At 65.0% G+C, this 57,671-nt stretch carries 47 protein-coding genes, 1 tRNA gene and 3 rRNA genes (2 of these 51 cut by a window edge); 36 read left to right on the top strand and 15 right to left on the bottom strand.

Translation table 11 applies throughout. From position 1 onward, the window contains the following. On the bottom strand, window positions 1-122 hold the beginning of the coding sequence (locus A5697_RS26495) for a GntR family transcriptional regulator (protein WP_082953608.1). Its footprint begins 622 nt before the window's first position; 122 of the gene's 744 nt are visible here — the first part of the coding sequence; the start codon lies at window positions 120-122; the stop codon falls past the left edge of the window. A 175-nt stretch (window positions 123-297) separates the two neighbouring features. Between A5697_RS26495 and A5697_RS26490 the strand changes: the two genes are divergently transcribed. Beyond that, the gene (locus A5697_RS26490) at window positions 298-1,722 is read left to right on the top strand and encodes an MFS transporter (protein ID WP_068012701.1); all 1,425 of its coding nucleotides are present in this window, start codon (window positions 298-300) and stop codon (window positions 1,720-1,722) included. A gap of 163 nt (window positions 1,723-1,885) precedes the next feature. Here A5697_RS26490 and A5697_RS26485 read toward each other — a convergent pair whose 3' ends face one another. Next, window positions 1,886-2,665, bottom strand: coding sequence for an alpha/beta fold hydrolase (locus tag A5697_RS26485; RefSeq protein ID WP_068012700.1), 780 nt, complete (start codon window positions 2,663-2,665; stop codon window positions 1,886-1,888). 90 nt (window positions 2,666-2,755) lie between these two features. On the opposite strand from A5697_RS26485, the gene A5697_RS26480 reads away from it, so the two are divergent. Further along, window positions 2,756-4,522, top strand: a complete 1,767-nt coding sequence (locus A5697_RS26480) for a GNAT family N-acetyltransferase (protein ID WP_068012698.1) — start codon at window positions 2,756-2,758, stop codon at window positions 4,520-4,522. A gap of 119 nt (window positions 4,523-4,641) precedes the next feature. Here A5697_RS26480 and A5697_RS26475 read toward each other — a convergent pair. Next, window positions 4,642-4,714 (bottom strand) — tRNA-Arg (locus A5697_RS26475). A 115-nt stretch (window positions 4,715-4,829) separates the two neighbouring features. Here A5697_RS26475 and argS point away from each other — a divergent pair. From argS to A5697_RS26370, 21 genes are all read left to right on the top strand, one after another. After that, window positions 4,830-6,482, top strand: a complete 1,653-nt coding sequence (gene argS / locus A5697_RS26470) for an arginine--tRNA ligase (RefSeq protein WP_068012696.1) — start codon at window positions 4,830-4,832, stop codon at window positions 6,480-6,482. Further along, window positions 6,479-7,897 (top strand): diaminopimelate decarboxylase, encoded by a 1,419-nt coding sequence (gene lysA, locus A5697_RS26465; RefSeq protein ID WP_068012694.1) that lies wholly within the window; start codon window positions 6,479-6,481, stop codon window positions 7,895-7,897. The genes argS and lysA overlap by 4 nt, the downstream gene beginning before the upstream one ends. Window positions 7,898-7,900: 3 nt before the next feature. Continuing rightward, entirely contained in the window at window positions 7,901-9,226 is a 1,326-nt protein-coding gene (locus A5697_RS26460) for a homoserine dehydrogenase (RefSeq protein ID WP_068012692.1), read from the top strand. After that, on the top strand, window positions 9,223-10,305 hold the full coding sequence (gene thrC, locus A5697_RS26455) for a threonine synthase (protein ID WP_067951042.1): 1,083 nt from the start codon (window positions 9,223-9,225) through the stop codon (window positions 10,303-10,305). The genes A5697_RS26460 and thrC overlap by 4 nt, the downstream gene beginning before the upstream one ends. Window positions 10,306-10,328: 23 nt before the next feature. Further along, window positions 10,329-11,264: a homoserine kinase gene (gene thrB / locus A5697_RS26450; RefSeq protein ID WP_067951039.1), complete on the top strand. Its 936-nt coding sequence runs from the start codon at window positions 10,329-10,331 to the stop codon at window positions 11,262-11,264. Window positions 11,265-11,531: 267 nt separating this feature from the next. After that, window positions 11,532-13,364: a transcription termination factor Rho gene (gene rho / locus A5697_RS26445; RefSeq protein ID WP_068012691.1), complete on the top strand. Its 1,833-nt coding sequence runs from the start codon at window positions 11,532-11,534 to the stop codon at window positions 13,362-13,364. Window positions 13,365-13,555: 191 nt separating this feature from the next. Next, window positions 13,556-13,786, top strand: a complete 231-nt coding sequence (gene rpmE / locus A5697_RS26440) for a 50S ribosomal protein L31 (protein ID WP_067951093.1) — start codon at window positions 13,556-13,558, stop codon at window positions 13,784-13,786. Between the two features lie 100 nt (window positions 13,787-13,886). After that, window positions 13,887-14,960, top strand: coding sequence for a peptide chain release factor 1 (prfA, locus tag A5697_RS26435; RefSeq protein WP_067951036.1), 1,074 nt, complete (start codon window positions 13,887-13,889; stop codon window positions 14,958-14,960). Then, window positions 14,957-15,808 carry a peptide chain release factor N(5)-glutamine methyltransferase gene (prmC, locus tag A5697_RS26430; protein ID WP_068012689.1) on the top strand — a complete coding sequence of 284 codons (852 nt, stop codon included), beginning with the start codon at window positions 14,957-14,959 and terminating at the stop codon, window positions 15,806-15,808. Before prfA ends, prmC begins: the two co-directional genes overlap by 4 nt. Beyond that, the gene (locus tag A5697_RS26425) at window positions 15,801-16,460 is read left to right on the top strand and encodes an L-threonylcarbamoyladenylate synthase (RefSeq protein ID WP_068012688.1); all 660 of its coding nucleotides are present in this window, start codon (window positions 15,801-15,803) and stop codon (window positions 16,458-16,460) included. Before prmC ends, A5697_RS26425 begins: the two co-directional genes overlap by 8 nt. A gap of 28 nt (window positions 16,461-16,488) precedes the next feature. Further along, on the top strand, window positions 16,489-17,706 hold the full coding sequence (locus A5697_RS26420; protein WP_156673462.1) for a glycosyltransferase family 4 protein: 1,218 nt from the start codon (window positions 16,489-16,491) through the stop codon (window positions 17,704-17,706). Window positions 17,707-17,924: 218 nt separating this feature from the next. Further along, window positions 17,925-18,419: an ATP synthase subunit I gene (locus tag A5697_RS26415; RefSeq protein ID WP_067951031.1), complete on the top strand. Its 495-nt coding sequence runs from the start codon at window positions 17,925-17,927 to the stop codon at window positions 18,417-18,419. Beyond that, complete coding sequence (gene atpB / locus A5697_RS26410; protein WP_067281249.1) at window positions 18,412-19,167, top strand: F0F1 ATP synthase subunit A; 756 nt, start codon at window positions 18,412-18,414, stop codon at window positions 19,165-19,167. Before A5697_RS26415 ends, atpB begins: the two co-directional genes overlap by 8 nt. An 84-nt stretch (window positions 19,168-19,251) precedes the next feature. Beyond that, entirely contained in the window at window positions 19,252-19,500 is a 249-nt protein-coding gene (locus tag A5697_RS26405; RefSeq protein WP_024636915.1) for a F0F1 ATP synthase subunit C, read from the top strand. 9 nt (window positions 19,501-19,509) lie between these two features. Beyond that, a complete protein-coding gene (locus tag A5697_RS26400) occupies window positions 19,510-20,043 on the top strand; it encodes a F0F1 ATP synthase subunit B (protein WP_067951029.1) in 534 nt (177 codons plus the stop codon). Window positions 20,044-20,049: 6 nt separating this feature from the next. Beyond that, window positions 20,050-21,390, top strand: a complete 1,341-nt coding sequence (locus tag A5697_RS26395; protein WP_068012686.1) for a F0F1 ATP synthase subunit B/delta — start codon at window positions 20,050-20,052, stop codon at window positions 21,388-21,390. Between the two features lie 58 nt (window positions 21,391-21,448). After that, entirely contained in the window at window positions 21,449-23,125 is a 1,677-nt protein-coding gene (gene atpA, locus A5697_RS26390) for a F0F1 ATP synthase subunit alpha (RefSeq protein ID WP_068012684.1), read from the top strand. Between the two features lie 6 nt (window positions 23,126-23,131). Next, window positions 23,132-24,040 carry a F0F1 ATP synthase subunit gamma gene (locus tag A5697_RS26385; protein ID WP_068012682.1) on the top strand — a complete coding sequence of 303 codons (909 nt, stop codon included), beginning with the start codon at window positions 23,132-23,134 and terminating at the stop codon, window positions 24,038-24,040. A 22-nt stretch (window positions 24,041-24,062) separates the two neighbouring features. Next, window positions 24,063-25,529 (top strand): F0F1 ATP synthase subunit beta, encoded by a 1,467-nt coding sequence (gene atpD / locus A5697_RS26380; RefSeq protein ID WP_067951023.1) that lies wholly within the window; start codon window positions 24,063-24,065, stop codon window positions 25,527-25,529. 35 nt (window positions 25,530-25,564) lie between these two features. After that, complete coding sequence (locus tag A5697_RS26375) at window positions 25,565-25,930, top strand: F0F1 ATP synthase subunit epsilon (RefSeq protein ID WP_067951021.1); 366 nt, start codon at window positions 25,565-25,567, stop codon at window positions 25,928-25,930. A 17-nt stretch (window positions 25,931-25,947) separates the two neighbouring features. Continuing rightward, the gene (locus A5697_RS26370; RefSeq protein ID WP_082953607.1) at window positions 25,948-26,391 is read left to right on the top strand and encodes a DUF2550 domain-containing protein; all 444 of its coding nucleotides are present in this window, start codon (window positions 25,948-25,950) and stop codon (window positions 26,389-26,391) included. Window positions 26,392-26,406: 15 nt separating this feature from the next. On the opposite strand, the gene A5697_RS26365 is transcribed toward A5697_RS26370, so the two are convergent. Continuing rightward, complete coding sequence (locus A5697_RS26365) at window positions 26,407-26,991, bottom strand: cob(I)yrinic acid a,c-diamide adenosyltransferase (protein WP_068012681.1); 585 nt, start codon at window positions 26,989-26,991, stop codon at window positions 26,407-26,409. Between the two features lie 140 nt (window positions 26,992-27,131). Here A5697_RS26365 and murA point away from each other — a divergent pair, with 140 nt between their 5' ends. From murA to rrf, 4 genes are all read left to right on the top strand, one after another. Further along, complete coding sequence (murA, locus tag A5697_RS26360; protein WP_067951017.1) at window positions 27,132-28,385, top strand: UDP-N-acetylglucosamine 1-carboxyvinyltransferase; 1,254 nt, start codon at window positions 27,132-27,134, stop codon at window positions 28,383-28,385. A 368-nt stretch (window positions 28,386-28,753) separates the two neighbouring features. Further along, window positions 28,754-30,282, top strand: a 16S ribosomal RNA gene (locus tag A5697_RS26355). Window positions 30,283-30,564: 282 nt separating this feature from the next. Further along, a 23S ribosomal RNA gene (locus A5697_RS26350) occupies window positions 30,565-33,662 on the top strand. 92 nt (window positions 33,663-33,754) lie between these two features. Beyond that, window positions 33,755-33,867: ribosomal RNA gene (gene rrf, locus A5697_RS26345) — 5S ribosomal RNA — on the top strand. The 16S, 23S and 5S rRNA genes sit together here, the layout of an rRNA operon. Before the next feature lie 60 nt (window positions 33,868-33,927). Here rrf and A5697_RS26340 read toward each other — a convergent pair. Both A5697_RS26340 and A5697_RS26335 read right to left on the bottom strand, forming a co-directional pair. Further along, window positions 33,928-34,431: a methylated-DNA--[protein]-cysteine S-methyltransferase gene (locus A5697_RS26340; RefSeq protein WP_067951015.1), complete on the bottom strand. Its 504-nt coding sequence runs from the start codon at window positions 34,429-34,431 to the stop codon at window positions 33,928-33,930. Next, window positions 34,428-35,924 (bottom strand): DNA-3-methyladenine glycosylase 2 family protein, encoded by a 1,497-nt coding sequence (locus A5697_RS26335; RefSeq protein WP_067951014.1) that lies wholly within the window; start codon window positions 35,922-35,924, stop codon window positions 34,428-34,430. The genes A5697_RS26340 and A5697_RS26335 overlap by 4 nt, the downstream gene beginning before the upstream one ends. A 267-nt stretch (window positions 35,925-36,191) precedes the next feature. On the opposite strand from A5697_RS26335, the gene A5697_RS26330 reads away from it, so the two are divergent. Further along, on the top strand, window positions 36,192-38,963 hold the full coding sequence (locus A5697_RS26330; RefSeq protein ID WP_067951012.1) for a LuxR family transcriptional regulator: 2,772 nt from the start codon (window positions 36,192-36,194) through the stop codon (window positions 38,961-38,963). A gap of 69 nt (window positions 38,964-39,032) precedes the next feature. Here A5697_RS26330 and A5697_RS26325 read toward each other — a convergent pair whose 3' ends face one another. After that, window positions 39,033-39,644 (bottom strand): hypothetical protein, encoded by a 612-nt coding sequence (locus tag A5697_RS26325; protein WP_067951011.1) that lies wholly within the window; start codon window positions 39,642-39,644, stop codon window positions 39,033-39,035. A 449-nt stretch (window positions 39,645-40,093) separates the two neighbouring features. Between A5697_RS26325 and A5697_RS26320 the strand changes: the two genes are divergently transcribed. Next, window positions 40,094-40,495, top strand: a complete 402-nt coding sequence (locus tag A5697_RS26320) for a hypothetical protein (protein WP_156673461.1) — start codon at window positions 40,094-40,096, stop codon at window positions 40,493-40,495. A gap of 66 nt (window positions 40,496-40,561) precedes the next feature. Here A5697_RS26320 and A5697_RS26315 read toward each other — a convergent pair whose 3' ends face one another. Continuing rightward, window positions 40,562-41,227, bottom strand: coding sequence for a CAP domain-containing protein (locus tag A5697_RS26315; RefSeq protein WP_156673460.1), 666 nt, complete (start codon window positions 41,225-41,227; stop codon window positions 40,562-40,564). 615 nt (window positions 41,228-41,842) lie between these two features. Between A5697_RS26315 and A5697_RS26310 the strand changes: the two genes are divergently transcribed. Next, window positions 41,843-42,151 (top strand): hypothetical protein, encoded by a 309-nt coding sequence (locus A5697_RS26310; protein WP_067951006.1) that lies wholly within the window; start codon window positions 41,843-41,845, stop codon window positions 42,149-42,151. 490 nt (window positions 42,152-42,641) lie between these two features. On the opposite strand, the gene A5697_RS26305 is transcribed toward A5697_RS26310, so the two are convergent. Both A5697_RS26305 and A5697_RS26300 read right to left on the bottom strand, forming a co-directional pair. Then, window positions 42,642-43,415, bottom strand: a complete 774-nt coding sequence (locus A5697_RS26305; RefSeq protein ID WP_156673459.1) for a hypothetical protein — start codon at window positions 43,413-43,415, stop codon at window positions 42,642-42,644. A 179-nt stretch (window positions 43,416-43,594) separates the two neighbouring features. Beyond that, window positions 43,595-44,476 carry a LysR family transcriptional regulator gene (locus A5697_RS26300; RefSeq protein ID WP_068012679.1) on the bottom strand — a complete coding sequence of 294 codons (882 nt, stop codon included), beginning with the start codon at window positions 44,474-44,476 and terminating at the stop codon, window positions 43,595-43,597. A gap of 91 nt (window positions 44,477-44,567) precedes the next feature. Here A5697_RS26300 and A5697_RS26295 point away from each other — a divergent pair, with 91 nt between their 5' ends. Beyond that, complete coding sequence (locus tag A5697_RS26295) at window positions 44,568-45,812, top strand: MFS transporter (RefSeq protein ID WP_197501124.1); 1,245 nt, start codon at window positions 44,568-44,570, stop codon at window positions 45,810-45,812. Window positions 45,813-45,829: 17 nt separating this feature from the next. On the opposite strand, the gene A5697_RS28210 is transcribed toward A5697_RS26295, so the two are convergent. Both A5697_RS28210 and A5697_RS26290 read right to left on the bottom strand, forming a co-directional pair. Next, window positions 45,830-46,207, bottom strand: a complete 378-nt coding sequence (locus A5697_RS28210) for a hypothetical protein (protein WP_197501123.1) — start codon at window positions 46,205-46,207, stop codon at window positions 45,830-45,832. Window positions 46,208-46,271: 64 nt separating this feature from the next. Beyond that, window positions 46,272-47,885 (bottom strand): adenylate/guanylate cyclase domain-containing protein, encoded by a 1,614-nt coding sequence (locus tag A5697_RS26290; RefSeq protein WP_067950999.1) that lies wholly within the window; start codon window positions 47,883-47,885, stop codon window positions 46,272-46,274. 45 nt (window positions 47,886-47,930) lie between these two features. Between A5697_RS26290 and nucS the strand changes: the two genes are divergently transcribed. Continuing rightward, window positions 47,931-48,602 carry an endonuclease NucS gene (nucS, locus tag A5697_RS26285; RefSeq protein ID WP_067950998.1) on the top strand — a complete coding sequence of 224 codons (672 nt, stop codon included), beginning with the start codon at window positions 47,931-47,933 and terminating at the stop codon, window positions 48,600-48,602. A 19-nt stretch (window positions 48,603-48,621) separates the two neighbouring features. Further along, window positions 48,622-48,918 carry a hypothetical protein gene (locus A5697_RS27490; RefSeq protein ID WP_082953606.1) on the top strand — a complete coding sequence of 99 codons (297 nt, stop codon included), beginning with the start codon at window positions 48,622-48,624 and terminating at the stop codon, window positions 48,916-48,918. Here A5697_RS27490 and mce read toward each other — a convergent pair whose 3' ends face one another. Further along, complete coding sequence (gene mce / locus A5697_RS26280; protein WP_082953605.1) at window positions 48,919-49,386, bottom strand: methylmalonyl-CoA epimerase; 468 nt, start codon at window positions 49,384-49,386, stop codon at window positions 48,919-48,921. 78 nt (window positions 49,387-49,464) lie between these two features. Here mce and A5697_RS26275 point away from each other — a divergent pair, with 78 nt between their 5' ends. Together A5697_RS26275 and A5697_RS26270 are read left to right on the top strand one after the other, a co-directional pair. Beyond that, window positions 49,465-50,658: an acetyl-CoA C-acetyltransferase gene (locus A5697_RS26275; RefSeq protein ID WP_067950994.1), complete on the top strand. Its 1,194-nt coding sequence runs from the start codon at window positions 49,465-49,467 to the stop codon at window positions 50,656-50,658. A gap of 174 nt (window positions 50,659-50,832) precedes the next feature. Continuing rightward, window positions 50,833-51,756: a tetratricopeptide repeat protein gene (locus tag A5697_RS26270; RefSeq protein ID WP_068012675.1), complete on the top strand. Its 924-nt coding sequence runs from the start codon at window positions 50,833-50,835 to the stop codon at window positions 51,754-51,756. A 4-nt stretch (window positions 51,757-51,760) separates the two neighbouring features. Here A5697_RS26270 and glgB read toward each other — a convergent pair whose 3' ends face one another. Both glgB and A5697_RS26260 read right to left on the bottom strand, forming a co-directional pair. Next, a complete protein-coding gene (gene glgB / locus A5697_RS26265; protein ID WP_067950991.1) occupies window positions 51,761-53,956 on the bottom strand; it encodes a 1,4-alpha-glucan branching protein GlgB in 2,196 nt (731 codons plus the stop codon). A 1-nt stretch (window position 53,957) separates the two neighbouring features. Continuing rightward, on the bottom strand, window positions 53,958-56,072 hold the full coding sequence (locus tag A5697_RS26260) for an alpha-1,4-glucan--maltose-1-phosphate maltosyltransferase (protein ID WP_231972188.1): 2,115 nt from the start codon (window positions 56,070-56,072) through the stop codon (window positions 53,958-53,960). A gap of 392 nt (window positions 56,073-56,464) precedes the next feature. Here A5697_RS26260 and glgP point away from each other — a divergent pair, with 392 nt between their 5' ends. Continuing rightward, a protein-coding gene (gene glgP, locus A5697_RS26255; protein ID WP_068012671.1) for an alpha-glucan family phosphorylase crosses the window boundary here: on the top strand, window positions 56,465-57,671 show its beginning. Its footprint extends 1,433 nt past the window's final position; 1,207 of the gene's 2,640 nt are visible here — the first part of the coding sequence; it begins with the start codon at window positions 56,465-56,467; its stop codon lies off the right edge, out of view.

The following is a 57,671-nucleotide window of genomic DNA, read 5'->3' as shown; positions in this document are numbered from 1 at the left end:
GACGCGTTCCACTGTTCGCACAGCCGAGACTCCGAGGGCAGCGGGGCGCCCACGACCAATTCACCGAGGCGGATCTGTTCCCTCAGGCTGTCGGCGATGACCTCGTGCAGTGCCGTTGCCACGACTTGACTATACATGTGTGGCCGAGGGCTTCACCCAGGCTAACTTTTGAATCATTCTGTTGGTTAAGAGAATCTGAACATTTGCGGCCCAGTACGTTCCGGTGTTGACAGCTGCTGAACCTCTGTCGGAGGGTTCTTGTAATGACAAGTCGGCGCCCTTGGAATCGGAGCCCCAATGACTGACGTCGCCAGCAACGAGAGCGTCGGGAAGTCCATCGACGACGCGAAACTCGGCGTGTTCCACTTCAAGGCAGCGGCGACAGCCGGGGCGGGTTTCTTCACCGACTCCTATGACCTCAACGTCATTGGCTCGGTGACGCTACTGGCCGCACCGCAGTTCCACCTCGGCAGCGGTCAGATCTCGATGCTGACCAGCTCGACGCTTCTCGCGGTCGCGGTGGGCGCGATGGTATTCGGCCGGCTCGGCGACCTCTTCGGCCGCCGGCGCGTGTACGGGCTCGAAGCCGTGCTGATGATCATCGGGGCCCTGGTGTCGGCGTTCGCCCCGAACTTCACGGTGTTGTTGGTCGGCCGACTGATCCTCGGCGTGGGCATCGGCGGTGACTACCCGGCCAGCGGCGTCATCATTACCGAGTACGCCAATGCGCGAAACCGTGGCCAACTCGTCGGCATGACGTTCCTGTTTTATGTGTTCGGCCAGGTCTGCGCCTACCTCGTGAGCCTGCTGGTCCTCGCGGTCGGTGTCGACAACGACCTGGCCTGGCGACTGATCCTCGGGTTGGGTGTACTGCCGTCGATGCTGGTTCTCTACCAGCGCCGCCACATGCCGGAGTCGCCCCGTTGGACGGCCGAGCATGGTGACGAGCGTCAGGCGCGCCAGGACTTCGAGAAGTTCGCCGAGGCGGGCAACCAAACATTCAGTGCAGCAACGGTTTCTAAGGTTTCGGTCAGTGGGCTGCGGTTGGCGTTGACGAATCGCAAGGTGCTCATCACCCTGCTGGGCACCGCCGGAAGCTGGTTCTTCTTCAACGTCGCGGTGTACGGCAACTCGGTGAGTCAGCCGCTGCTGATCAAGACCATCAGCCCGCACGGTTCCACGCTGTCCAACATCGCGCTGAACGCCGTGCTCGTCGTCTGCTTCAGCCTGGTCGGCGCCGTCGCCGGACTCTTCGTTCTCGACCGATGGCCGCGGCGTCGACTCCAAATCATCGGCTTCGGGTTGTGTGGATTGGCCATGCTGCTGATCACCATGGTGCCCAGCCTGAGCACCGCCGTCCTGCCCTTCGGGATTGTCTTCGGTCTCTCGTTGTTCGGCATCGCGTTCGGTCCGAACTACACCACCATGCTGCTGGCCGCCGAGTCGTACCCGACTGCCGTCCGCAGCAGCCTGCACGGCCTGTCGTCGGGTGTCGCCAAGGTCGGCGCATTCGGGGGAGCGCTCGTGGTGCCGCTTATCCTGGCGTCTTCGGGATTACGGGCAGTGACGCTGTTTGCGTTCGGCTGCTACGTCGCGGCGATCGCGACGACACTCTTGCTCCCGGAACCACGCGGCCGTGCGCTCGACGAGGTCAGTGAAGACCTGAAACTCACGACTGTTGCGACAGCTCCCGCGCGTCAACGCGCCGGAAGACTGGTTTAAGCGCAGTACCTGCCACGCGAAGGTTGTCCATAACCGCACGTCAGCGCAGCTTCTCCGAAGTGCCCCCGGCGGGATCCGGATGCTTCAGCGCCGCTGGGGCACCTACACCATGCAAGACGCCGACGCGGACCAGGCACAAGCCGACGTGGCGTCCGCGCACAAGTCAGCCTCTGCGGGCGACGTCTTGGCTCAGGATCTGGGGCCAGGTCTCGACATCGGCCGGGGTGTGCGCCACGGTGAGCGTTGACCGCGGCATCAGTGCGGCAAGCGATTCCGCTGTCGACATCGGATGGGCCGGGTCGCCGACCCAGGCCAGAATCTTCGTCGGCACATCGATTCGTGCGACCGCTTCGCGAGCGGGCAGGTCGCTGAGAGCCGCGCCCCGAAACAGTGACGGCAGCAGCGCGTCGGCCACATCGGGAACTGTTTCGGGCGCGCCGACCGTGGCCGGCGGCGGAATCGCCCCACGCGCCGACGCGATGAATGCCCCGACTCCCTCGGTTTCGATAACTTCGGCCGCAACCCGGTAGATCGCCGCCTGCGCGGGCCGGGTTTCCCACGCGGTGGCCGGCACCATGAGCGTGAGGCCGGCGAAGCGGTCCGGCTCGCGGGCAGCCGCGTGCAGCAGCGTGCCGGTACCCATGGACGGGCCGACTCCGTGCACCCGTTCGCCGGGAAACCACTTGTCGAGCAGCTGCAGAAGATCCTCGGCAAGGCTTTCCCATCGGTAATCCTCCGGGACCTTGCGCCCAGTCGACTTGCCATGGCCGCGTGCGTCGTACCGCAGCAGTCGGGTCCCGCTGAGGCCCCTGCCGAGGTCGAGATTGAGCACCCGGTCACGCGCGCGGCTGGAGGTAAGCCCGTGCAGCTGAACTACCGGATGACCACCTTCGTCGCTCAGTTCAACCGCAAGCTCTGCTCCGGGAACCACGAAAGTGGACATCACGCAACTCTTCTCATGACCGGTCGGCTCGCCCCGGAGCCGACCGCGCAGACCGAGCACTCAGGCTAACTGGGGCGTTAGGGTACCGCCATGCGGCTGACGAACGTGGCGCACCTGCGGCTGCCCTTTGGACGACTCTGGGGCTACGACGTGTCGGTGTCTGACCTCGGCCGGCAGCTCCCGGTGTCTTTCGACCAGCGCATACACGTTGGCGCGGGCGCGCGACCCGGCTCCTGGATGGCTCTGTCCATTCGGTTGCCGGCGGGGGTCAGCCGCCAATCGTTGGCCGATGCGTGGCTGGCTGTGATCGCCCGCCACGGCACCTTACGAACGGCATTCACACCTGGGGTGGACGGCGATCCGCAGCTGAACGAGATCGATATTCACCCAGGCAAGTGGGTAGAGCATGAGATCAGCCCGGGCCAGGCGGTCAACGACGCACTGCGAGTAGTTCTCAATGCGACGTGCTCGCCCTATGAGCGGCCCTCACATCGATTGTGTGTGTTGGAGACTGCCGCCGGATCGACGGTGGTGATCGCTGCCGACCACGCCCACGTGGACATGTGGTCGATGCTGGTGATCGCCCGGGACCTGTTGTCGATGCTCGCCGACGCGCGGATCGGACGTACGTCGTTGCTGCAGCCGCCGCCCGCATTTGTCGTGCACACGCAAGCACTGCTGGACCTTCCCGCCGCACCGGACAGCGTGCGCGCGCGATGGGCACAAATCATCAGCGACAGCGGTGGAGTGATGCCACGGTTCCCGCTGCCGTTGGGTGGGTCGGGGCCGCATCCGGAACGCGTTGAGGTGCGTGACGTGTTCGATGTCGATGACGGCGCCGCGTTCGCGGCGCAGGCACGCGAAGACGGTGTCTCGACGCTGGCACTCGCTGTGGTCGCCATGACTGCGGTGACCCGCGAGTTGGCCGGGGTGCCGCTGCGCGCGGTCTTCCCCGTGCACAGCCGATTTGAAGACAAATGGCACGACTCGGTGGGCTGGTTCATCACCAATTCGGTCCTGGAGTCGGCGGTTGCCGAGCCGCACGCCGCGGCCGCCGCCGTCAAAGAGGCCGTGCAGCTTGGTTCCTGGCCACTGGCCGACGTACTGGCTCCGTGGGGTGGAATGCCCATCGCGCCCGGCATGTTCGCGATTTCCTGGCTGGACCAAAGCAGACTTCCGGTGCGCATCGACTCGGTCGGACTCGACGCCCAGTATGTGAGCGCGAGCGTTGACACCGACGGCGTCATGCTCTGGTTCATCCAGGACGAGTCCGGGCTACATCTGCGATGCCGCTACCCGGATACCGCGGAGGCACGAACCAACGTGGGGGCGTGGCTGGACCTGTTGGTGGCGCGCCTACAGGCACTGGCCCAGTCCTCGGTTCGAGGACTGCTGCGGGTAGGGGGCCGCACATATCGTGTGCAGCGCGCGACGCGCGAAGACGTGGGGGTGATCGCCCAGCTGCTCTCCGACGACGAATTCGGTCAGGATCGCGAAGACGCCGAACTCGAACGCTACGAGGCGGCCTACGACATCGTCGTTCGCAACCGATCCAACTATCTCGGAGTCGTCCTGAACAGTTCCGACATGGTCGTCGCGACCGCGCAATTGACGATCATTCCCGGCCTGTCCCGCGGCGGCTCCACCCGGCTGCAGATCGAGGGATTACGGGTCGCCAAAGCCGAACGCGCACAGGGTCTTGGTACCGCACTCGTCGAGTGGGCACACAACTACGGCCGAGCCCACGGGGCACGGCTGGCGCAGGTGACCACAGACGAGGCTCGCGAAAGGGCTCGGGCGTTCTATGGCCGGCTCGGGTACCACGCCGCGCACGTAGGGCTGAAACGCACCATCTAAGCAAAGTGGCCGGTGTGCGACCGACGCGGCTGCACGACGCCAGTGACACTGAGGCCCGAAACGGCGTTTTCATCAGCCGAGCTGACTAACGGATACCGTCTGACCTGCAAGAACATGAGTGCCCCCGGCAGGATTCGAACCTGCGGCCTTCTGCTCCGGAGGCAGACGCTCTATCCCCTGAGCTACGGGGGCGCTACGACTTCGGTGTTGCGCCATTGGGCCCCGCCAGACTAGCGCATGTTGGTGGCCGCTTCGTCACCGCAATGGATTCGGGGCGCGGGCACCTCAGCCAATAGGATGGACGCTCGTGACCCCCGCTGACCTCGCTGAGCTGCTCAAGTCCACCGCCTCCGCGGTGCTGGCCGAGCGCGGGCTGGATGCTGCCGCGTTGCCGGCGACGGTCACCGTGGAGCGGCCCCGTAATCCCGAGCACGGCGACTACGCCAGCAACCTGGCGCTGCAGCTGGGCAAGAAGGTCGGCGCCAACCCCCGTGAACTGGCTGGATGGCTGGCCGAGGCGCTCGCACAGGCCGACGGCGTCGCCTCGGCGGAGGTGGCCGGGCCCGGATTCATCAACCTGCGCCTCGAGACGTCGGCGCAGGCCAAGATCGTCAACGCCGTCCTCGACGCCGGCGACACCTTCGGCCACTCCGACGCGCAGGGCGGCCACAAGATCAACCTGGAGTTTGTCTCGGCCAACCCCACCGGACCCATCCACATCGGCGGCACCCGCTGGGCCGCCGTCGGCGATGCCTTGGGACGGCTGCTGGCCACCCAGGGCGCCGATGTCGAGCGCGAGTACTACTTCAACGACCACGGCGCCCAGATCGACCGGTTCGCCAGCTCGCTGATCGCCGCCGCCAAGGGCGAATCGACGCCCGAGGACGGCTATGCCGGCGCCTACATCAACGACATCGCCGCGCAGGTGCTGCAGAAGGCGCCCGACGCGCTGAACCTGCCCGACCCCGACATGCGCGAGACGTTCCGCGCAATCGGCGTCGACCTGATGTTCACCCACATCAAGGAGTCGTTGCACGAGTTCGGCACCGACTTCGACGTCTACACCCACGAAGACTCGATGCACACCAGCGGCCGGGTCGACCAGGCCATCGCCCGGTTGCGTGAGACGGGCAACATCTACGAGAAAGACGGCGCAAGCTGGTTGCGCACCAGCGCTTTTGGTGACGACAAAGACCGCGTCGTGATCAAGAGCGACGGCAAGCCCGCCTACATCGCCGGTGACATCGCCTATTACCTGGACAAGCGGCAGCGCGGCTTCGACCTGTGCATCTACATGCTCGGCGCCGACCACCACGGATACATCGCCCGGCTCAAGGCCGTAGCCGCCGCGTTCGGTGATGACCCGGCGACCGTCGAGGTCCTGATCGGGCAGATGGTCAACCTGGTCCGCGACGGCGCGCCGGTCCGGATGAGCAAGCGGGCCGGAACGGTCATCACGCTCGACGACCTGGTCGAGGCGATCGGCGTCGACGCGGCGCGCTACAGCCTCATCCGCTCCTCGGTCGACACCCCGATCGACATTGACCTGGCGCTGTGGTCGTCGGCCTCGAACGAAAACCCGGTCTACTACGTGCAATACGCGCATGCCCGGCTGTCGGCGCTGGCCCGCAACGCCGCCGAACTCGGCCTGGTGCCCGACACCGGTCACCTCGAGCTGCTCAGCCACGACAAGGAGGGGACGCTGTTGCGTAGCATCGGCGAATTCCCCCGCGTGCTGGAAACGGCTGCGTCCCTGCGGGAACCGCACCGGGTCTGCCGCTACCTGGAAGACCTGGCCGGCGACTACCACCGGTTCTACGACTCGTGCCGTGTTCTCCCCCAGGGCGACGAACAACCCACCGACCTGCACACCGCGCGCCTGGCGCTGTGCGAGGCCACCCGCCAGGTCATCGCCAACGGGCTGACGATCCTGGGCGTCACCGCTCCGGAGCGAATGTGAACGTACACCCGGCCGGTCCGCGGCACGCCGAAGAGACCCGACCCCCCAACAGCCCGCCGCGACCGCAATCCCCCGACGAGCTGCTGCGGCTCGCGCCGAATGTGTGGCCGCGCAACATCATTCGCGACGACACGGGTGTGGCGAGCCTCGCCGGAATCCCGGTGACCCAGCTCGCCCAGGAGTACGGCACCCCGCTGTTCGTCGTCGACGAGGACGACTTCCGTTCCCGCTGCCGCGAGCTGGCGACGGCCTTCGGCGGTGGGCGCAACGTCTGCTACGCGGCGAAGGCCTTCCTGTGCAGCGAGATCGCGCGCTGGGTTGATGAGGAAGGCCTCTCGCTCGACGTGTCCACAGGCGGCGAGCTCGCGGTCGCGCTGCACGCCGACTTCCCGCCAGAGCGGATCACCTTCCACGGCAACAACAAATCCGTCGCGGAGCTGACCGCGGCGGTCAAAGTGGGTGTCGGGCAGATCGTGCTGGACTCGATGACCGAAATCGAGCGCCTCGATGCCATCGCGGGGGAGGCCGGCGTCGTCCAGGATGTCTACGTCCGGCTCACGGTCGGGGTCGAGGCGCACACGCACGAGTTCATCTCCACGGCACACGAAGACCAGAAGTTCGGACTGTCGGTGGCCAGCGGCGCGGCGATGGCCGCGGTGCGCCGGGTGTTCGCCACCGACCACCTGCGACTGGTGGGCCTGCACAGCCACATCGGCTCCCAGATCTTTGACGTCGACGGTTTCGAGGTCGCCGCGCATCGCGTCATCGGATTGCTGCAGCAAATCGTCGGCGAATTCGGCGTCGACAAGACGGGGCAGATTTCGACCGTAGATCTCGGTGGGGGACTGGGGATTTCATACCTGGGAACCGACGACCCGCCGCCGGTGGCCGAACTGGCGGCCAAGCTGACGGCCATCGTCGGCAACGAGTCGGCGGCCGTGGGGCTGCCCACCCCGAGGCTGGTGGTGGAGCCCGGACGTGCCATCGCCGGGCCCGGAACCATCACCCTGTATGAGGTGGGCACCGTCAAGGACGTCGACGTGAGCAGCACAGCCCAACGCCGTTATGTCAGCGTCGACGGCGGGATGAGCGACAACATTCGCACCGCGCTCTATGACGCGCAGTACGACGCACGGCTCGTCTCGCGCGACAGCGACGCACCGGCGACGCTGGCGCGGATCGTCGGAAAGCATTGCGAGACCGGTGACATCGTGGTGCGCGACGCGTGGGTGCCCGACGACCTTCGGCCCGGTGACCTGCTCGGGGTCGCGGCGACCGGCGCGTACTGCTATTCGCTGTCGAGCCGCTACAACATGATCTGCCGGCCGGCGGTGGTGGCGGTACGCGCGGGGCGGTCCCGCCTGATCCTGCGCCGCGAGACGGTTGACGATCTATTGAGTCTGGAAGTGAGGTGAACTGTGCCCAGTGACGAAAAGCCGGTCGGCGTAGCGGTACTCGGGTTCGGCAACGTCGGAAGCGAAGTTGTCCGCATCATCGAGGACAGCGCCGACGACCTCGCGGCTCGGGTGGGCGCGCCGCTGGTGTTGCGCGGCGTCGGAGTGCGGCGGGTCGCCGCCGACCGCGGTGTCCCGATCGAGTTGCTCACCGACAACATCGAGGAACTCGTCTCCCGCGAGGACGTCGACATCGTCTTGGAGCTGATGGGGCCGGTCGAACCTGCCCGCAAGGCCATCCTGCGCGCGCTCGAGCACGGCAAATCCGTCGTCACGGCGAACAAGGCGCTGCTGGCGACCTCCACCGGGGAATTGGCGCAGGCCGCCGAAAACGCCCACGTCGACCTGTATTTCGAGGCGGCGGTTGCCGGTGCGATCCCGGTCATCCGCCCGCTTACCCAGTCGCTGGCGGGTGACACCGTGCTGCGGGTCGCCGGCATCGTCAACGGCACCACCAACTACATCCTGTCCGCAATGGACAGCACCGGCGCCGACTACCAGACCGCGCTGGCCGAGGCGAGCGCGCTGGGCTACGCCGAGGCCGATCCCACGGCCGACGTCGAAGGCTACGACGCCGCGGCCAAAGCCGCGATCCTGGCATCGATCGCCTTTCACACCCGAGTCACCGCCGACGACGTCTATCGCGAGGGCATCACCAAAATCACCCCGGCCGACTTCGTCTCCGCGCGGTCGCTGGGCTGCACCATCAAGCTGCTGTCCATCTGCGAGCGCATCCCGGGCGACGATGGACAGGAACGGGTCTCGGCCCGCGTCTACCCGGCGCTGGTGCCGTTGTCGCACCCGTTGGCCACCGTCAACGGGGCGTTCAACGCCGTGGTGGTCGAGGCCAAGGCGGCCGGTCGGCTGATGTTCTACGGGCAGGGCGCCGGTGGCGCACCCACCGCATCCGCGGTCACCGGTGACTTGGTGATGGCCGCCCGCAACCGGGTGCTGGGCAGCCGCGGGCCGAAAGAATCCAAGTACGCCCAGCTTCCCATCGCCCCAATGGGTTTCATCAACACCCGCTACTACGTCAGCATGAACGTCGCCGACAAGCCCGGAGTGTTGTCCACGGTGGCAGCCGAATTCGCCAAGCGCGAGGTGAGCATCGCCGAGGTCCGGCAGGAGGGCGTGTCCGACGAGGGCGGGCGACGGGTGGGCGCCCGTGTCGTGGTGGTCACCCACAGCGCCACCGACGCCGCGCTCTCCGAAACCGTCGATGCGCTGGCGGATTTGGATGTCGTGCAAGGCGTTACCAGTGTGCTGCGATTGGAAGAGACCGGTTCATGAGCGTCCCGCATACCGCCGTGCACCAACCGTGGCCCGGACTGATCGCGGCGTACCGCGACCGGCTGCCGGTCGGCGACGACTGGACCCCGGTCACCCTGCTCGAGGGCGGCACCCCGCTGATCGCGGCAACTCGTCTCTCGGAAAAGACCGGCTGCACGGTCCACCTCAAGGTCGAGGGCCTCAACCCGACCGGCTCGTTCAAGGACCGGGGCATGACCATGGCGGTCACCGACGCACTGGCGCGGGGCCAACAGGCCGTGTTGTGCGCCTCGACCGGCAATACCTCGGCGTCGGCGGCGGCATACGCCGCACGGGCGGGCATCACCTGCGCGGTGCTCATCCCGCAGGGCAAGATCGCGATGGGCAAGCTGGCGCAGGCGGTCATGCACGGCGCCAAGATCATTCAGATCGACGGCAACTTCGACGACTGCCTGGAACTGGCTCGCAAAATGGCCGCCGACTTCCCGACGATCGCGTTGGTCAACTCCGTCAACCCGGTCCGCATCGAGGGCCAGAAGACGGCGGCGTTCGAGATCGTCGACGCGCTGGGTGCCGCGCCGGACGTGCACGCTCTTCCGGTGGGCAACGCGGGCAACATCACCGCGTACTGGAAGGGCTACACCGAGTACCACCAGGACGGCGTGATCGACAAGCTGCCCCGGATGCTGGGCACCCAGGCGGCCGGCGCCGCGCCACTAGTACACGGCGCCCCGGTCAGCAACCCCGAGACGATCGCGACCGCGATACGGATCGGCGCGCCCGCCTCGTGGGCGGCCGCGGTCAACGCGCAGCAGCAGTCCAACGGACGGTTTCTGGCCGCCACCGACGAGGAGATCCTCGCGGCGTATCACCTGGTGGCCGAAAGTGAAGGCGTCTTCGTCGAGCCCGCCTCGGCGGCCAGCATCGCGGGTCTGCTCAAGGCCGTTGACGACGGTTGGGTCGCGCGCGGATCGACCGTGGTGTGTACGGTGACCGGCAATGGCCTCAAGGACCCCGACACGGCGCTGAAGGACATGCCGACCGTCTCCCCGCTGCCGGTTGATCCGGTGCTCGTCGTCGAGAAGCTGGGGCTCTCCTGAATGAGAACCTGTCGGTGAGCCAGATGCTGCCCGCCGGGCTGGTAGCGAGCGCCGTGGTGTCGGCGTCCAGTGCCAACCTCGGTCCCGGTTTCGACAGCATCGGTTTGGCGCTGAGCCTCTGCGATGAGATCGTCGTGGAGACAACGGATTCCGGCCTGGTCGTGCTGGTCGAAGGGGAGGGTGCCGAACAGGTGCCGCGGGGCCCCGAACACCTGGTGGTGCGCGCCGTGGAATGCGGACTGCGCGCCGTGGGCGTCCACGCCCCGGGCCTGGTGGTCCGCTGCCGCAATGCCATTCCGCACTCCCGCGGTCTGGGCTCTTCCGCGGCGGCCGTGGTCGGAGGCCTGGCTGCGGCCAATGGTCTTGTGGCGCAGACGGATTGGAAACCGCTGAGCGATGCCCAGCTGATCCAGCTGTCCTCTGAGTTCGAGGGCCACCCCGACAACGCCGCGGCGGCCGTGCTGGGTGGTGCGGTGGTCTCCTGGATCGACCGCTCCGGTGACCGTCCCCGGTATTCCGCGGTGCCCGTGCGCCTCCACCCGGACATCCGGCTGTACTGCGCGATACCCCAGGAGCGCTCGTTGACCGCGGAGACCCGGGTGTTATTGCCCGCCCAGGTGAGTCACGAGGACGCCCGGTTCAACGTCAGCCGCGCCGCCTTGCTGGTGGTGGCGTTGAGCGAACGTCCGGACATGCTCATGCCGGCCACCGAGGATGTGCTCCATCAACCGCAGCGCGCTCCCGCGATGCCGGCCTCCGCGGAATATTTGCGACTGTTGCGGCGTCATAACGTGGCAGCGACACTTTCGGGGGCCGGTCCGGCGCTGATTGCGCTGAGCATTGCGCAGGAGTTACCCACGGAAGTGCTGGAGTACGGGGCCGCGAACGGATTTGCCCTCACTGAGATGACCGCCGGCGAAGGAGTTCGCTGGAGCCCGGGAGTCACAGTCCCTGGTTGATCCACAGCGTGGCCGGAGGGTTTGCTTGCTTCCAGGCAGGATGCGGGCTATCCTCGGACCCGTCCAGCAATCGCAGCATCTGCATCTGCATACATACTGCCTTGCCGCTAGGACAACACCAATTCTTCTCGTGGACGAGGTTCGCCGCTTACTCCGCCGATTAAGGCGATCACCGTTGCAGAGTCGATATTTGGGCGCACTCGGCGATTTGGCTGAATGCAACGAACCCCCCGGATGACCTGATCAGCGGGGGAAGAAAGGAAATCCGTGACCGATACGGACCTGTTCACGGCTGACGCGAGCACCGAAAGCAACGAGGTGCCGAGCGCTGTGACCCCAGACACACCCGATGTCAAAACCAAAGCCACGGTTGGCTCGCTGTCGACCATGGTGCTTCCCGAATTGCGCGCGTTGGCTAACGAGGTCGGCGTCAAGGGAACGTCGGGCATGCGCAAGAACGAACTCATCGCCGCCATAAAGGAAACCAGGGGACAGTCCAACGGGACTTCCGCCCCTGCCACCCCCGAGGACGGCGCCAAGTCCGAGGCCGCCGGCGCCGAAGCGCCTTCCGGCGAGGACCACCAGAACGGTTCGACAACCGAGGCGCCCCGCCGCGAACGGCGCAGCGCCTCCCGCGAGCCGGGATCAGCCCGCACCGCCGACGAAGCGGATGGCGAGCGCTCACGCAACCGCGAGGGCAATGCGACCGGCGAGGACCACACCCGCCAGGGCGGCAAGCGCGACAACCAGAGCGACGAGCGCGGCCAGGACTCCGGCAGCGAGCAAAGCGGTGATCAGCAGGGCTCGGGCGGCCAGCAGCCTCGTGGCGGCTCGAACCAGCAGGACGACGACGGCGAGGGTCGTGGAGGCAGGCGTGGTCGCCGCTTCCGCGATCGCAGGCGTCGCGGTGAGCGGTCCGGCGAGGGCGGCGACACCGAACTGCGCGAGGACGACGTCGTGCAGCCGGTCGCCGGAATCCTTGACGTTCTCGACAATTACGCGTTCGTCCGCACCTCCGGTTACCTGGCCGGTCCGCACGACGTCTACGTGTCCATGAACATGGTGCGCAAGAACGGCCTGCGCCGCGGCGACGCGGTGACCGGCGCGGTCCGCGTGCCGAAGGACGGCGAACAGCCCAACCAGCGTCAGAAGTTCAACCCGCTGGTCCGCCTGGACAGTGTCAACGGCGGGCCGGTCGAGGACGCGAAAAAGCGCCCCGATTTCTCCAAGCTGACGCCGCTCTACCCGAACCAGCGGCTTCGCCTGGAAACCACCCCGGACCGGCTGACCACCCGGGTCATCGACCTGATCATGCCGATCGGTAAGGGCCAGCGCGCCCTGATCGTTTCGCCGCCGAAGGCCGGTAAGACGACCATCCTGCAGGACATCGCCAACGCGATCACCAGGAACAACCCGGAATGCCACCTCATGGTCGTGCTCGTCGATGAGCGCCCCGAGGAGGTCACCGACATGACGCGTTCCGTCAAGGGTGAGGTCATCGCCTCGACCTTCGACCGGCCGCCGTCGGACCACACCTCCGTCGCCGAACTGGCCATCGAGCGCGCCAAGCGGCTCGTTGAGCAGGGCAAAGACGTGGTGGTGCTACTCGACTCGATCACCCGTCTGGGCCGCGCCTACAACAACGCGTCGCCCGCGTCGGGCCGGATCCTGTCCGGTGGTGTCGACTCGACCGCGCTGTACCCGCCCAAGCGTTTCCTGGGTGCCGCACGAAACATCGAGGAAGGCGGATCGCTGACGATCATTGCCACGGCAATGGTCGAGACCGGGTCCACCGGTGACACCGTCATCTTCGAGGAGTTCAAGGGCACCGGTAACGCCGAGCTCAAGCTGGACCGCAAGATCTCCGAACGACGGGTCTTCCCGGCGGTCGACGTGAACCCCTCCGGTACCCGCAAGGACGAGCTGCTGCTCTCGCCGGACGAGTTCGCGATCGTGCACAAGCTGCGCCGCGTGCTGTCGGGTCTGGACTCTCACCAGGCCATCGACCTGCTGATGTCGCAGCTGCGCAAGACCAAGAACAACTACGAGTTCCTGGTGCAGGTATCCAAGACGACACCGGGATCGATGGACAACGACTGACCGCGGGGCGCGTTCTACGGCGTGTCGTCACCGCGACACTTAAACCACGCAGACGACACGCCGGCAAACCCCGCCATGGTTTATGTCTCGCGGCAACCCAGGCGCCGGGAATGCCGACGGGTACCCCGTTGTTTGGGAGAACAGCGGTTGACCCGGCATAATCGGTGCTCGACAAGATCGAAGAGGACAGCATGAAATCTGACATTCATCCCGCTTACGCGGAGACCACCGTGCACTGCGGGTGCGGAAACACGTTCCAGACCCGCAGCACGAAGCCGGGCGGCAACATCGTCGTCGAGGTGTGCTCGCAGTGCCACCCGTTCTACACCGGCAAGCAGAAGATTCTGGACAGCGGTGGCCGTGTGGCGCGCTTCGAGAAGCGGTACGGCAAGCGCAAGGGTGCGGACAACACCGACAAATAGCTGCGTTGCCGACGCCCGAACTGTGCGAGAGCACAGGCCGGGCGTCGGTTTGCGTTTACGGCAAATGAGAACGCGGGGCTGAACGGGCAGGAGGTGAGATGTGACGCAGCCGGTGCAGACCATTGATGTGCTGCTGGCCGAACACGCCGAGCTCGAACAACGGCTGGCGGATCCCGACCTGCACAGCAATCCCGCCGAGGCGCGCAAAGCCGGCCGCCGGTTCGCCCGATTGGCTCCGATCGTCGCGACGTATCGCAAGTTGGAGTCGGCGCGCGGTGACCTGGAGGCGGCGCGCGAGTTGGCCGCCGACGACGAGTCGTTCGCCAACGAGGTGCCCGAACTGGAATCACGGGTCGCCGAGCTGGACACCCAACTCACCGACATGCTGGCCCCGCGCGACCCGCATGACGCCGACGACATCGTCCTCGAGGTCAAATCCGGCGAGGGCGGCGAGGAATCGGCTTTGTTCGCGGCGGATCTGGCCAGGATGTACATCCGCTACGCCGAGCGGCACGGCTGGAACGTGACCGTGCTGGACGAGACGACGTCGGACCTTGGTGGCTATAAGGACGCGACGCTCAGTATCGCCAGCAAGGGCGACTCCGCCGACGGAGTGTGGTCGCGCATGAAGTTCGAGGGCGGGGTGCACCGCGTGCAGCGCGTCCCCGTGACGGAATCCCAAGGCCGCGTACACACTTCGGCGGCGGGCGTATTGGTCTATCCCGAGCCAGAAGAAGTGGGCGAGGTGCAGATCGACGAGTCGGATCTGCGCATCGACGTGTACCGCTCGTCCGGCAAGGGCGGGCAGGGGGTGAACACCACCGACTCCGCGGTGCGAATCACGCACCTGCCCACCGGCATCGTGGTCACGTGCCAGAACGAACGCTCACAGCTGCAGAACAAGACGCGGGCGTTGCAGGTGCTGGCCGCCCGCCTGCAGGCTTTGGCCGAAGAGCAGGCGCTGGCCGACGCGTCGGCCGACCGGGCCAGCCAGATCCGGACCGTCGACCGCAGCGAACGCATTCGCACCTACAACTTCCCGGAGAACCGGATCACCGACCACCGAATCGGTTACAAGGCACACAATCTCGATCAAGTACTCGACGGGGACCTGGACGCGATGTTCGACGCGTTGGGTGCCGCCGACAGGCAATCCCGGTTGCAACAGGCATGAGTACGTTGCGGCGCGCGATCGACTCCGCTACGGCGACGCTCGCCGAAGCGGGAATCGATTCCGCCCGCTGGGACGCCGAGGAGCTCGCCGCGCACCTGACCGGCACCGAGCGCGGCCGGCTGGCCTTGCTCGACTCGCCCGGCGACGACTTCCTCGGTCGTTACCGCGATGTCGTGGCCGCACGCTCCCGGCGGGTGCCCCTGCAGCATCTCACCGGCGCAGCCGCGTTCGGACCGCTGATGTTGCACGTCGGCCCCGGCGTCTTCATCCCGCGCCCGGAAACCGAGGCCCTCTTGGCGTGGGTGACCGAACAGCGCCTCCCCACCCGGCCCGTCATCGTCGATCTGTGCACCGGTTCAGGCGCATTGGCGGTGGCGCTGGCCCAGCACCACCCCACGGCGCGGATCATCGGCATCGATGACTCCGGGACGGCCCTCGAGTACGCGCGTCGCAACGCGGCGGGCACCCCGGTCGAACTCCTGCGGGCTGACGTCACAGCCCGTGGACTGCTTCCCGAACTGGACGGCGGAGTCGACTTGGTGGTGGCCAATCCGCCCTACGTTCCCGACGCGGCGGCGGTGGGACCCGAAGTCGCCCAACACGATCCACGTCATGCGGTGTTCGGCGGCCCCGACGGGATGGCGGTGATCGGCCCCATCGTCCGCCTGGCCGGACGCTGGCTTCGCCCGGGCGGCATCTTTGCCGTCGAACATGACGACACGACGTCCCGGCAGACCATCGAGTTGATCTGTGAGACAGGGCTTTTCGACGACGTCACGGCCCGTCATGACCTGGCCGGCCGGTCGAGGTTCGTCACCGCCCGCAGAAGGAGCGGCGCTGATGACTGAAGTCTTCGACTGCTCCGATCCCGACCAACGTTCGCGCGGAATCGCCTCGGCGGCAGGGGCGCTAAAGGGTGGCCGATTGGTCGTCATGCCGACCGACACCGTCTACGGCATCGGCGCCGACGCTTTCAACAGCGCCGCCGTGGCCGCCCTGCTGTCGGCGAAGGGGCGGGGACGCGATATGCCGGTCGGCGTGCTGGTCGGCTCGTGGCACACCATCGAGGGTCTCGTCTACACCATGCCGGACGGGGCGCGCGACCTGATCCGCGCATTCTGGCCGGGCGCTTTGAGCCTGGTGGTGACGCAGGCGCCGTCGCTGCAGTGGGACCTCGGCGATGCACGCGGCACCGTGATGCTGCGGATGCCGCTGCACCCGGTCGCCATCGAGCTGTTGCGCGAAGTCGGGCCCATGGCGGTGTCCAGCGCGAACGTGTCCGGCCGTCCGCCCGCGGTGGATGCCGGCGAGGCCCGTAGTCAGCTCGGCGATCTCGTCGACGTCTATCTCGACGCGGGGACGGCCGAGCAGCAGGCCGCCTCCACGATCGTCGACCTCACCGGTCCCGCCGCGCGGATCCTGCGGCCCGGCCCGGTGAGCGCCGAACGGATCGCGGAAGTGCTCGGCGTGGACCCCGAAAGCCTGACCGCCCAGGCCTAACCCGAGCGGTTCTCTGGTTGCCAGGTTGGTGCAGTACGGTCTCGACGTGTCCAGCGACGTAACCGACCTTGCCAGTGGTTTGCTCGCCCTGGCCGACCGCGGCACCGGTGTCCCGCTGCGCGAGCTTGCACTCGTTGGACTGACCGCGGCCATCATCACGTACTTCGCCACCGGTCCCGTGCGCGTGCTCGCCACCCGGCTGGGTGCGGTTGCCTATCCGCGGGAACGTGACGTACACGTGACCCCGACCCCCCGCATGGGCGGATTGGCGATGTTCCTCGGCGTCCTTTCGGCGGTCTTCCTGGCGTCCCAGCTTCCGGCGCTCACCCGCGGGTTCGTCTATTCGACGGGTATGCCGGCGGTGCTGGTGGCCGGCGCGGTGATCATGGGCATCGGCCTCATCGACGATCGTTGGGGGCTCGACGCTCTGACGAAGTTCGCCGGCCAGATCACCGCCGCCAGCGTGCTGGTCACCATGGGCGTGGCCTGGAGCGTCCTCTACATCCCGATCGGCGGTGTCGGCACCATCGTGCTGGACCAAGCCTCGTCGATCCTGCTCACGCTGGCGCTCACGGTGTCCATCGTCAACGCGATGAACTTCGTCGACGGACTCGACGGACTGGCCGCGGGGCTCGGACTGATCACCGCGCTGGCGATCTGCATGTTCTCGGTCGGCCTGCTGCGTGATCATGGCGGCGATGTCCTCTTCTATCCGCCCGCCGTGATCTCCGTCGTGCTCGCGGGGGCTTGTCTGGGCTTCCTGCCGCACAACTTCCACCGCGCCAAGATCTTCATGGGCGACTCGGGGTCGATGCTGATCGGCTTGATGCTCGCCGCGGCCTCCACCACCGCCGCCGGCCCCGTCTCGCAAAACGCCTACGGTGCGCGCGACGTGTTCGCGCTGCTGTCGCCGTTCCTGCTGGTGGTCGCCGTCATGTTCGTGCCGATGCTCGATTTGCTGCTGGCGATCGTGCGTCGCACCCGCGCGGGCCGCAGCGCGTTCAGCCCCGACAAGATGCACCTGCACCACCGGTTGCTGCAGATCGGCCATTCGCACCGCCGGGTGGTGTTGCTGATCTACCTCTGGGTCGGCATCGTCGCGTTCGGCGCCGCCAGCACGATCTTCTTCAATCCCCGCGATACCGCCGCGGTGATGCTGGGCGCGATCGTGGTCGCCGGCATCGCGACGGCGATCCCACTCCTGCGCCGTCGGGACGAGTACGCAGACGAGGACTACGACAGCTAGTAGTAGTGGCGTTCTCCATATGGTACGGTGCAGGTAGAACCCCAAAAAGCCGCACAGAATGCCGGTCCATCGGACGCAGATCCGATTGGGTCGGCTGGGGATTCACGTCGGGAGATACCCCTTGGGTGATTCCACTGTGACGTGCGATACGCTCGGCGGGCCACCGATCAGTCGGTCGGGGGACTCCCGCTTCACCAACTTGGGATTGAGGTGCTGCAGTGACGACACCAGCGCAGGACGCGCCGTTGGTGTTTCCCTCTGTTGCCTTCCGCCCGGTCCGCCTGTTCGTCCTCAGCATTGCGGTCACTGCGGTGGCAGTCGTCGTCGCCGGCTTGACCGGTCACCTGATGGTCGGGGTCTTCTTCGGCGTCGGGCTGCTGCTCGGTTTGCTCAACGCCCTTCTGGTGCGCCGTTCGGTCGCGTCGATCACCGCGAAAGAGCACCCGCTGAAAAGCACGATGGCGCTCAATTCTGCTACCCGGCTTGCCATCATCACGATCATCGGGCTGATCATCGCCTACATTTTCCGGCCCGCCGGCTTGGGTGTCGTGTTCGGGCTGGCGCTTTTCCAGGTCTTGTTAGTGGCATCGACGGCGCTTCCGGTCTGGAAGAAGCTGCGTGCCGGTGACTGGGCGGACGCCCATCCCGCGGACGGAGGCGGCTTGACGGCGGGAGCGGAAGGAACGGAAGGAAGAGGCAGCAGCGATGACTGAGACGACGTTCCTGGCCGCCGCGATCGAAGTTGGTGAGCACAACCAGGCCAAATGGCTCGGGCTTACGGTCAACACCGACACAATCCTGTCGACCGCGATCGCCGCGGTGATCGTGCTGGCGCTCGCCTTCTTCCTGCGGGCGAAGATCACTTCCACCGGGGTCCCCAGCGGTGTGCAGCTGTTCTGGGAGGCCATCACCGTCCAGATGCGCGATCAGATCGAGAGTGCGGTCGGGATGCGGATCGCGCCGTTCGTGTTGCCGCTGGCCGTCACCATCTTCGTGTTCATCCTGATCTCCAACTGGCTGTCGGTGCTCCCGCTGCAGTACACCGACAAGTCCGGGCACACCACCGAACTGCTGAAGTCGGCGGCCGCGGACATCAACTACGTTCTGGCGCTGGCCCTCTTCGTGTTCGTCTGCTATCACGTGGCGGGCATCTGGCGCCGCGGCATCGTCGGCCACCCGCTCGCCGTGCTCAAGGGTCACGTGGCGTTCCTGGCCCCGATCAACCTCGTCGAAGAGCTCGCCAAGCCGATCTCGTTGTCGCTCCGACTTTTCGGCAACATCTTCGCCGGCGGCATCCTGGTCGCGCTGATCGCGCTCTTCCCGCCGTACATCATGTGGGCGCCCAACGCGATCTGGAAGGCCTTCGACCTGTTCGTCGGGGCGATCCAGGCGTTCATCTTCTCGATCTTGACCATCCTCTACTTCAGCCAAGCCATGGAGATCGAGGAACATCATGACTGAGTCCACCATGAATCGCTTTGTCCCACACACCATTACAGAGGCCTGGTAGACCGCTACCAGCTATCAAGGAGGATAAGAATGGCTCTGGACCCCCAAGTCGCTGCCGCTGCGCTCATCGGCGGTGGACTCATCATGGGCGGTGGCGCGATCGGCGCCGGTATCGGTGACGGTATCGCCGGTAACGCGCTGGTCTCCGGCATCGCCCGGCAACCCGAGGCGCAAGGCCGGCTGTTCACGCCGTTCTTCATCACCGTCGGTCTGGTCGAGGCGGCCTACTTCATCAACCTGGCGTTCATGGCGCTGTTCGTCTTCGCCACACCCGTCGGCACCTAGTTCGCTGTGATGGGTGACGCGAGTCTGAGCGTTCTGGCATCCAGCCAGGTTGTGGCAGAGGGAGGCAACAACTTCCTCGTTCCCAACGGCACCTTCTTCTTCGTGCTGGCCATCTTCTTGATTGTGCTGGCCGTCATCGGCACCTTCGTCGTGCCGCCGGTCATGCGGGTGTTGCGCGAACGCGACGCCATGGTTGCCAAGACGGCCGCCGACAACAAGAAGGCGGCCGAGCAGTTCGACGCCGCCAAGGCCGACTACGAAGAGGCCCTGACGGAGGCGCGGGTTAAGGCGTCGTCGCTGCGCGACAATGCCCGCGCCGAGGGCCGTAAGGTGGTCGAAGACGCGCGCGCCAGTGCCGAGCAACAGGTGATGTCGACGTTGCAAATGGCCTCCGAGCAACTCAAGCGGGAGAGAGACGCCGTGGAGCTGGATCTGCGCGCCAACGTGGCGGCCATGTCGGCGACGCTGGCCAGCCGGATCCTCGGCGTCGAAGTGGCCCCGGCCACCGCGGCAACATCGGCAACCGGGAAATCTGGACGGTAATCGCGTATGTCGACATTCATCGGGCAGTTGATCGGTTTCGCGGCCATCGTGCTTTTGGTCATGCGTTACGTCGTGCCGCCGGTACGCCGTCTGATGGCCGCCCGCCAAGAGACCGTGCGCCAACAGCTGAAAGACTCTGCGGCAGCGGCAGATCGGTTGAGCGAGTCGACCACGGCGCACAGCAATGCGGTGGAATCCGCCAAGACCGAAGCCGAGCGGCTCGTCGAAGAAGCCGAGACGGACGCCGGCCGCATCGCCGAACAGTTCCGGACCCAGGCCGGCGTCGAGTCCGAACGCATCACCGCGCAGGGTGCCCGCCAGGCCGACCTGCTGCGCACCCAGCTGAGCCGCCAGCTTCGCCTGGAGCTCGGTCACGAGGCGGTGCGTCAGGCGGGCGAGCTGGTGCGTAACTACGTCGCCGACCCCGCGCAACAAGCGGGTACCGTCGATCGCTTCCTGGACGACCTCGAAGCGATGGCCCCGGCACCCGCGGAGGTCCAATACCCGCTGCTGGCGAAGATGCGCTCCGCCAGTCGGGTGGCGGTTGCCAGCCTGGCGGAGCGGTTCAGCGACATAGCCAAAAACCTTGACAATAAGGCGCTTTCCAGCCTGTCCGCCGAGCTGGTTTCGGTCGCCGAAATGCTGGACCGGGAGATCGTTGTCACCCGGTACCTGACCGTGCCCGCCGAGGATGCGGCGCCCCGGATCCGGCTGATCGAGCGGCTGGTCTCGGGCAAGGTCGCCGATGCCACGCTCGACGTTCTGCGGATGGCCGTCTCGGAGCGTTGGTCGGCCAACTCCGATTTGGGCGACGCGATCGAGCACATCTCGCGCCAGGCCTTGCTCGAGGTCGCCGAACGCGAGGACAAGGTCGACGACGTGGAAGACCAGTTGTTCCGGTTCTCCCGCATCCTGGACGCACAGCCCCGGCTCGGGATCCTGTTGGGCGACTACGGCGTTCCGGTTGAAGGCCGAATCGACCTGCTTCGCAAGGTTCTTGACAGTGCCAGCGCCCGGGTCGACCCGATCGTCGTGGCGCTGCTGACCCAAACCGTCCAACTGCTCAGGGGCGAGTCCGCCGAGGAGGCCTTCCAGTTCCTGGCGAAAGTCGCGGTGGCGCGCCGCGGCGAGATCGTCGCGCGGGTCAGTGCGGCGGCCGAACTCAGCGACGCCCAACGATCTCGCCTCACCGACGTGCTCGGCCGTATCTACGGCCATCCGGTGACGGTGCAGCTGCAGGTCTCCGACGAACTGCTCGGCGGTCTGCTCATCTCCGTGGCAGACGAAGTGATTGACGGGACACTCGCTTCTCGCCTCGCCGCAGCGAAGGCGCAACTGCCGGACTGACACCAACCACCTACCACAACCACACGCGAACGAAGATCAAGTAGGAAGACGAAAAGCCATGGCCGAGTTGACAATCTCCGCTGATGACATCCAGAGCGCCATCGAGGAGTATGTAGGCTCTTTCACCTCCGACACCTCCCGCGAAGAGGTCGGTACCGTCGTCGAGGCCGGGGACGGCATCGCGCACGTCGAAGGCCTGCCCTCCGTCATGACCCAGGAGCTGCTCGAGTTCCCGGGTGGTGTCCTGGGCGTCGCGCTGAACCTTGACGAGCACAGCGTCGGCGCGGTGATCTTGGGTGACTTCGAGAAAATCGAAGAGGGCCAACAGGTCAAGCGCACCGGCGAGGTCCTGTCCGTCCCCGTCGGCGACGCGTTCCTGGGCCGCGTCGTCAACCCGCTCGGCCACCCCATCGACGGCCGGGGAGACATCGACACCGACACGCGCCGCGCGCTGGAGATCCAGGCGCCGTCCGTGGTGCAGCGGCAAAGCGTGAGCGAGCCGCTGCAGACCGGCATCAAGGCCATCGACGCGATGACCCCGATCGGTCGTGGTCAGCGGCAGCTGATCATCGGCGACCGCAAGACCGGCAAGACCGCCGTCTGCGTCGACACCATCCTCAATCAGCGCGAGAACTGGGAGAGCGGCGACGAGAAGAAGCAGGTCCGCTGCGTCTATGTGGCGATCGGCCAGAAGGGCACCACGATCGCCTCGGTCCGTCGGGCGCTCGAAGAGGGTGGCGCGATGGACTACACCACCATCGTCGCTGCCCCGGCTTCCGACTCCGCCGGCTTCAAATGGCTTGCGCCGTACACGGGTTCGGCGATCGCCCAGCACTGGATGTACGACGGCAAGCATGTGCTGATCGTCTTCGACGACCTGAGCAAGCAGGCCGAGGCGTACCGCGCGATCTCGCTGCTGCTGCGCCGCCCGCCGGGTCGCGAGGCCTACCCCGGTGACGTGTTCTACTTGCACTCGCGGCTGTTGGAACGCTGCGCGAAGCTCTCCGACGACCTCGGGGGTGGCTCGCTGACCGGTCTGCCGATCATCGAGACCAAGGCGAACGACATCTCGGCCTACATCCCGACCAACGTCATCTCGATCACCGACGGCCAGTGCTTCCTGGAGTCCGACCTGTTCAACCAGGGTGTGCGGCCGGCCATCAACGTTGGTGTGTCGGTGTCCCGCGTGGGCGGTGCGGCGCAGATCAAGGCCATGAAAGAGGTGGCCGGGTCGCTGCGTCTGGACCTGTCGCAGTACCGCGAACTCGAGTCGTTCGCGGCCTTCGCTTCGGACCTGGACGCGACGTCCAAGGCGCAGCTGGAGCGCGGTGAACGGCTGGTTGAGCTGCTCAAGCAACCGCAATACCAGCCCATGCCGGTTGAGGAGCAGGTGGTTTCGATCTTCCTGGGCACCGGCGGTCACCTGGACTCCGTGCCGGTGGAAGACGTCAGGCGCTTCGAAACCGAGTTGCTGGACCACATGCGGGCGTCGGAAGAGAAGTTCCTGGCCGGTGTCCGCGACAGCGGAAAGCTCTCCGAAGAGGGCGAGAACCAGCTGACCGAGATCATCAACAACTTCAAGAAGGGCTTCGCTGCCACCGGCGGTGGATCGGTGGTGCCCGACGAGCACGTCGAGCCTTTGGACGAGGAGGATCTCGAAAAGGAGTCGGTTCAGGTCAAGAAGGAGAAGCCGAAGGACAAGAAGGACTCCAAGAGCGGTAAGGACAAGAAGTAGCTAACAATGGCTGCAACACTTCGCGAACTACGCGGTCGAATTCGTTCGGCAGGGTCGATCAAAAAGATCACCAAGGCCCAGGAGATGATCGCGACATCGCGCATCGGTAAGGCGCAGGCTCGGCTGGAAGCCGCTAGGCCCTATGCGTTTCAGATCACCGCGATGTTGACCACGCTGTCGTCCGAAGCCGCCCTCGATCACCCTCTGCTGGTCGAGAGAGAAGAACCCAAGCGGGCCGGCGTTCTGGTGGTGTCCTCCGACCGCGGATTGTGCGGGGCGTACAACTCCAGCATCTTCCGCCGGGCCGAGGAGTTGTTCTCGCTGCTGAGGGAGGAAGGCAAGACGCCGGTCGTGTACACGGTCGGCCGGAAGGCGCTGAACTACTTCAAGTTCCGCAACTGGGACATCACCGAATCGTGGACGGGCTTCTCCGAGCAACCCAGCTACGAAAACGCCGCCGAGATCGCTTCGACTCTCGTCGAGACGTTCATGAAGGGTGCGGGCGACGACGAGTCATCGGACAACCAAGGCGTGGACGAACTGCACATCGTCTACTCGGAGTTCAAGTCGATGATGTCGCAGGCAGCGGTGGCCCACCGCATCGCCCCGCTGGTCGTGGAATATGTCGAGGACACCGAGGAACTTCATACGCTGTATTCGTTCGAGCCAGACGCGACAACGCTTTTCGAGTCGTTGCTGCCGCGGTATGTGACGACCCGCGTCTACGCCGCGCTACTCGAATCGGCGGCATCGGAGCTCGCGTCGCGCCAACGAGCGATGAAGTCGGCGACCGACAACGCGGACGACCTGATCAAAGAGCTGACGCTGATGGCGAACCGCGAGCGGCAGGCTCAGATCACCCAAGAGATCAGCGAAATCGTCGGCGGTGCAAACGCACTCGCCGACGCCGAGTAGCACACGAGGAAGAAGAAAAAACATGGCTGCTACTACCGAAGCAACAGAAAAGACCGATAAGTCCACCAACTCCGAGACCAGCGGCCGCGTGGTACGAATCACCGGGCCCGTGGTCGACGTCGAGTTCCCCCGTGGATCCGTACCGGAACTGTTCAACGCGCTCAACGCCGAGATCACGTTCGAGGAACTCAAGAAGACCCTCACGCTGGAGGTCGCACAGCACCTGGGCGACAACCTGGTTCGCACCATTTCGTTGCAGCCCACCGACGGCCTGGTCCGCGGCGTCGAGGTGACCGACAGCGGCAAGCCGATCTCGGTACCGGTCGGCCAAGAGGTGAAGGGTCACGTCTTCAACGCGCTCGGAGACTGTCTGGACAAGCCGGGCTACGGCGAGGACTTCGAGCACTGGTCGATCCACCGCAAGCCCCCGGCGTTCGAAGAGCTCGAGCCCCGCACCGAGATGCTCGAAACCGGTCTCAAGGTCGTCGACCTGCTCACCCCGTACGTGCGCGGTGGCAAGATCGCGCTGTTCGGCGGTGCCGGCGTGGGCAAGACGGTGCTCATCCAGGAGATGATCAACCGTATCGCCCGAAACTTCGGTGGTACTTCGGTTTTCGCCGGCGTGGGCGAGCGCACCCGCGAGGGCAACGACCTCTGGGTCGAGCTCAAAGAAGCCGACGTGCTCAAAGACACCGCGCTGGTGTTCGGTCAGATGGACGAGCCGCCCGGCACCCGTATGCGGGTGGCGCTGTCCGCGCTGACGATGGCGGAGTGGTTCCGCGACGAGGCCGGCCAGGACGTACTGCTGTTCATCGACAACATCTTCCGCTTCACCCAGGCGGGTTCCGAGGTGTCGACACTGCTCGGCCGCATGCCGTCGGCCGTGGGTTACCAGCCCACGCTTGCCGACGAGATGGGCGAGCTGCAGGAGCGCATCACGTCGACGCGCGGCCGCTCGATCACGTCGATGCAGGCGGTCTACGTGCCCGCCGACGACTACACCGACCCCGCGCCGGCGACGACGTTCGCTCACCTGGACGCGACGACCGAGCTGTCGCGCTCGGTGTTCTCCAAGGGAATTTTCCCCGCGGTGGACCCGCTGGCATCGAGCTCGACCATCCTGGACCCGAGCGTCGTCGGTGACGAGCACTACCGGGTGGCGCAGGAGGTCATCCGAATCCTGCAGCGGTACAAGGACCTCCAGGACATCATCGCCATCCTCGGTATCGACGAGCTGTCGGAAGAAGACAAGCAGCTCGTTCAGCGCGCACGACGCATCGAGCGGTTCCTCTCGCAGAACATGATGGCGGCCGAGCAGTTCACGGGTCAGCCGGGTTCGACGGTGCCGCTGAAGGAGACCATCGAGGCGTTCGACCGTCTGACCAAGGGCGACTTCGACCACATACCGGAGCAGGCGTTCTTCTTGATCGGCGGCCTCGACGACTTGGCCAAGAAGGCCGAAGGCTTCGGCGCCAAGTTGGATTCCTGAGGCGTGAGTGAAACGGCTCTGAAAGGCTCTGTGGCATGGCTGAATTGAACGTTGAGATAGTCGCGGTCGACCGGAAGATATGGTCGGGCGAGGCAACGTTTCTGTTCACCCGCACCACCGTCGGTGAAATCGGCATTCTGCCCAGGCATATCCCTGTTGTCGCCCAGTTGGTCGACGACGCGATGGTGCGCGTCGAGCGCGAAGGCGAAGACGATCTGCGGGTCGCCATCGAAGGTGGGTTCCTGTCGGTCACCGAGGAGACGGTGACGGTCCTGGCCGAGTCCGCCGCTTTCGAATCCGAGATCGACGAAAGCGCCGCCAGGGAGGAATCCGAGTCCGACGACCCGCGCATCGCGGCGCGGGGGCGCGGCAGATTACGCGCCGTCGGCGCAATCGACTAGCCGCCTCGGAGAAGACAGTGAGCGCGCCCATGATCAGCATGGTCGCGCTCGTTGTCGTCTTGGCGGGCGCGGTCGTCGCGCTGAGCTATCGGTTGTGGAAGCTGCGCCAGGGCGGCACGGCGGGAATCATGCGGGACATCCCCGCGGTCGGAGGTCACGGCTGGCGTCACGGCGTGATTCGGTACCGCGGCGGCGAGGCGGCGTTCTACCGACTGTCCAGCCTGCGATTATGGCCGGACCGTCGAATCAGCCGCAGGGGAGTGGAGATCGTCGCCCGGCGTGCGCCGCGCGGCGACGAATTCGACATCATGACCGACGAGATCGTCGTGGTGGAGCTGCGCGATACGACCCAGGACCGCAGGACCGGTTACGAGATCGCGCTGGACAAGGGCGCTTTGACGGCCTTCCTGTCCTGGCTGGAGTCCCGTCCGTCACCACGCGCTCGTCGCCGCAGCGTTTAAGCCCTGCGCCGCAGGCTAACCCGCGCTCGGTGTGCCTCCGCCGGGCTTCCACAACACGTCGCCGTCGGGGTTTGCCGCGCGCGCCAGGATGAAAAGCAGATCCGAGAGGCGGTTCAGGTATTTCGCCGGAAGCACGTTGATCTGCTGCGGCGTGGCATCGATCGCCGCCCACGCCGAGCGCTCCGCTCGACGGACGATGGTGCGGGCGACGTGCAACATTGCCGACAACGGCGAACCGCCCGGCAGCACAAAGGAATTCAGCGCGGCCAGGTGCTCGTTATATTTGTCACACCAGCCCTCCAGTCGATCGATGTAGGGCTGGGTGATTCGCAGCGGCGGATATTCGGGGTTTTCCACCACCGGGGTCGACAGGTCAGCGCCGGCGTCGAACAGATCGTTCTGGATCTGCCGCAGCACGCCCGCGATTTCCTCGTCGGGCTGCCCCATCGCGATCGCGACGCCGATCGCCGAGTTGGCCTCGTCGCAATCGGCGTACGCGACCAGGCGAGGGTCGTTTTTGGAGACCCGCGAGAAGTCACTCAATCCCGTCGTGCCGTCGTCACCGGTTCGCGTATAGATGCGGGTCAGGTGTATCGCCATGAGCAAAACGGTACTGCGCCCCGGGTAGGCATGGAGGCTCGGCTCGATTGCCCGCCTCCTGTTCACTCCGCCGCACGGAGCGCATCGTCGCCGAGCTGGGCTGACTGACAAGCCGATACCGCTTCACTAGACTGACGCGGGTGGCTGAGCGATTCGTGGTGACCGGCGGCAACCGGTTGTCCGGCGAAGTCGCAGTGGGCGGCGCCAAAAACAGTGTGCTCAAGCTGATGGCGGCGACCCTGCTGGCCGAAGGCACCAGCACTATCACCAACTGCCCCGACATCCTCGATGTGCCCTTGATGGCCGAGGTGTTGCGTGGCCTCGGCGCCACCGTCGAGCTCGACGGCGACGTCGCCCGCATCACCTCGCCCGACGAGCCGAAATACGACGCCGATTTCGCCGCGGTGCGCCAGTTCCGGGCATCGGTCTGCGTGCTGGGTCCGCTGGTCGGCCGGTGCAAGCGGGCCAGGGTGGCGCTGCCGGGCGGTGACGCGATCGGGTCTCGTCCGCTCGACATGCACCAGTCGGGCCTGCGCCAACTGGGCGCGCAATGCAACATCGAGCACGGCTGCGTCGTCGCCCAAGCCGACACGTTGCGCGGTGCGGAGATTCAGCTGGAGTTCCCGTCGGTGGGAGCCACCGAGAACATCCTGATGGCCGCCGTCTTGGCCGAGGGCGTAACCACGATCCACAATGCGGCGCGCGAGCCCGATGTCGTGGACCTGTGCACCATGTTGAATCAAATGGGCGCGCAGGTCGAAGGTGCGGGTTCGCCGACCATGACCATCACCGGCGTTCCCCGGCTACACCCGACCGAGCACCGCGTGATCGGGGACCGCATCGTCGCCGCCACGTGGGGCATCGCGGCCGCAATGACCCGAGGCGACATTTCGGTGACGGGCGTCGACCCGGCCCACCTCCAGGTGGTGCTGCATAAACTGCACGACGCCGGCGCGACGGTGACCCAAACGGACGACAGCTTCCGGATCACGCAGTACGAACGCCCCAAAGCCGTCAACGTCGCGACGCTGCCGTTCCCCGGGTTCCCGACCGACCTGCAGCCGATGGCGATCGCCCTGGCGTCCATCGCCGACGGCACGTCGATGATCACGGAAAACGTTTTCGAGGCGCGCTTCCGCTTCGTCGAAGAAATGATCCGGTTGGGCGCCGACGCCCGCACGGACGGTCACCATGCCGTCGTACGTGGACTGCCGCAATTATCGAGCGCCCCGGTGTGGTGTTCGGACATTCGGGCCGGCGCCGGCCTGGTGCTGGCGGGGCTCGTCGCGGACGGTGACACCGAGGTCCACGACGTCTTCCACATCGATCGCGGCTACCCCTTGTTCGTCGAAAACCTGGCGATTTTGGGAGCGGAGATCGAGCGGGTAGAGTAACCAAAGTCAGTGCCCCGCAGGGCCGGTCGCCACACCAGGCGGTCGACACCCCGGGCGCTTGACTCCCTCGCTGGATTGGTACTAGCCTGGCACGGCTGCTCCCGAAACGGTCTCTAGAAGACCAAAACTGGGAGTTGACTCCACTGCCGGACTTGTATTAAGCTGGCAGGGTTGCCCCAAAACGGGCGAAACAAGTGTTGTTTGAGAACTCAATAGTGTGTTTGGTCTTTTTATTTGTTGTTGTTTTTGGCCATACCTAGCACTCCCCGTGTGTGGGTATGGCAATTTTTGATGCCAGTTATTTGGTGTCTTTTTGTTAGGTCAGATTTTCTCTGATTTGAAATTCACCTCGTTCTGCGAGGAGATTTTGTTTGGAGAGTTTGATCCTGGCTCAGGACGAACGCTGGCGGCGTGCTTAACACATGCAAGTCGAACGGAAAGGCCCCTTCGGGGGTACTCGAGTGGCGAACGGGTGAGTAACACGTGGGCAATCTGCCCTGCACTTCGGGATAAGCCTGGGAAACTGGGTCTAATACCGGATAGGACCACTTGGCGCATGCCTTGTGGTGGAAAGCTTTTGCGGTGTGGGATGGGCCCGCGGCCTATCAGCTTGTTGGTGGGGTGATGGCCTACCAAGGCGACGACGGGTAGCCGGCCTGAGAGGGTGTCCGGCCACACTGGGACTGAGATACGGCCCAGACTCCTACGGGAGGCAGCAGTGGGGAATATTGCACAATGGGCGCAAGCCTGATGCAGCGACGCCGCGTGGGGGATGACGGCCTTCGGGTTGTAAACCTCTTTCACCATCGACGAAGGCTCACTTCGTGAGTTGACGGTAGGTGGAGAAGAAGCACCGGCCAACTACGTGCCAGCAGCCGCGGTAATACGTAGGGTGCGAGCGTTGTCCGGAATTACTGGGCGTAAAGAGCTCGTAGGTGGTTTGTCGCGTTGTTCGTGAAATCTCACGGCTTAACTGTGAGCGTGCGGGCGATACGGGCAGACTAGAGTACTGCAGGGGAGACTGGAATTCCTGGTGTAGCGGTGGAATGCGCAGATATCAGGAGGAACACCGGTGGCGAAGGCGGGTCTCTGGGCAGTAACTGACGCTGAGGAGCGAAAGCGTGGGGAGCGAACAGGATTAGATACCCTGGTAGTCCACGCCGTAAACGGTGGGTACTAGGTGTGGGTTTCCTTCCTTGGGATCCGTGCCGTAGCTAACGCATTAAGTACCCCGCCTGGGGAGTACGGCCGCAAGGCTAAAACTCAAAGGAATTGACGGGGGCCCGCACAAGCGGCGGAGCATGTGGATTAATTCGATGCAACGCGAAGAACCTTACCTGGGTTTGACATGCACAGGACGCGTCTAGAGATAGGCGTTCCCTTGTGGCCTGTGTGCAGGTGGTGCATGGCTGTCGTCAGCTCGTGTCGTGAGATGTTGGGTTAAGTCCCGCAACGAGCGCAACCCTTGTCTCATGTTGCCAGCGGGTAATGCCGGGGACTCGTGAGAGACTGCCGGGGTCAACTCGGAGGAAGGTGGGGATGACGTCAAGTCATCATGCCCCTTATGTCCAGGGCTTCACACATGCTACAATGGCCGGTACAAAGGGCTGCGATGCCGTAAGGTTAAGCGAATCCTTTTAAAGCCGGTCTCAGTTCGGATCGGGGTCTGCAACTCGACCCCGTGAAGTCGGAGTCGCTAGTAATCGCAGATCAGCAACGCTGCGGTGAATACGTTCCCGGGCCTTGTACACACCGCCCGTCACGTCATGAAAGTCGGTAACACCCGAAGCCAGTGGCCTAACCCTTTGGGAGGGAGCTGTCGAAGGTGGGATCGGCGATTGGGACGAAGTCGTAACAAGGTAGCCGTACCGGAAGGTGCGGCTGGATCACCTCCTTTCTAAGGAGCACCACGAAAAACACCCCAATTGGTGGGGTGTAAGCCGTGCGGGGTTCTCATCTGTAGTGGATGAGGGCCGGGTGCACAACAGCAAATGATTGCCAGACACACTATTGGGCCCTGAGACAACACTCGGCCAGTCCGTGTGGTGTCCCTCCATCTTGGTGGTGGGGTGTGGTGTTTGAGTATTGGATAGTGGTTGCGAGCATCTAAACGGATGCGTTGCCGGCAACGGTCGCGTATTCGTTGAAATGTGTAATTTCTTCTTTGGTTTTTGTGTGTATGTAAGTGTTTAAGGGCGCATGGTGGATGCCTTGGCATCGAGAGCCGATGAAGGACGTGGGAGGCTGCGATATGCCTCGGGGAGCTGTCAACCGAGCTTTGATCCGAGGATTTCCGAATGGGGAAACCCAGCACGAGTGATGTCGTGTTACCCGCATCTGAATATATAGGGTGCGGGAGGTAACGCGGGGAAGTGAAACATCTCAGTACCCGTAGGAGAAGAAAACAATTGTGATTCCGTTAGTAGTGGCGAGCGAACGCGGAACAGGCTAAACCGCACGCATGTGTAACCGGGTAGGGGTTGTGTGTGCGGGGTAGTGGGATTGATATGTCTCAGCTCTACCTGGCTGAGGGGTAGTCATAAAGTGTCGTGGTTAGCGGAAGTGGCCTGGGACGGCCCGCCGTAGACGGTGAAAGCCCGGTACGCGAAAACCCGGCACCTACCTTGTATCAACTCCCGAGTAGCAGCGGGCCCGTGGAATCTGCTGTGAATCTGCCGGGACCACCCGGTAAGCCTAAATACTTCTCGATGACCGATAGCGGATTAGTACCGTGAGGGAATGGTGAAAAGTACCCCGGGAGGGGAGTGAAAGAGTACCTGAAACCGTGTGCCTACAATCCGTCAGAGCCTCCTTGTGGGGTGATGGCGTGCCTTTTGAAGAATGAGCCTGCGAGTCAGGGACACGTCGCGAGGTTAACCCGTGCGGGGTAGCCGCAGCGAAAGCGAGTCTGAATAGGGCGCATCCCCTTTGGGGTGTAGTGGCGTGTTCTGGACCCGAAGCGGAGTGATCTACCCATGGCCAGGGTGAAGCGCGGGTAAGACCGCGTGGAGGCCCGAACCCACTTAGGTTGAAGACTGAGGGGATGAGCTGTGGGTAGGGGTGAAAGGCCAATCAAACTCCGTGATAGCTGGTTCTCCCCGAAATGCATTTAGGTGCAGCGTTACGTGTTTCACCACGGAGGTAGAGCTACTGGATGGCCGATGGGCCCTACTAGGTTACTGACGTCAGCCAAACTCCGAATGCCGTGGTGTATAGCGTGGCAGTGAGACGGCGGGGGATAAGCTCCGTACGTCGAGAGGGAAACAGCCCAGATCGCCGGCTAAGGCCCCTAAGCGTGTGCTAAGTGGAAAAGGATGTGCAGTCGCAGAGACAACCAGGAGGTTGGCTTAGAAGCAGCCACCCTTGAAAGAGTGCGTAATAGCTCACTGGTCAAGTGATTGTGCGCCGATAATGTAGCGGGGCTCAAGCACACCGCCGAAGCCGCGGCAACCGCAAGGTTGGGTAGGGGAGCGTCCCCCATGCAGCGAAGCTACCGGGTAACCGGTGGTGGAGTTTGGGGGAGTGAGAATGCAGGCATGAGTAGCGATAAGGCAAGTGAGAACCTTGCCCGCCGTAAGACCAAGGGTTCCTGGGCCAGGCCAGTCCGCCCAGGGTGAGTCGGGACCTAAGGCGAGGCCGACAGGCGTAGTCGATGGACAACGGGTTGATATTCCCGTACCCGTGTGTGGGCGTCCCTGACGAATCAGCGGTACTAACCACCCAAATGGTGGTCTATCAATCCCTTCGGGGTGCGAGGATCGCCGGCTGCGTGGGACCTTCGCTGGTAGTAGTCAAGCAATGGGGTGACGCAGGAAGGTAGCCGTACCAGTCAGTGGTAATACTGGGGCAAACCTGTAGGGAGAGCGATAGGCAAATCCGTCGCTCATTAATCCTGAGAGGTGATGCATAGCCGATTGAGGTGAATTCGGTGATCCTCTGCTGCCAAGAAAAGCCTCTAGCGAGCACACACACGGCCCGTACCCCAAACCGACACAGGTGGTCAGGTAGAGCATACCAAGGCGTACGAGATAACTATGGTTAAGGAACTCGGCAAAATGCCCCCGTAACTTCGGGAGAAGGGGGGCCGGAATACCGTGAACACCCTTGCGGTGGGAGCGGGATTCGGCCGCAGAAACCAGTGGGTAGCGACTGTTTACTAAAAACACAGGTCCGTGCGAAGTCGCAAGACGATGTATACGGACTGACGCCTGCCCGGTGCTGGAAGGTTAAGAGGACCCGTTAACCGTAAGGTGAAGCGGAGAATTTAAGCCCCAGTAAACGGCGGTGGTAACTATAACCATCCTAAGGTAGCGAAATTCCTTGTCGGGTAAGTTCCGACCTGCACGAATGGCGTAACGACTTCCCAACTGTCTCAACCATAGACTCGGCGAAATTGCACTACGAGTAAAGATGCTCGTTACGCGCGGCAGGACGAAAAGACCCCGGGACCTTCACTACAACTTGGTATTGGTGTTCGGTACGGTTTGTGTAGGATAGGTGGGAGACTGTGAAACCCCAACGCCAGTTGGGGCGGAGTCGTTGTTGAAATACCACTCTGATCGTATTGGACACCTAACGTCGAACCCTTATCGGGTTCACGGACAGTGCCTGGCGGGTAGTTTAACTGGGGCGGTTGCCTCCTAAAATGTAACGGAGGCGCCCAAAGGTTCCCTCAACCTGGACGGCAATCAGGTGTTGAGTGTAAGTGCACAAGGGAGCTTGACTGCGAGACTTACAAGTCAAGCAGGGACGAAAGTCGGGACTAGTGATCCGGCACCCCCGAGTGGAAGGGGTGTCGCTCAACGGATAAAAGGTACCCCGGGGATAACAGGCTGATCTTCCCCAAGAGTCCATATCGACGGGATGGTTTGGCACCTCGATGTCGGCTCGTCGCATCCTGGGGCTGGAGCAGGTCCCAAGGGTTGGGCTGTTCGCCCATTAAAGCGGCACGCGAGCTGGGTTTAGAACGTCGTGAGACAGTTCGGTCTCTATCCGCCGCGCGCGTCAGAAACTTGAGGAAACCTGTCCCTAGTACGAGAGGACCGGGACGGACGAACCTCTGGTATACCAGTTGTCCCACCAGGGGCACGGCTGGATAGCCACGTTCGGACAGGATAACCGCTGAAAGCATCTAAGCGGGAAACCTTCTCCAAGATCAGGTTTCTCACCCTTTTAGAGGGATAAGGCCCCCCGCAGACCACGGGATCGATAGGCCAGACCTGGAAGCCCAGTAATGGGTGTAGGGAACTGGCACTAACCGGCCGAAAACTTACTTATACACAATCGCAACCACTTTTCAGTTCCAGCGACTATTAGTCGCGGGACGCTCTGACGCCACACCCCCCACCGAAACCAAATTTAAATAGAGTTACGGCGGCCACAGCGACAGGGAAACGCCCGGTCCCATTCCGAACCCGGAAGCTAAGCCTGTCAGCGCCGATGATACTGCCCATCCGGGTGGAAAAGTAGGACACCGCCGAACATACACAAAAACACCCCCGGCGACGGGGGTGTTTTTGCATTCGCTGACGCCGGCGCGTTCCTAATCGAATAGCGTCAAAGCCGAATTCACCGAAGCGCGTTTCTTTTCCAATGCGAGCAGCGTCCGCTTTCGGTCGAGGCCGCCACCGTAGCCGGTAAGGCTGCCGTTGGCACCGATAACGCGGTGGCAGGGAATGACAATCGCAATCGGGTTGTGGCCATTGGCCAATCCCACGGCTCGTGCGGAACCGGAAGCGCCGATCTGGTCCGCGATTTGTCCGTACGATCTCGTTTCGCCATAGGGGATAGTCCGAAGGGCCTCCCACACTCTCCGCTGGAATGTGGAGCCGCGCAGCTCGAATTCGAAATCGAACTCCGTGAGTTCGCCCTCGAAATATGCGTTGAGTTGCTCAGTAGCCTCGTTGAATGCCGCCGGATTCGGGGCCCAGCCGGTGCGGCTTGGCTCGTAGGTCTGGTCGACCATTCGAAGCATGGTCAGAACCGAGTCCTGGCCGGCAAGGGTCAGCGGCCCGATCGGGCTGTCGATGGTGCGGTACTCGATCATGCGACCTCCTGTGGTGGCCATTGGTTAACCGGATGCTCGAGGGTGGTCCATAGGTACTGGGTTGCGTAGGAGCGCCAAGGGCGCCACTGGACGCCATGGGCGACCAGGGCCCGCTCGCCACTCGGTAAGCCCAGCTGCTTGGCGGCCAGGCGAAGGCCGAGGTCGGTGGCGGGGAACGCGTCGGGGTCACCGAGGCCGCGCATCGCAATCACCTCTGCGGTCCATGGGCCCACCCCCGGCACATCCAGCAATTGCCTGCGGGCGGCCTCCCAGTCGCTCCCGCTGTCCAGGACGATACTGCCGTCGGCGAGACGGGCGACGAGTGCGTTGAGGGTTCGTCGCCGGGCTTCGGGGACCGCCGAGTGGACGGGGTCGATCTCGGCCAGCTGCTCCGCTGACGGGAAGGTGTGGGTCAATCCGCCATCGGGGTCGGCGACCGGCTCCCCGTACGCCGCGACAAGGCGGCCGGCGTGGGTTCTGGCCGCCTTTGTCGACACCTGCTGCCCCAGGACCGCCCGCACGGCCAGCTCGGCCTCGTCGACGGTGCGCGGAATGCGTTGGCCGGGCGCCTTGGCCACCACGGGAGCCAGGTACGGGTCCCCAGCCAGCGCGCCGTCCACCGCCTCGGGGTCGGCGTCGAGATCCAGCAGCCGTCGGCAGCGGGCGATCGCAGTAGTCAGGTCACGGAAGTCGTCGAGAGTGAGCACACAGCGGACGTGGTCGACCGCCGGTGTCAGGGCGGCCACGGCGCTGCCGAACGGAAGGCGCAGGCTGCGTCGGTACGCACCATCGCGGACCTCCTCGCATCCGGGCGCCGTGCCGGCGGCGAGATGACCGAAGACGCCCTCATAGGCGAATGGTGTCCGCACCGGCAACCGCAGGCTGACCGTCCCCGCCGACGCCGCTCCGAGCCTTGCGGCACCCGAAGGATCCGCCGCGCGTCGGCGCAGCTCCGTCGGCGCGTTGTCGAAGACCGCACGCACGGTGTCGTTGAACTGGCGAATGCTCGAAAAGCCGGACGCGAACGCGATGTCGCCGAAGGGCAGGTTCGTGGTCTCGACGAGCAGGCGGGCGGTCTGCGCCCGTTGGGCCCGGGCCAGTGCGAGCGGGCCGGCCCCGACCTCGGCCTGCAACAGCCGCTCCAACTGGCGGGTGGTGTAACCGAGGTGGGCCGCCAGCCCGCCGACACCTTCGCGGTCCACCGTGCCGTCGGCGATGAGCCGCATCGTTCGTGCAACGACGTCGCCGCGCACATTCCATTCCGGCGATCCCGGAGACGCGTCGGGACGGCACCGCTTACATGCCCGAAATCCTGCGCGCTGAGCAGCGGCGGCGGTCGGATAGAACCGGACGTTGCGGGCGAAAGGCGGACGCACCGGGCAGCTGGGCCGGCAATAGATGCCCGTTGTCAGCACCGCCGTGACGAACCAGCCGTCGAACCGCGCGTCCTTGGACTGGACGGCGCGGTAGCAGCGTTCGAAGTCTTCGTGCACGCCTCAAGACTTACACCCGCCCGCCGACAAAACTGGCGGAAAAACGACATGGTAGTGCGGACCGTCGCTGTCCCTTGCCGCACGTGTCGAGGTTGCAGGCCTGTTAGAGCACCTATATGTTTCGTTTTATGTCAAATTGCCCCGGATCATGAGCAGGCTCCCACGCCGCGATTGGCCACGGCTTGTGGGGTCAGGCGAGTCGGCTCGCCCAGCCGTGTTCGGCGCCGGCATTTGTTCATTCGCTGGCGGTCCTTCCCACTGACGCTTATGGACGGGCCACTGCTACCGGGGAGTCGTGCGGCGGAGTCCGAAGCCATCTCCGAATTTCTCGATGCGTGCACCACAACGACCGCATGCTTGCTCTTGGAGGGCGAAGCGGGAATCGGCAAGACCACCCTGTGGTTGGCAGCTATCGACCGGGCCCGCGCACGAGGCATGCATGTGCTTTCCGCGCATGCCGCGGCCACCGAATCGGTGACGGCCTACGTCTCCTTGGCTGACCTTTTTTCAACTGTCGGGGCGGACGTTCTCGACGCGCTACCGGCACCGCAACGGGCGGCGGTCGACCGAATTCTGTTGCAGGTCAGTGCCGATGGACAGGCAACGGACCAACGTGCGGTTGCGGCGGCGTTCGTTTCGGCGATCGAGATCCTGTCGGATAGCGCTCCGGTGCTGGTGGCCATCGACGACCTCCAATGGCTGGACCCTTCCAGTGCTCGCATTGTCGCGTTCGCCGCACGACGGTTTTCCGGTCCCGTGGGGTTGTTGGCGACCGTGCGGACTGGCGATGCTGACGACGTATCGTGGCTGCAGCTCGAGAACCCCAATGCGATGAGGCGACTTGCGCTCAAACCCTTGACCGTCGGCGGACTGCATCAAGTCATCACGGCGCGGCTGGGGCGCTCGGTTTCAAGGCATGCCATGTTGCGCATTCACGACGCCTCTGGCGGCAATCCCTTCTACGCCATCGAATTAGCGCGCGCCATACCCGAGGGGCAAACGGGCATCGAGATGACCCTGCCAGCCACATTGACCGGGCTGGTAACTTCCAAAATCGGGGTGCTCGATGAGGATGTGCGCGAAATCCTTCTTGCCGCAGCATGTCTGGCCGAACCGACGGTAGACGTCGTGTCGAAGGCGGCAGGTCGGGGCGTCGATGAATGTGTTCAACGACTGCTCGTCGCAGAGCAGCGCGGCATCATCACAATCGACCGTAACCGGCTCCGATTCACTCACCCACTACTCATCGCTGCCGTTTATACCGCAGCCGCACCGTCGCAACGGCGCGCCATGCACAGGCGTCTGGCGGCGCTGGTTGACCACCCGGAATTGCGCGCTCGCCACCTGGCGCTGGCCGCCACCCACGGTGACGCGGCAACGCTGGAGGCCCTTGATGCCGCCGCTGAGTTGGCCAGCAGGCGTGGGGCACCGGCGGCGGCCGCCGAGTTCGCCGAATTAGCCAACGAGCTCGGCGCAAATGATCCTGAGCGTAGGATCCGTTGCGCGACACTACACTTCAGCGCCGGCGATGCAGCTCGCGCACGCGAGGTTCTCGAGGAAGTGCTCGAGACCCCGGCAGCGGTGCGGGTGCACGCCGAGGCCCTAAGCTTGCTGGGACTGTGGGCGTTGCTCGACGGCAGTTCCCGAGAAGGCGCTCGGTTGCTGCAGCGAGCGGCGGACGCGGCCACCGGAGACAACGGGTTGCTGGGTCGGATATTGGTGTCGTTGTCCTTCGCCCGGATCAACACTCACGAGTTCGACGCCGCCGTGCAGGCGGCCAACGAGGCGGTGAACAGGGCGGCCCGGCTAGACGACCGTCAGGTCCTGAGCCAGGCGTTGAGCATGCAAGTTCTGGTGCACTTCCTGGTCGGTGACGGTTTCGACGAAGCGACCTTGCGAACGGCGGTGCTGCTCGACGACGGCGAAGAGCCGTCGTCGGCCATGCTGTGGCCAACTCTTCAGCGCGCCGCGCTGCTCAACGCGACGGGACGCCTAGAGGAGGGGCGCCGGGAGCTCAGGACGATTCGGCAGCGCTATGCCGAGCGTGGTGCGGACAGCGAGATGATGGTCGATGCCTTCCATGGCGCGCTCAACGAGATCTGGCGTGGCGACTTCGCGGAAGCATCGCTCATCGGTGAGGATGCCCTGCAGCGTGCGCGCCTCCTCGACGAGGACCTGCCGCTGGCGGTGGCACTGATGATCCAGGCCATGGTGGCCGCCTACGCCGGCGACGAGCCTGTAGCTCGCCGCGATGCCCGCGCGGCGCTTAGCGCAGCGCAGCGGTGCGACTCGCCAGCACTGGTCACGGTGTGGCCGACGACCACACTTGGCTTTCTTGAACTTTCCCTCGGCAACTACGAGGCGGTGCTGCAGACTGTGGCACCGCTGCTGGGTCGATTCGAGCAGAACCCGCGCGCCACGGAAATCTATGTCACCCCGTTTCTACCCGATGCGGCCGAAGCGCTGATTCACCTTGGCCGATTCGACGAGGCCCTGAGCCTGATTGACGTTCTGGAGGGCAACGGACATCGGTTGGACAGGCCGTGGATGCTGGCATTGGGGTCCCGTTGCCGGGCGATGCTCTTGGCCGGTAGACGAGATCTGAGTGCCGCGCTGGAGGCTGCCGAACGCGCGATGGCCGAGCATGAGCGGCTACCGATGCCGTTTGAGCGGGCCCGGACGCAATTGCTCCTTGGTGAGATTCTGCGCAGGCAGCGCAGCCGAGAAGTCGCCGCTACAGCGATGCGTACAGCCGCGGCCGCCTTCGAAGAGCTCAACACGCCGCTTTGGGAGCGACGTGCGCGAACCTCATTGGAACGCATCAACTTCGGCCGAGGTGAGTCGAAGGTGCTGACGTCAGCGGAGCAACGGATCGCCGACCTGGCGGCGGGTGGCAGAACGAATCACGACATCGCCGCTGCACTCTTCGTCAGTCCTAAGACCGTGGAAGTGCACCTCTCTAGGATCTATCGCAAACTCGGCATCCGATCCCGTGCGGAACTAGGCCGTCGCCTGGACCAACTGAAAAGCGACTCCTAGCAACCGGTCTGAGTACCCGGGTCTGCGGGCGAAGGAATCCCCGAGGCGGAAGGAGTTGGACGCCGCTTACTAAGGAATCTGGTAAGCGCAGCGTCCTGGCTTGTGCTCAGTGAGGTGTACGGGCTGACCGTCCACCAAGATCGAGCAGTCGTGAGTACCGTGGTGGTCCGTGTAATTCAAGGCCAGGAACTTGCTTCCGGATACTTGTACCGTCTGCGACCACGGCGTAGAAACCCAGGTGGTGTTGCTGGCCGGATACACCGGCGTGCCGGGGTCGGGAATGGCTGAGAAGACGTCACCCGCTCCCAGGACCTGGTACGTCACCGTGTGCTGACCGGACGCTGTCGAGTTGGTTTGTGGCTTCAGTCCGCCGGTGGCGCCGACCCCAGCATTGGCGTTTTCCTGCCACGTTTCGGTGCGCCTCTGCGGGCTGACACACACCGCATCGCCGTCGAATGCCTCGCGCCATACCAACCCCGAGACACACGTCTTGGGTCCGTAAGCGCCTCCACCGGCGTAGCCCTGGCCCGCGGCTGCGGCCGCGTTCTCGGATTGAACTTCCGCCGCGACCGTTGACGAGACGCACACGTTGTCGCCGGGGCGGGCTTGGCGCGGAACCTGGCCGGGGGCGTCGCCGGGAATGCAGCCGCCATTCGCGGAAGCGCTGGGCAGAACGGTCATGCAGCTTGCAAGGACCGCACCGAGCAGCAACGCGGCTAGCGGTGCGGTCCGGTGGTGCTCGTGTCGCGAAGGCCGCTCCGACTCGCGGCGGGGCTCTTTCACGGACGTGGCCTGTGGCGCCGAATACCAAGACATCAGAACAACTCCTGTCGCCATATGCCCTCTGTTCGCTGCTCAACGCTAAGGCGGCCGGGTTCGAGGTGGAATACGGAGTTTCCCTATAAGTTTCGAAGCCGACCTGGGGGCGTCTCGCTATGCGGCATGCTCACCGAGCGCGTCGAAATGTAGTGATTTCCCTGATGCAAAGCCGGCCGCTGCGCCGATAGCGTTGGTCCTCGCGCGTTCAATACAAGCGACAGGGGTTCGATGCGATGCGTATCAAAGCTCGGCAGCTGGCCGCCCTTATTGCTGTGATCTTGGCCGCGGTGGCCGCCACGAGGTCAACCGGCATGACGGAGCCGCGCTCGTATCGGTTGATCTCGACCTCGACGCCTCCCGTGCCCCCCACTCCCTTGGTCCCCAACGACCACGGGTATGTGCGTGTGACCTTGGCATCGCGGGCGATTAGTTGTTCGATCAGCGCCGAACTGGTCGCCTGTCAAACCTCCTCGGACAGCTGGCCTCCTCGCGGCAACGGTCAGCCATTCCATGCCGTGAGCGTCAGCGCCGACGGCAAATTCCAATTCGTCGAGGCTGACCTGGGAGCGCTTGCGGGCAAGGTTGAGCTACAGCCCGGGGCGTACGAGGCGCAAGGCTGGACCGTCGCGGCTACGGGCGACAGCTTCGTCTTCACCAATGACCACACCGGCCATGGCATGGAGGTCAGTACTCAAGCCGCGCGCCCGGTCTAGCTTCGGCCACGGCGGGGAGGGTCGGCTGCCGCGTGCGCTTTCCCGCGCCATGCAGGTTATGGTCCGTTAACTTAGCTGCAGGTGACTCTGCTCCACGAAGCCATAACCGCGTTTTATCTGAGTCGAATCGACCCAGCACCAACCGTTTTTGCAGGGCGGTTCAATCGAGACCTGCGAGCCGTTCGTCAACTTGCCGATCTTGACCGCTACTACGCCGGTCGTGGGATCGGGAACGTCGTTGTGTGCGATGTTGAACACGTCCGCGTCCCCGCCAACCACTTTGGCGAGCTGGTGGACCGGCGCCGGCGGGGGATCTGGTGCGGCTTTCGGCGAGGGTGGTGGCGCCGGCGGGGCTTTTGGCGGCGCCGGCTTACCCAGCACGACGGCGACAACACTCTTGTCCGCTCCGTCGTCCCGAAACATGCCTACGCCGTAATCCTTATTGGCGCAGTCGTGAATGGGGATCCTTTCCTGTGCCACGAGTTCGGATGTGGCTCTGGCCGTGGGATCGTCGCGAACGAGGTTACCGCTCGTGGCGCCCTGGTAGCCGTGGGGATTGATGTGCTCGTAGGCGTCGCTCGGTTGTCTGGCGAGCTGCTGCGCGGCGGCTTCTAATTGACCGGAATACGTCAAGGGTGGACAAGTCGATTCGGCACGTGCGCCGTTGACCGCACCCCGAATCGCGTCGAGAGGATCAGCATGTGCGGCCGGAGTGGCGATGGCTGCCGCCAAGACAACGGCGCCTGCGGACGCTGCTGCGGACGCAAGCGTTATGCGTGGTCGTGATCTGGTCATGGGGCCTCACTCGGTGCAGTTCTCGTCAAGCGGTGATGACGGTTTTGCTGCTGCGTCTGACGATTTGGACGCTATGCCCGATGTGTGTGCCGGCCAATAGGGCATTTCCCTATGGCTATGACACACGGGCCAGTATCGCGGCGTTGCGTCTCTTGTGCGTTAAACGGGCGCGGACGGCCGCGCTCGGCGCGGGTGTAGGGGAACTCCCTATTGATAGCCGCGATCCAAAGCTCCTAGTGTCGAAATTCGTTGGGCCGTCGAGTCACCGGTTCGCGATGTGGGAGGTAAACCATGCGTGCATTTGGCAATAATGGTGCGTCGGTAAGTTCGATCCTGATCCGGCCGCCTCGCCCGCAAGGGATACCGGCCATCGCCGCGGTGTGCTGCGTGCTAGCCGCATGTGGGTCGAACGGTCTGAACGCCGGCGCCGCCGGGGCACCGGCGTCGCAGTCGACCGCCGCCTCCAAGCCGCCGGTTGCGGCACGCATTGACGCCTGCTCTATGGTTGCGCCACAGGAGATTTCGTCACTACTAGGCGCGCCGGCTCCGGGTGTGGCGACGGGCAAGGATCCGCAACAAGCCGACTGCACGTGGCAGAACACCGCGACTGAGGAATCCGTCTCACTCACGATCAGCAACCCCGGCACCGCCCTGAACAACAAGCTTCCAGCGCCGAGCTTCCCGGACACCTCCAGGCCGGGGCCGGACGGGATGCGTTATCTGGGTGGCGGTGAAGTCGAATTCGCTGCCGGCAATCGCGTCAATACGGTGCAGGTCGCAGTCTTGCGGCTCTCGCCCGACGACGCGAATGCCGCTGCGGTAAAACTGGCCCGTGAAATCGCCCCGCAAGTGCCGCGTTAGAGCCCGGATAGCTCGGGGTGCATGTTGTGACGGCTGATGATGTTGCTTCGTCACCGTGTTATCTGGCGGAGTGGTACACCCGCCAAAGCGATGAGCTACTTATCGCGGACATGGCGCAGTCCCTGCGACGATCACTGGCGGCCCTTGCCGCCCAAGCCCATCCCCCTCAGTTGCTCTACGCCGTCTCGGTACCGGAGGACGCCTACATGTTCGGAATCTTCTCGGCCGATTCCGCCGACCTGGTCACCCGAGCCTGTCTGCAGGCGGGCATTCCTGCCGACCGGGTAACGGCAGCTACTCAAGTACCGCCCCTCGGCAGAGCTTAACTGTCAACAGTTTTGGGATGTGGCCGCTAGCGTCGGTGCAGGTGATGTTCAAGGGAGCGCAGGATATGACCGGCGGCGTGTGGCACATCAGGACTGAGGCACTTGCTGGGTAAGTAGTTGGCGCCGAAGGACATTACGCGTCGGTCGACACAGAAACAGTCGGGTCAGTGCTTTGCAAGCACAACCGTGACGACGCTGACATTTCTGTCGTCGTGCCGGACGAAGCCCACGCCGTACACCGTGTTGCTGCAATCGGCGATCGCGTTGTGGGCTTTAGGGATCAGGCTGTCAATGGCTCTGACCGTGGGATCACCGGATGCCAGAAATCCTGTCTGGCCGGGCGCGAACGCGGGACTCTCTGTTCTGGCGTACTGTTGCGCCACGCCTTCAAGTGCGGTTTGGTAGGCCAGCCCTGGGCAGCTGGTTCCGCTGCGTGCCTGAACGACGGCACTCTGTTCCAAATCGAGCCCCGGTCCATGCGCCTGGTTGGACGGCGGAGAGACGGTCGGCGTGGGGTTTTCCGCGCCGAGCACGATGGTCACGACGTCGACACTGCGATCTTCATGTCGGATGAAACCCACGCCATAGTCGGTGTACTTGCAGTCGTGGACGGCACCTTTCGCCTTAGCCATGGCGCTGTCAGCGGCCTTGGCGTACGGATCGCCTGAGCCGAGGAAGGCGACGACGGCGCCCCGGTAGCCGCCTGACTGCACCGGGGTCTTCTCGGTGTTCGCATACTGTTGAGCCGCATTGTCGAGGTCGGCGCGGTCCGTCAGCCCTGGACAGCTGGTGGAACGGCGCTCGTTGTTGACGTATTGCTTCATGTCCTGCTGATCAGCGCGGGCAATCCCCACTGGCGCGCTCACGGAGAACAGGGCGACACCGGTGGCCGCTGTCGTCATGAGGCTCAGAGATACCGAAAGCCGCATTCTCGCCATTGCTTTTCTCCTTTGCCCTGTACTCACGGATCGGTGTGCCGCGCATCAGTCGAACGTTGTGGTCTGCTCCGCTAGCAACTCTCGCGTGTTGGGGGAGAGGAACAAATAAGGAATTTCCCTATTGATCGGCACAGCCAACCAATCGAATCGTGTTGGGTAAGCCGGCGGACCGCGCCGACCTAAGGCTGTCGCTGACGGACTGCCGCGGCGGCCGCGATGAAATCGCGGGCCGGGCGGGAAAGCGGCCGGCCCGAATCCCAGATCATCCCCACGTCGCGGTACGCGTCGGCGTCGGCCAGCGGCAGCACGCTCAACCCCGGTGCGTAGTCGCTGCCGTCGATGGGCATCAGGCCGACGCCCAGTCCGGCGGCCACCAGGCCCGCGGTCGTGGTGAGGTTCGCCGCTTCCAATACGATCCGCGGCTGGAAATGCGCTGCGACACAAAGCTCGTCGAGCAATCGACGCATGCCGAACCCGGGGTGCATGGCCACGACGGGCTCGTCGGCCAGCTCGGTCATGGATACCGACGCACTGCCGGTGAATCGATGCCCCGGCGGGACGGCGATACCGAGCCGCTGCCGAAAGAGGCTGCGCCAGGCGAGAACCGCCCGCCGCGGGCGTGGGGACACCACACCGACGTCGACTTCTCCGGATTGCACGAGGTCGCCGACCGATTCGGCCGCACCCTCCTGGAGCGCGAACGTCACTCGTGGCGATACTTCCTTGAATCCGGCGATCAAGCGCGGCACCACCGTCGCTCCGAACGAACCGAGGAATCCCAACCGGATCTCGCTGACAGCCGGATTGGCCAGGTCGTCGATTGCGCGCCGGGCCGAGTCGAGCTCCGACTGTGCCCGCCGTGCGTGCTCGTAAAAGATGCGGCCATACGTGTTCAGAGATAGTCGCTTGCCGCGGCGATCGAACAGCGCCACGCCCAGTCGCCTTTCCAGGCGCGCCAGCATCCGGGTGAGCGTCGGCTGCGCCAGGTGCAGCTGCTCGGCGGCCGCGGTGACGTGCTCTAGCTCCGCGAGTGTGACGAACCACTCGTAATCGTCGCCCACATGCCACCACCTCTACTTATTCGATTATTGCATAACAGATCAATGAATAATTCATTTCCGTTGTACTGCGCAGGCCGGAAGCATCGTTGCTATGCCTGAGCGCCCCTCTGCCGTCGCGCACCGAGCCGGAACCAGCGGATATCGCCGGCTGACAACGGCGCTGTACGGCGCCGGTCTCGCCAGTTTCGCCGCGATGTACTGCACACAGGCGTTGCTTCCGGCCTTGTCCGCGTCCTACCGGATCACCCCCGCCGTCGCGGCGCTGACGGTCTCGCTGACTACTGGAATGCTGGCGCTGGCCGTCATTCCCGCGAGCGTGGTATCCGAGCGCTACGGGCGAATCCCAGTGATGCTGACCTCCGGCCTGGCGTCCAGCGTGATCGGGCTGTTGCTGCCATTCAGTCCGACGCTCGGCGTGCTGCTCGTCGGCCGCGCGGTGCACGGCGTCGCCCTGGCAGGGATACCCGCTGTCGCGATGGCGTTCCTGGCCGAGGAGGTGCACGCTTCGTCGCTCGGATCGGCGATGGGCCGCTACATCGCCGGAACGACGGTCGGCGGACTGGCCGGTCGCCTCGTCCCGTCGTTCGTTATCGAGGTCAGCAATTGGCGGGTCGCGCTGCTGGTGTGTTCCCTGACGACGCTGGCCGGCACGGTGGTCTTCGCTGTCCTGGTGCCGAGGTCTCAGTTCTTCGAAGCGAAAGAGACGAGTGCGCGGGCCAGCGTGTGTAACCTCGCGGCACATCTGCGAAATCCCTTACTGCTGAAGCTCTTCGCGGTGGGATTCGTGCTGATGGGTGGATTCGTGACCGTGTACAACTACCTTGGCTACCGGCTGACCGCGCGGCCGTTCGGCCTCGCTCCGTCGGTTGTTGGCCTGCTGTTCCTGCTGTACCTGGTCGGCACCTGGACATCGCTGGTCGCCGGGCGGCTCGCCGACAGCAGGGGACGCCCACTCGTGCTCGGAGTCGCCTTGCCGGTCACGATGACGGGTCTACTGCTGACGGTGTCGCACGCCCTGGCCGCGGTAGTGGTGGGCGTCGGCGTCTTCACGGGTGGTTTCTTCGCCGCGCACACCGTGGCCAGCGGTTGGGTGGGCGCGTTGGCGCAAACCGACCGCGCGGAGGCGTCCGCGCTGTATTTATTCAGCTATTACTTGGGCGGATCAGTCGCCGGCGCGGTCGGCGGCCTCATTTACGGCGTCCACGGCTGGCCCGCGGTCGTCGGTTTCGTCGGCGCACTGCTGGTGGCCGGCTCGGGCCTCGTGGCGATGTTGGTGCGGGAGAGCGACTCCCGCACCATTAACCACCTCGTTGCAGCCTTGACCACCCATTATTGATTGCGCCCGGCAGGCGGTTACGGGGCGGGAGGGGTCCCGACGCAAACACCGCCGGCGCAGGCGCCCGCGCCCCCGGGTCCAGCGGAAGCCCCGGCGCCCGGCACACCCGCGCTCGCCCCTCCTGGCCCGGCGCCGGCGCCGGAACCACCCGGTCCGGCGGTCGTGGCGCCACCGGGTCCGGTCTCGGGGCCGCCGCCCGGTCCGGCGGGAGTCGTCGCCGCCGGCGCCGTCGTGGTGACGCTCGCGGGCGTGGTGACGGTGGTGGTAACGGTCGAGGTCGTCGGGTTCTTGTTGTTGTTGTTCGAGCTACATCCGGCGGTGAACGAACTCAGCGCGATTGCCGCGGCGATGCCCGCCGCGACGGCAACACGGCGGACAGTTCCACTTCCGGTCATGTCAACACCAATCTCTAGAGGGGCGATGTCCATAAACCCCTTACCCACTCGGGTCCGAAATCAATCACTCCGCCGGGTCGGTGGGCATGGCGAGCCGCGTGGGGTTCTCGTGTCCACGGAGGGTCACGGTCTCGCCCAAAGACCAACGGGCGCGCTCCTTCTCACCGACCCCTTCCAGCGCGTCGGCCGCCGCGAGCAGTAGGCCCGGGTACGACTTGGCGAGTTCGCACAGCCGGGCCGCCTCATTGACCGGTCCGCCGATCACGGTGTATTCGAAGCGTTCCCTGGCGCCGACGTTCCCGGCCACGACTTGGCCGGCCGCCACGCCGATACCGGCCCGGCACTCAGAGATTTCGTCGTTCAGCCGCTCGGCGATGGCACGCGCGGCGGCCAGCGCTTGCTCTTCGGGGCAGTCCAAATGATTGGGGGCCCCGAACACGGCCAGCGTGGCATCGCCCTCAAACTTGTTGACCAGCCCGCAGTGTCGGTCCACTTCCTCCACGACTATTCCGAAGAATTGGTTGAGCAACTGGACGATCTCCGACGCGGGCCGGCTCGTCACCAGCTTGGTCGACCCGACGATGTCGATGAATACCACCGCCACGTGCCGTTCTTCGCCGCCCAGCTTCGGTCGCTCGCGTTCGGCGGCCAGGGCCACCTCTCGCCCAACGTGCCGGCCGAACAGGTCGCGAACGCGTTCGCGCTCGCGCAGCCCGTCCACCATCGCGTTGAATCCGCGTTGTAGTTCACCGAGTTCGGTCCCGTCGAACACGACGAGGTCGCCCCGCAGATCACCGCGCTCGACACGCCTCAGCGCCGCGCGGACCACGCGCACGGGAGTTGCGGTGAGCCAGGCCAGGATCCACATCAAGAGGCAACCGAAGATGAGCGTGGCGATCGACACGATCAGCACGCCGACGGCGAATTGCGTTTCGGTCAGATTGCGCATCAGGGCTTGGAAGCCGGCCAGGAAGCCAATACCGAGAACGGGCAGGCCCGAGCCGAGGAACCAGACCACCATGGTCCGGCCCATGATCCCCGAGGCGAATCGCCGCGGCGGTGGCCCTGCTTCGAGCGCTTGGGCCGCCGCCGGGCGCAGCGCGAACTCGGCGAGCAGATAACTGCCGGTCGCCACCAAGATTCCGCAGATGCCCACCGCGATGAGGAAGCGCGGGATGAATAGCGTGTTGACCAGTCCGTAAAGCGTCGTCAGGACCGTCGCCCCGACGCCCCACAGGACGAGATCGAAGCGGGCGATGCGCCATGGGGCCAGAAAAGTGTTTCGCTCGTCCTCCCGGTTCGGCGTGCGCTCCTCGATCGCCCAGCGCAGCGATACGACGGTCCTGCGGGTGATCCAATAGGTGCCCACCGCCAGTGCCAGCGCGATATATGCCGGTGATGCCGCGAAGGTGATCCACCACGGCGCGTCGAACACGCTGGGCTGCGGAATGGCGATGGTCACCAGGAGCAGCGCGACGGCGATGCCGATCAGATTGGCGCCCAAGACCAACACCGTCAGGATGACCTGGATGCGAATGCGGCGACGTCGCTGGCTTTCCGAAACGCGTCCCAGCAGCAGCGAGCCGTACGCCGGGGTCTCTGGGAGCCGCCCGCTCTGCCGGGTGACCGTCTCGAGCACCCGGCCGATGCGTTTTGCCAAGCTCTGGTTGGCCGACATGGTGGCGTCAGCCTAATTTGTCGGCCACGCTCTAAGGTGAGTCGGGTGCGTCTAGTGATCGCCCAGTGCACTGTGGACTATGTCGGCCGGCTCACCGCGCATCTTCCGTCGGCCCGCAGGTTGTTGCTGTTCAAGGCCGACGGATCGGTCAGCGTGCACGCCGACGATCGCGCCTACAAGCCGCTGAATTGGATGAGTCCACCTTGCTGGCTCACCGAGGAGCCCGGTGATCAGGTGCCAGTGTGGGTCGTCCAGAACAAGGCCGGGGAACAGCTGCGCATCACCGTCGAGGAGGTCGAGCACGATTCCAGCCACGACCTCGGGGTGGACCCCGGCCTGGTCAAGGACGGCGTCGAAGCCCACTTGCAGGCGTTGCTCGCCGAGCACGTGCAACTGCTCGGCGAGGGCTACACGCTGGTGCGTCGCGAATACATGACCGCCATCGGGCCCGTCGACCTGCTCTGCCGTGACGAGCAAGGCGGTTCCGTCGCGGTGGAAATCAAGCGACGCGGCGAGATCGACGGCGTTGAGCAGCTCACCCGCTACCTCGAGTTGCTCAATCGCGACAGCGTGCTCGCGCCGGTGAAGGGGGTGTTCGCCGCACAGCAGATCAAGCCGCAAGCGCGCACGCTGGCCACCGACCGCGGGATCCGTTGCATCACACTGGATTACGACAAGATGCGAGGAATGGACAGCGACGAATACCGGCTGTTCTGAACCCCGTTAGGCTGGTGACATGGCTAGACGCCGCACACCGCCACGTCGGCAGCGGGCGTCACTGCCTCCCCTGGTGCCGCGCCGCTTGGAGATCGGGCCCGACGGCCACGAGTACGAAGTCCGGCCCGTCGCGGCGGACCGTGCGGTCAAGACCTACCGCTGTCCCGGTTGTGATCACGAAATACGCGCCGGTACCGCACATCTCGTGGTGTGGCCGACCGATTCGACACTCGGGGGAGCTGACGATCGGCGGCATTGGCACACCCCGTGCTGGAGCCACCGCGCCACGCGGGGCCCGACCCGGAAGTGGTCGTGATCAGGCGGCCGGTTCGACCAGCTCGATGAGAACGCCGCCGGCGTCCTTGGGGTGGATGAAGTTGATCCGCGAGTTTGCCGTGCCGCGGCGCGGCGCGTCGTAGATCAACCGGATGCCCTGGGATCGCAGATGCTCGATCACGCTGTCGAGGTCGCCCACGCGAACCGCCATCTGCTGAATGCCCGGCCCGCGCTTGTCGAGGAACTTCGCGATGGTCGAGGAGTCGTCGAACGGGGCCATCAGCTGGATCTGCGCGGTACCGGCCGGTGCGCCGCGCACGGCCAGCATGGCCTCGCGGATTCCCTGCTCCTCGTTGACTTCCTCGTGCACCACGTTCATGCCGAGGTGGTCGTGATACCAGGCGATTGCCGCGTCCAGGTCGGCGACTGCGATGCCGACGTGATCGATCGCCGTCACCAGGCCGGTGGCCAGGATCTGACGGGCGTCAACTTGATCGGTCGTCATCACATAAAGGTAACCTGGCGGCAAAGATTGCGCTTCTCCGGGAGGCCGAATCGGCCGTCCACGGACCCCTAGGAGGTTTTCATGACGACGTCGGTGATCGTTGCTGGAGCGCGCACGCCGATCGGCAAATTGATGGGTTCGCTGAAGGATTTTTCGGCCAGCGACCTGGGTGCCATCGCGATCGCCGGCGCGCTGGAGAAGGCTTTCCCGAATGTTCAAGTGCCGGGTCGCCTGGTCGAGTACGTGATCATGGGGCAGGTGCTGACGGCCGGGGCCGGCCAGATGCCCGCGCGCCAGGCGGCCGTTGCGGCCGGCATCGGCTGGGACGTTCCGGCGCTGACCATCAACAAGATGTGCCTGTCCGGCATCGACGCCATCGCGCTCGCTGACCAGCTCATTCGTGCCGGCGAGTTCGACGTGGTGGTGGCCGGGGGCCAGGAGTCGATGACCAAGGCGCCTCATTTGCTGATGGACAGCCGGGCGGGTTACAAGTATGGCGACGTCACGGTCCTCGACCACATGGCCTACGACGGTCTGCACGACGTGTTCACCGACCAGCCGATGGGCGCGCTCACCGAGCAGCGCAACGACGTGGACCAATTCACCCGCCAGGAGCAGGACGAGTTCGCTGCGCGGTCGCATCAGAAGGCGGCCGCGGCGTGGAAGGACGGCGTCTTCGCCGACGAAGTCGTGCCGGTCAACATCCCACAGCGCAAGGGTGATTCGCTGCAGTTCACCGAGGACGAGGGGATCCGCGCCAACACCACCGCCGAGTCGCTGGCCGGGCTCAAGCCGGCCTTCCGTCGCGATGGCACCATCACCGCCGGTTCGGCGTCGCAGATTTCCGACGGGGCGGCCGCCGTGGTGGTGATGAACAAGGCCAAGGCAGAAGAGCTCGGCCTGACCTGGCTGGTCGAAATCGGCGCCCACGGTGTGGTGGCCGGGCCGGACTCCACTCTGCAGTCGCAGCCCGCCAACGCGATCAAGAAAGCCCTCAGCCGCGAGGGCATCTCCGTCGACCAGCTCGACGTCGTGGAAATCAACGAGGCGTTCTCGGCGGTCGCGCTGGCATCGACCCGCGAACTCGGGTTGGATCCCGAGATCGTCAACGTCAACGGCGGTGCGATCGCCGTCGGGCATCCCATCGGCATGTCGGGCGCTCGGATCACGCTGCATGCGGCGCTGGAATTGGCCCGCCGCGGCTCCGGCTACGCCGTCGCCGCCCTGTGCGGCGCGGGTGGCCAGGGCGACGCGCTGATTCTGCGGGCAAAGTAGCTCGCCCGGGGGCGCTCGCGCCCACGCGCGAGGTTGCTGGCTCCTGACGTGCGGGAATTTTTGTGATCTTGGTCATATGCCCGGTCGGGGCCCGTCCATGCGCCCTCTGGACTGGCCCGGACGTCCTCGCCACCGGGTGGATAGGTCACCGATGCGCATGACAAACTTGACGACGTGACGCGTCCGCGACCCTCGATAGGCCCGGCGATGGCCGGTGCGGTCGACTTATCCGGCCTCAAGCAGCGGGCCCAGCAACAGCCGCCGGCCGGCGCGACGGGCGCCGGTGCAACGCCGGCCGCTGAGGCCGGTCCTGGCGTCACCGCGATCACCGAAGCCAATTTCGAAACCGAAGTCCTGCTCCGGTCCGAGGAAGTGCCGGTCGTGGTGCTGCTGTGGTCGCCACGCAGCGACGCATGTGTCCAGCTCGTCGACATCCTGTCCGGCCTGGCCGCCGAGGACAACGGCAAGTGGTCCCTGGCCACGGTCAACGTCGACGTGGCGCCAAGGGTGGCCCAGATATTCGGTGTCGACGCGGTGCCGACCGTCGTGGCTCTGGCCGCCGGGCAGCCGCTCTCCAGCTTCCAAGGGATGCAGCCGCCCGAGCAGTTGCGGGGCTGGGTGGACTCGCTTCTCTCTGCGACGGCCGGAAAGCTCAAGGGCCCAGGCGGTTCCGCGGACCCCGACGAGGTCGACCCCGAGCTGGCCGCCGCCCGTGAACAGCTCGAGGCGGGTGATTTCGAGGTGGCGAGAGCCTCGTATCAAGCGATCTTGGATGCCAATCCGGGCAGCGTCGAAGCCAAGGGCGCGATCCGGCAGATCGACTTCCTCAAGCGCGCCACCACCCACTCGCCGGATGCCCTCGCGGCCGCCGACGCGGCACCGAGCGACATCGATGCGGCCTTCGCCGCCGCCGACGTGCAAATCCTCAATCAGGATGTGAGCGCGGCCTTCGATCGCCTGATCGCTTTGGTGCGCAGCACATCTGGGGACGACCGGACCAAGGTGCGCACCCGATTGATCGAGCTTTTCGAGCTTTTCGATCCTGCCGACCCCGAGGTCGTCGCCGGACGGCGCAACCTCGCCAACGCGCTCTACTGACGGCCTACTCGGGCTCGAGCCACAAGGCCGAATTGGGCGGAAGCACCAGCACCGCCGATGCGGGTCGCCCGTGCCACGGGTCCTCGGTGGCATCGACACCACCCATGTTGCCGATGCCGGTCCCGTTGTAGTCGGTGGCGTCGGTGTTGAGCACCTCGCGCCAACGGCCGGCGGACGGCAGGCCGAGCCGGTATCCGCTGTGCTCGTTGCCGGCGAAATTGAAGACGCAGGCCATCACGGAGCCGTCGCTGCCGTACCGCAGGAAGCTCAACACGTTGTTGGCCGAGTCGTTGGCGTCGATCCAGGAGTAGCCGTCGGGGACGGTGTCCTGGCTCCACAGCGCGGGGTGGTTGCGGTAGATGTCGTTGATGTCGCGCACCAGACGCAGCACGCCGTTCGAGAAGCCTTGTTCGTCGAGCTGCCACCAATCCAGGCCGCGTTCCTCCGACCACTCGGCGCGCTGGCCGAATTCCTGGCCCATGAACAGCAATTGCTTGCCGGGGTGCGCCCACTGGTAGGCGAGCAGGCTGCGCAGCCCGGCCGCCTTGACGTGGTTGTTGCCCGGCATGCGGCCCCACAGCGTGCCTTTGCCGTGCACGACCTCGTCGTGGCTGATCGGCAGCACGTAGTTCTCGCTGAATGCGTAGAGCATCGAGAACGTCATCTCGTGGTGGTGGTAGTTGCGGTAAATCGGGTCGCGGCTGATGTAGTCGAGCGTGTCGTGCATCCAGCCCATATTCCACTTCATCGAGAAGCCAAGGCCGCCAAGGTTGGTCGGGCGCGTGACACCGGGCCACGACGTCGACTCCTCGGCGATGGTGACGATGCCGGGGGCCGACTTGTGCACCGTGGCGTTCATCTCCTGCAGGAATTGCACGGCCTCCAGGTTTTCCCGCCCACCGTAGATGTTCGGCGTCCAGCCGCCCTCGGGGCGCGAGTAGTCCAAATACAGCATGGAGGCAACGGCGTCGACCCGTAACCCGTCGACGTGGTACTCCTCGAGCCAATACAGCGCGTTGGCCACCAGGAAGTTACGCACCTCGGCGCGCCCGAAATCGAAAACGTAAGTGCCCCAGTCTAGTTGCTCGCCACGCTTAGGATCGGCATGTTCATAAAGCGGGGTGCCGTCAAACCGTCCCAACGCCCATGCATCTTTCGGGAAATGCGCCGGCACCCAATCAACGATGACGCCGATGCCGGCGTTGTGCAGCGCGTCGACCAACGCCCGGAATTCGTCGGGTGTGCCGAACCGCGATGTCGGCGCGTAGTACGACGTCACCTGGTAACCCCATGACCCGGCGAACGGGTGCTCGGCGACCGGGAGCAACTCGACGTGGGTGAACCCATGCTCGACCACATAATTGGTCAGCTCCTCGGCCAGTTGCCGGTAACCGAGTCCGGGCCGCCACGAGCCGAGGTGGACCTCATAGGTGCTCATCGGCTCGAACACCGGGTTGAGCTGAGCGCGCCGTTCCATCCACTCGGCGTCCTGCCATGTGTATTCGCTGCGCGTCACGCGAGACGCGGTGTGCGGCGGCACTTCGGTGGCGAACGCCATGGGATCGGCGCGGTCGGTCACGACGCCGTCGGCGCCATGCACGCGAAACTTGTACAGGCCGTTGGCGGGGAAGTCGGGCCAGAACAGCTCCCACACGCCCGAGGAGCCCAGCGACCGCATGGGTGCATCGTTGCCTGTCCAGCCGTTGAACTCGCCGATCAGGCTGACGCCCTTGGCGTTGGGCGCCCACACCGCGAACGACACGCCGTTGACGACGCCGTCGGCCGTGGTGAACGAACGAGGGTGCGCGCCAAGGACTTCCCAGAGTCGCTCGTGACGGCCCTCGCCGAACAGGAAGAGGTCCACCTCGCCCAGGGTGGGCAGAAATCGGTACGCGTCGGCGACGGTGTATGGCTCGGAACCCTCGTATTTCACCTGCAGCCGGTAGTCGATCAGGTTGGTGAAGGGCAGCGCCACGGCGAACAGGCCGGACTCGATGTGCTCCAACGGGAAACGGTCGTCTCCGACGAGCGCCACGACCTCGACCGCATGCGGGCGGAACGCCCGGATGACGGTGTGGTCGGTGTACTCGTGGGCGCCCAGGATCCCGTGCGGGTTGTGATGCGTGCCGGCCAGCAGGCGCGACAAGTCGGCGGGGTCGGGCGCCAGGTGCGTCCTGGCGAGTTGGTCTGCTTGGCTCATGTCACAATCCCTCCGGTCCTTTTGGTGGCCTGCGGAGCAGCGTCATTCGGGACTCCTGCGGGATGAGTGGCATGTTGATGACATGCGCGACCGCTCGCGCAGGGTCGATGCGAACGTAGTTTGCTTGCCCCCATTGGAATTCCTGGCCGGTGATTTCGTCGCGCACCCAGAAACGCTCATAGGGCTCCATACCCAAAGCCGCCATATCCAAAAACAGCGTGGCTTCCTCGGGCCCGAACGCGTTGAGCGTGACGACCATCAGCACACAGTCGCCGGTCGCCGGGTCGAATTTGCTGTAGGCCAGTAGCGCATCGTTGTCGATGGCGTGGAAATGGATGGTACGCAACTGCTGCAGCGCGGGGTGTAACCGGCGAATGGAGTTGAGCCGGGTGATGAACGGCTCGAGCGACCGCCCTTCGGCCAGCGCGCCCGCGAAATCACGAGGCCGCAGTTCGTATTTCTCGGAGTTCAGATACTCCTCGCTGCCTTCCCGCACCGCGCGGTGCTCGAAGAGCTCGTACCCCGAATACACGCCCCAGGCCGGACCCATGGTCGCCGCCAGCACCGCCCGGATCGCGAACATGCCGGGGCCGTTGTGCTGCAGGATGGCGTGCAGGATGTCGGGGGTGTTCACGAACAGGTTGGGGCGCCGAAAGTCCGCGGCGGCGGCGATGGCGTCGCCGAACTCGGTGAGTTCCTGCTTGGCCGTGCGCCAGGTGAAGTAGCTGTAGGACTGCGTGAACCCGAGCTTCGCCAATCCGTACTGGCGGGCCGGCGGCGTGAAGGCCTCCGAGAGGAACAGCACATCGGGGTCGATGCTCTTCGCCTGGGCGATCAGCCATGCCCAGAAGTTCGGCGGCTTGGTGTGCGGGTTGTCAACCCGAAAGAACTTGACGCCGTGGTCCATCCAGTGCCGGACGACGCGCAGCACCTCGTCGTAGAGGCCCGCCGGGTCGTTGTCGAAGTTGAGCGGATAGATGTCTTGATATTTCTTCGGCGGGTTCTCCGCATAGGCGATGGTGCCGTCGGGCAGCTCGGTGAACCATTCACGGTGATCGCGGGCCCACGGGTGGTCCGGGGCGCACTGCAACGCCAGGTCCAGCGAGACCTCCATGCCCAACTCGCGCGCCGCGGCGACGAAGGCGTCGAAGTCTTCGATGGTGCCCAGGTCCGGGTGGACGGCGTCGTGGCCACCCTCGTCGCTGCCGATTGCCCACGGAGAACCAACATCGCCGGGAGCGGCGGTGGGAGAGTTGTTGCGGCCCTTGCGGTGCACCTTGCCGATCGGGTGGATCGGCGGTAGGTACACCACGTCGAACCCCATTGCGGCGATGCGCGGAAGCTCGGCGGCCGCCGTCGCGAACGTGCCGTGGACGGGCTTGCCCTCGGCGTCCCACCCCCCGGTCGAGCGGGGGAACATCTCGTACCAGGAGCCGAAGCGGGCGAGCGGCCGGTCCACCCAGACCCCGTACTGCTCGCCCCGGGTGACCAGATCGCGCAACGGATACTCGGCCAGGATCTCGTCGATTTCCGGCCCCAGGGCCAAGGCGGTGCGGGTGATCGGATCCCCGGGGCTCCGCAACGCCGTGGCGGCCGCCATCAGTGGTTCGCGCCTGGCGCGCGGCACGCCCGTGGCGGCGCGCTCGAGCAGCGCTGCCCCGACCAAGAGGTCATTGGACAGTTCCGTCTCGCCCTGGCCGGCCTCGAGCTTGGCTACCAGGCCATGCCGCCAGGAGTGGATCGGGTCCCCCCAGCCATCGACTCTGAATGTCCACAGGCCCACCCGGTCGGGCGTGAATTGCCCGTGGAAGACGTACGGCTCGAGGCCCAACGTCATCGGCAGCAGCAGCGGCTTGATCCGTTGCTGATCTCCCGCACCGTCAACTTCCGTCGCGATCTTTACCGGGGCCTGGACCGCTTTGATTCGGCGGGTTTCGCTGACCTGCGGATAACGCGGTCCGAGGTACCGCACGACCAGGGTCGCGGCGACAGCCTCGTGGCCCTCACGCCATACCGCCGCGCTGACCGGGACGGTCTCGCCGACCACGGCCTTGGCGGGATACGCGCCGCAGGAGACGACGGGTTGTACGTTATCGATCTCGACACGACCAGGCACAACACTCCGTTCCGATTTGCCGGCTCCTCCTCGGTCCGCTTTCGCGGACCGCATCGTCGCCGACTGGTTCCGATTTGCCGGCTCCTCCTCGGTCCGCGTTCGCGGACCGCATCGTCGCCGACTGGTTCCGACTCGCCGGCTCCTCCTCGGTCCGCTTCGGACCTCGCCGACTGGCTCCGATTGTCTGCGGCCAGACCGCGGTGCGCTCCGTCGCGGAATGCCTCTCGTCTGGCGAAACTTCCTGTCGTGGGGAACTTCCTCTGCGGGGAAGCACCGTTGCGGCCCCAATAACTAACCGATACCCAGCCTAGTGTCCGGTCACACCCTCGGCGGGAAAAGCGGTCTCCACCGACGCCGTGCATGGGGCGAAATCCTCAGTAAGGTAAGGACGCGTGAAAGCCCTCCGCCGCTTTACCGTCCGCGCTCACCTCCCCGAACGGCTGGCCGCGCTGGATCAGCTGTCGACCAACTTGCGATGGTCATGGGACAAGCCGACCCAGGACTTGTTCGCGACCATCGACGTCGGCCTGTGGGAGCGCTGCGGCTCTGATCCGGTGGCGTTGCTGGGCGCGGTGAATCCGGCACGACTCGACGAGCTGGCCCTCGACGAAGCATTCCTGGGCCGACTCGATCAGTTGGCAGCCGACCTCAACGACTACCTGAGCCGTCCGCTGTGGTACCAGCAGCAGCAAGCCGAAGGCGTGGCGATGCCGACGGCCATCGCCTACTTCTCGATGGAGTTCGGCGTCGCCGAGGTGCTGCCCAATTACTCGGGCGGCCTGGGCATCCTCGCCGGGGACCACCTCAAGTCGGCCTCGGATCTGGGGGTGCCCCTGGTGGCCGTGGGCCTGTACTACCGGTCCGGCTATTTCCGCCAGTCGCTGACCGCCGACGGCTGGCAAAACGAGACTTACCCGTCGCTGGACCCGCAGGGCCTGCCGTTGCGGCTACTCACCGATGCCGCCGGCGATCCCGTCCTGGTCGAGCTGACGCTTCCCGACTCCGCCCAGCTGCACGCGCGGATCTGGGTTGCTCAGGTGGGCCGGGTGCCGCTGCTCCTGCTCGATTCCGACGTCCCGGAGAACGAGCACGAGCTGCGCGGCATTACCGACCGGCTGTACGGCGGTGACCAGGAACACCGGATGCGCCAAGAGCTGCTGGCCGGCATCGGCGGCGTGCGGGCGATCCGCGCGTTCACCGCCATCGAAGGCCTGCCCGCGCCCGAGGTGTTCCACATGAATGAGGGGCACGCGGGATTCCTCGGAGCCGAACGCATCCGCGAGTTGATGACCGATGCCGGCTTGGACTTCGACACCGCGCTCGCCGTCGTGCGATCCAGCACCGTGTTCACCACTCACACTCCGGTGCCCGCGGGTATCGACCGGTTCCCGATCGACATGGTGCGGCTCTACTTCGACGGCCAGATCGAGGACGATCCCGGCAAGAAGAAAGCCGGCGGCAAGGGCGCGCCCGCGCTGTTGCCAGGCGTACCGACGGCCCGGATTCTCGCGCTCGGCGCCGAGGACGACCCGACCAAATTCAACATGGCGCACATGGGTCTGCGGCTGGCGCAGCGGGCCAACGGCGTCTCGTTGCTGC

The organism is Mycobacterium sp. E3251, assembly GCF_001666835.1.
GTDB lineage: Bacteria > Actinomycetota > Actinomycetes > Mycobacteriales > Mycobacteriaceae > Mycobacterium.
The sequence above is the reverse complement of the archived record's forward strand: the minus strand, read 5'-3'. Positions and strand labels throughout refer to the sequence as shown.

Bases quoted from the DNA above. Each gene is read 5' to 3' on its own strand.
- A5697_RS26325 (WP_067951011.1), bottom strand. From the start codon at position 39,644: ATGACCGTTCTGCCCAGCGCTTCCGCGAATGGCGGCTGCATTCCCGGC.
- A5697_RS26480 (WP_068012698.1), top strand. From the start codon at position 2,756: ATGCGGCTGACGAACGTGGCGCACCTGCGGCTGCCCTTTGGACGACTC.
- A5697_RS26340 (WP_067951015.1), bottom strand. From the start codon at position 34,431: ATGATCGAGTACCGCACCATCGACAGCCCGATCGGGCCGCTGACCCTT.
- prmC (WP_068012689.1), top strand. From the start codon at position 14,957: ATGAGTACGTTGCGGCGCGCGATCGACTCCGCTACGGCGACGCTCGCC.
- glgB (WP_067950991.1), bottom strand. From the start codon at position 53,956: ATGAGCCAAGCAGACCAACTCGCCAGGACGCACCTGGCGCCCGACCCC.
- A5697_RS26365 (WP_068012681.1), bottom strand. From the start codon at position 26,991: ATGGCGATACACCTGACCCGCATCTATACGCGAACCGGTGACGACGGC.
- A5697_RS27490 (WP_082953606.1), top strand. From the start codon at position 48,622: ATGGCTAGACGCCGCACACCGCCACGTCGGCAGCGGGCGTCACTGCCT.
- A5697_RS26485 (WP_068012700.1), bottom strand. From the start codon at position 2,665: ATGTCCACTTTCGTGGTTCCCGGAGCAGAGCTTGCGGTTGAACTGAGC.
- A5697_RS26375 (WP_067951021.1), top strand. From the start codon at position 25,565: ATGGCTGAATTGAACGTTGAGATAGTCGCGGTCGACCGGAAGATATGG.
- A5697_RS26275 (WP_067950994.1), top strand. From the start codon at position 49,465: ATGACGACGTCGGTGATCGTTGCTGGAGCGCGCACGCCGATCGGCAAA.
- A5697_RS26385 (WP_068012682.1), top strand. From the start codon at position 23,132: ATGGCTGCAACACTTCGCGAACTACGCGGTCGAATTCGTTCGGCAGGG.
- rpmE (WP_067951093.1), top strand. From the start codon at position 13,556: ATGAAATCTGACATTCATCCCGCTTACGCGGAGACCACCGTGCACTGC.
- A5697_RS28210 (WP_197501123.1), bottom strand. From the start codon at position 46,207: ATGACCGGAAGTGGAACTGTCCGCCGTGTTGCCGTCGCGGCGGGCATC.
- atpB (WP_067281249.1), top strand. From the start codon at position 18,412: ATGACTGAGACGACGTTCCTGGCCGCCGCGATCGAAGTTGGTGAGCAC.
- A5697_RS26330 (WP_067951012.1), top strand. From the start codon at position 36,192: ATGGACGGGCCACTGCTACCGGGGAGTCGTGCGGCGGAGTCCGAAGCC.
- A5697_RS26305 (WP_156673459.1), bottom strand. From the start codon at position 43,415: ATGGCGAGAATGCGGCTTTCGGTATCTCTGAGCCTCATGACGACAGCG.
- A5697_RS26400 (WP_067951029.1), top strand. From the start codon at position 19,510: ATGGGTGACGCGAGTCTGAGCGTTCTGGCATCCAGCCAGGTTGTGGCA.
- atpA (WP_068012684.1), top strand. From the start codon at position 21,449: ATGGCCGAGTTGACAATCTCCGCTGATGACATCCAGAGCGCCATCGAG.
- A5697_RS26490 (WP_068012701.1), top strand. From the start codon at position 298: ATGACTGACGTCGCCAGCAACGAGAGCGTCGGGAAGTCCATCGACGAC.
- atpD (WP_067951023.1), top strand. From the start codon at position 24,063: ATGGCTGCTACTACCGAAGCAACAGAAAAGACCGATAAGTCCACCAAC.
- A5697_RS26320 (WP_156673461.1), top strand. From the start codon at position 40,094: ATGACGGAGCCGCGCTCGTATCGGTTGATCTCGACCTCGACGCCTCCC.
- thrB (WP_067951039.1), top strand. From the start codon at position 10,329: ATGCTGCCCGCCGGGCTGGTAGCGAGCGCCGTGGTGTCGGCGTCCAGT.
- thrC (WP_067951042.1), top strand. From the start codon at position 9,223: ATGAGCGTCCCGCATACCGCCGTGCACCAACCGTGGCCCGGACTGATC.
- A5697_RS26295 (WP_197501124.1), top strand. From the start codon at position 44,568: ATGCCTGAGCGCCCCTCTGCCGTCGCGCACCGAGCCGGAACCAGCGGA.
- A5697_RS26290 (WP_067950999.1), bottom strand. From the start codon at position 47,885: ATGTCGGCCAACCAGAGCTTGGCAAAACGCATCGGCCGGGTGCTCGAG.
- A5697_RS26425 (WP_068012688.1), top strand. From the start codon at position 15,801: ATGACTGAAGTCTTCGACTGCTCCGATCCCGACCAACGTTCGCGCGGA.
- A5697_RS26395 (WP_068012686.1), top strand. From the start codon at position 20,050: ATGTCGACATTCATCGGGCAGTTGATCGGTTTCGCGGCCATCGTGCTT.